The 57671-nt window shown below is 42.5% G+C and carries 53 protein-coding genes and 1 tRNA gene (2 of these 54 cut by a window edge); 25 read left to right on the top strand and 29 right to left on the bottom strand.

All coding sequences use genetic code 11. The features are described 5' to 3' along the window. On the bottom strand, positions 1-1206 hold the 5' portion of the coding sequence (locus tag R1T43_RS11690; RefSeq protein WP_317349051.1) for a methyl-accepting chemotaxis protein. The gene continues 801 nt to the left of window position 1, outside the view; 1206 of the gene's 2007 nt are visible here — the first part of the coding sequence; the start codon lies at positions 1204-1206; the stop codon falls past the left edge of the window. Between the two features lie 314 nt (positions 1207-1520). Between R1T43_RS11690 and fur the strand changes: the two genes are divergently transcribed. After that, on the top strand, positions 1521-1946 hold the full coding sequence (gene fur, locus R1T43_RS11695) for a ferric iron uptake transcriptional regulator (protein WP_057792126.1): 426 nt from the start codon (positions 1521-1523) through the stop codon (positions 1944-1946). Between the two features lie 215 nt (positions 1947-2161). On the opposite strand, the gene R1T43_RS11700 is transcribed toward fur, so the two are convergent. Next, positions 2162-3502 (bottom strand): GntP family permease, encoded by a 1341-nt coding sequence (locus R1T43_RS11700; RefSeq protein WP_211070824.1) that lies wholly within the window; start codon positions 3500-3502, stop codon positions 2162-2164. A gap of 259 nt (positions 3503-3761) precedes the next feature. Between R1T43_RS11700 and R1T43_RS11705 the strand changes: the two genes are divergently transcribed. Both R1T43_RS11705 and R1T43_RS11710 read left to right on the top strand, forming a co-directional pair. Then, a complete protein-coding gene (locus tag R1T43_RS11705) occupies positions 3762-4355 on the top strand; it encodes a gluconokinase (RefSeq protein ID WP_211070823.1) in 594 nt (197 codons plus the stop codon). Between the two features lie 84 nt (positions 4356-4439). Next, a complete protein-coding gene (locus R1T43_RS11710; RefSeq protein ID WP_317349057.1) occupies positions 4440-5447 on the top strand; it encodes a LacI family DNA-binding transcriptional regulator in 1008 nt (335 codons plus the stop codon). A gap of 137 nt (positions 5448-5584) precedes the next feature. Here R1T43_RS11710 and R1T43_RS11715 read toward each other — a convergent pair whose 3' ends face one another. The 4 genes from R1T43_RS11715 to R1T43_RS11730 all read right to left on the bottom strand — a co-directional run bounded on the left by R1T43_RS11715 (position 5585) and on the right by R1T43_RS11730 (position 8907). Continuing rightward, entirely contained in the window at positions 5585-6451 is an 867-nt protein-coding gene (locus R1T43_RS11715) for a D-amino acid aminotransferase (RefSeq protein WP_317349059.1), read from the bottom strand. 2 nt (positions 6452-6453) lie between these two features. Beyond that, the gene (locus R1T43_RS11720) at positions 6454-7386 is read right to left on the bottom strand and encodes a biotin-dependent carboxyltransferase family protein (protein WP_317349060.1); all 933 of its coding nucleotides are present in this window, start codon (positions 7384-7386) and stop codon (positions 6454-6456) included. After that, positions 7376-8080 carry a 5-oxoprolinase subunit B family protein gene (locus tag R1T43_RS11725; protein WP_317349062.1) on the bottom strand — a complete coding sequence of 235 codons (705 nt, stop codon included), beginning with the start codon at positions 8078-8080 and terminating at the stop codon, positions 7376-7378. The genes R1T43_RS11720 and R1T43_RS11725 overlap by 11 nt, the downstream gene beginning before the upstream one ends. Before the next feature lie 98 nt (positions 8081-8178). Continuing rightward, positions 8179-8907, bottom strand: a complete 729-nt coding sequence (locus R1T43_RS11730; protein ID WP_211070818.1) for a 5-oxoprolinase subunit PxpA — start codon at positions 8905-8907, stop codon at positions 8179-8181. Between the two features lie 65 nt (positions 8908-8972). Here R1T43_RS11730 and R1T43_RS11735 point away from each other — a divergent pair, with 65 nt between their 5' ends. The 5 genes from R1T43_RS11735 to R1T43_RS11755 all read left to right on the top strand — a co-directional run bounded on the left by R1T43_RS11735 (position 8973) and on the right by R1T43_RS11755 (position 17976). Then, positions 8973-9845: a S1 RNA-binding domain-containing protein gene (locus R1T43_RS11735; protein ID WP_317349065.1), complete on the top strand. Its 873-nt coding sequence runs from the start codon at positions 8973-8975 to the stop codon at positions 9843-9845. Between the two features lie 26 nt (positions 9846-9871). Beyond that, positions 9872-10279 carry an OsmC family protein gene (locus R1T43_RS11740; protein ID WP_013784307.1) on the top strand — a complete coding sequence of 136 codons (408 nt, stop codon included), beginning with the start codon at positions 9872-9874 and terminating at the stop codon, positions 10277-10279. Between the two features lie 185 nt (positions 10280-10464). Next, entirely contained in the window at positions 10465-11541 is a 1077-nt protein-coding gene (locus tag R1T43_RS11745; RefSeq protein ID WP_317349069.1) for an efflux RND transporter periplasmic adaptor subunit, read from the top strand. Positions 11542-11564: 23 nt separating this feature from the next. Then, the gene (locus tag R1T43_RS11750) at positions 11565-14909 is read left to right on the top strand and encodes an efflux RND transporter permease subunit (protein ID WP_317349071.1); all 3345 of its coding nucleotides are present in this window, start codon (positions 11565-11567) and stop codon (positions 14907-14909) included. Next, positions 14896-17976, top strand: coding sequence for an efflux RND transporter permease subunit (locus R1T43_RS11755; protein ID WP_317349074.1), 3081 nt, complete (start codon positions 14896-14898; stop codon positions 17974-17976). The genes R1T43_RS11750 and R1T43_RS11755 overlap by 14 nt, the downstream gene beginning before the upstream one ends. A 115-nt stretch (positions 17977-18091) precedes the next feature. Here the strand turns inward: R1T43_RS11755 and R1T43_RS11760 are convergent, their stop codons facing one another. Both R1T43_RS11760 and R1T43_RS11765 read right to left on the bottom strand, forming a co-directional pair. Beyond that, on the bottom strand, positions 18092-18409 hold the full coding sequence (locus R1T43_RS11760) for a DUF3718 domain-containing protein (protein ID WP_057792150.1): 318 nt from the start codon (positions 18407-18409) through the stop codon (positions 18092-18094). A 369-nt stretch (positions 18410-18778) separates the two neighbouring features. Next, positions 18779-19573, bottom strand: coding sequence for a DUF2189 domain-containing protein (locus R1T43_RS11765; protein WP_057792152.1), 795 nt, complete (start codon positions 19571-19573; stop codon positions 18779-18781). Positions 19574-19935: 362 nt separating this feature from the next. On the opposite strand from R1T43_RS11765, the gene R1T43_RS11770 reads away from it, so the two are divergent. The 3 genes from R1T43_RS11770 to R1T43_RS11780 are packed head-to-tail and all read left to right on the top strand — an operon-like array spanning position 19936 to position 23115. Then, the gene (locus R1T43_RS11770; protein ID WP_057792153.1) at positions 19936-21156 is read left to right on the top strand and encodes a pyridoxal phosphate-dependent aminotransferase; all 1221 of its coding nucleotides are present in this window, start codon (positions 19936-19938) and stop codon (positions 21154-21156) included. Between the two features lies 1 nt (position 21157). Further along, the gene (gene yfbR / locus R1T43_RS11775) at positions 21158-21757 is read left to right on the top strand and encodes a 5'-deoxynucleotidase (RefSeq protein WP_317349079.1); all 600 of its coding nucleotides are present in this window, start codon (positions 21158-21160) and stop codon (positions 21755-21757) included. Positions 21758-21771: 14 nt separating this feature from the next. Beyond that, positions 21772-23115: an anti-phage deoxyguanosine triphosphatase gene (locus R1T43_RS11780; RefSeq protein WP_317349081.1), complete on the top strand. Its 1344-nt coding sequence runs from the start codon at positions 21772-21774 to the stop codon at positions 23113-23115. A 42-nt stretch (positions 23116-23157) separates the two neighbouring features. Here the strand turns inward: R1T43_RS11780 and R1T43_RS11785 are convergent, their stop codons facing one another. After that, positions 23158-24216 (bottom strand): RDD family protein, encoded by a 1059-nt coding sequence (locus R1T43_RS11785; RefSeq protein ID WP_317349083.1) that lies wholly within the window; start codon positions 24214-24216, stop codon positions 23158-23160. 365 nt (positions 24217-24581) lie between these two features. Here R1T43_RS11785 and msrP point away from each other — a divergent pair, with 365 nt between their 5' ends. Then, positions 24582-25592 (top strand): protein-methionine-sulfoxide reductase catalytic subunit MsrP, encoded by a 1011-nt coding sequence (gene msrP / locus R1T43_RS11790; RefSeq protein WP_317349085.1) that lies wholly within the window; start codon positions 24582-24584, stop codon positions 25590-25592. After that, positions 25592-26254, top strand: a complete 663-nt coding sequence (locus tag R1T43_RS11795) for a protein-methionine-sulfoxide reductase heme-binding subunit MsrQ (RefSeq protein WP_317349087.1) — start codon at positions 25592-25594, stop codon at positions 26252-26254. Before msrP ends, R1T43_RS11795 begins: the two co-directional genes overlap by 1 nt. A 17-nt stretch (positions 26255-26271) precedes the next feature. Here R1T43_RS11795 and R1T43_RS11800 read toward each other — a convergent pair whose 3' ends face one another. Further along, positions 26272-26673 carry a YqaA family protein gene (locus tag R1T43_RS11800; protein WP_317355797.1) on the bottom strand — a complete coding sequence of 134 codons (402 nt, stop codon included), beginning with the start codon at positions 26671-26673 and terminating at the stop codon, positions 26272-26274. A gap of 394 nt (positions 26674-27067) precedes the next feature. Here R1T43_RS11800 and R1T43_RS11805 point away from each other — a divergent pair, with 394 nt between their 5' ends. From R1T43_RS11805 to R1T43_RS11820, 4 genes are all read left to right on the top strand, one after another. Then, positions 27068-27496, top strand: a complete 429-nt coding sequence (locus R1T43_RS11805) for a deoxyguanosinetriphosphate triphosphohydrolase (RefSeq protein WP_211070807.1) — start codon at positions 27068-27070, stop codon at positions 27494-27496. Positions 27497-27664: 168 nt separating this feature from the next. Beyond that, on the top strand, positions 27665-28099 hold the full coding sequence (locus R1T43_RS11810; RefSeq protein ID WP_317349090.1) for a YchJ family protein: 435 nt from the start codon (positions 27665-27667) through the stop codon (positions 28097-28099). Between the two features lie 512 nt (positions 28100-28611). Next, on the top strand, positions 28612-29589 hold the full coding sequence (locus tag R1T43_RS11815; protein ID WP_317349093.1) for a DUF1852 domain-containing protein: 978 nt from the start codon (positions 28612-28614) through the stop codon (positions 29587-29589). 25 nt (positions 29590-29614) lie between these two features. Continuing rightward, the gene (locus tag R1T43_RS11820) at positions 29615-30643 is read left to right on the top strand and encodes a methionine synthase (RefSeq protein ID WP_211070804.1); all 1029 of its coding nucleotides are present in this window, start codon (positions 29615-29617) and stop codon (positions 30641-30643) included. Between the two features lie 79 nt (positions 30644-30722). Here the strand turns inward: R1T43_RS11820 and R1T43_RS11825 are convergent, their stop codons facing one another. Continuing rightward, the gene (locus R1T43_RS11825; protein WP_317349097.1) at positions 30723-31760 is read right to left on the bottom strand and encodes a DUF4350 domain-containing protein; all 1038 of its coding nucleotides are present in this window, start codon (positions 31758-31760) and stop codon (positions 30723-30725) included. 188 nt (positions 31761-31948) lie between these two features. On the opposite strand from R1T43_RS11825, the gene R1T43_RS11830 reads away from it, so the two are divergent. Beyond that, positions 31949-32683 carry a hypothetical protein gene (locus R1T43_RS11830; RefSeq protein ID WP_317349098.1) on the top strand — a complete coding sequence of 245 codons (735 nt, stop codon included), beginning with the start codon at positions 31949-31951 and terminating at the stop codon, positions 32681-32683. 108 nt (positions 32684-32791) lie between these two features. On the opposite strand, the gene R1T43_RS11835 is transcribed toward R1T43_RS11830, so the two are convergent. The 3 genes from R1T43_RS11835 to R1T43_RS11845 all read right to left on the bottom strand — a co-directional run bounded on the left by R1T43_RS11835 (position 32792) and on the right by R1T43_RS11845 (position 34385). Then, positions 32792-33451 carry a YoaK family protein gene (locus tag R1T43_RS11835; RefSeq protein WP_317349101.1) on the bottom strand — a complete coding sequence of 220 codons (660 nt, stop codon included), beginning with the start codon at positions 33449-33451 and terminating at the stop codon, positions 32792-32794. A gap of 167 nt (positions 33452-33618) precedes the next feature. Next, the gene (locus R1T43_RS11840; RefSeq protein WP_211070800.1) at positions 33619-34092 is read right to left on the bottom strand and encodes an NYN domain-containing protein; all 474 of its coding nucleotides are present in this window, start codon (positions 34090-34092) and stop codon (positions 33619-33621) included. A 74-nt stretch (positions 34093-34166) separates the two neighbouring features. Further along, on the bottom strand, positions 34167-34385 hold the full coding sequence (locus tag R1T43_RS11845; protein ID WP_057792179.1) for a VF530 family DNA-binding protein: 219 nt from the start codon (positions 34383-34385) through the stop codon (positions 34167-34169). A gap of 166 nt (positions 34386-34551) precedes the next feature. Between R1T43_RS11845 and R1T43_RS11850 the strand changes: the two genes are divergently transcribed. Genes R1T43_RS11850 through R1T43_RS11860 form a run of 3 tightly spaced genes read left to right on the top strand, consistent with a single transcriptional unit; the run spans position 34552 to position 36947 of the window. After that, positions 34552-34953, top strand: coding sequence for a DUF4870 domain-containing protein (locus tag R1T43_RS11850; protein ID WP_317349105.1), 402 nt, complete (start codon positions 34552-34554; stop codon positions 34951-34953). A 40-nt stretch (positions 34954-34993) separates the two neighbouring features. Continuing rightward, a complete protein-coding gene (locus tag R1T43_RS11855; protein ID WP_317349108.1) occupies positions 34994-35500 on the top strand; it encodes a GNAT family N-acetyltransferase in 507 nt (168 codons plus the stop codon). A 16-nt stretch (positions 35501-35516) separates the two neighbouring features. Further along, positions 35517-36947, top strand: a complete 1431-nt coding sequence (locus R1T43_RS11860) for an ATP-binding cassette domain-containing protein (protein ID WP_317349109.1) — start codon at positions 35517-35519, stop codon at positions 36945-36947. Between the two features lie 123 nt (positions 36948-37070). Here R1T43_RS11860 and R1T43_RS11865 read toward each other — a convergent pair whose 3' ends face one another. Then, on the bottom strand, positions 37071-37364 hold the full coding sequence (locus tag R1T43_RS11865; protein WP_317349111.1) for a DUF1244 domain-containing protein: 294 nt from the start codon (positions 37362-37364) through the stop codon (positions 37071-37073). A 133-nt stretch (positions 37365-37497) separates the two neighbouring features. Next, positions 37498-39609: a polyribonucleotide nucleotidyltransferase gene (pnp, locus tag R1T43_RS11870; RefSeq protein ID WP_061997389.1), complete on the bottom strand. Its 2112-nt coding sequence runs from the start codon at positions 39607-39609 to the stop codon at positions 37498-37500. Between the two features lie 336 nt (positions 39610-39945). Here pnp and R1T43_RS11875 point away from each other — a divergent pair, with 336 nt between their 5' ends. Next, the gene (locus tag R1T43_RS11875; protein ID WP_063457109.1) at positions 39946-40506 is read left to right on the top strand and encodes an HNH endonuclease; all 561 of its coding nucleotides are present in this window, start codon (positions 39946-39948) and stop codon (positions 40504-40506) included. Here the strand turns inward: R1T43_RS11875 and R1T43_RS11880 are convergent. The 5 genes from R1T43_RS11880 to R1T43_RS11900 form a co-directional block, all read right to left on the bottom strand. After that, entirely contained in the window at positions 40489-41394 is a 906-nt protein-coding gene (locus tag R1T43_RS11880) for a mechanosensitive ion channel family protein (RefSeq protein WP_317349114.1), read from the bottom strand. The genes R1T43_RS11875 and R1T43_RS11880 overlap by 18 nt on opposite strands. Before the next feature lie 173 nt (positions 41395-41567). Then, complete coding sequence (locus tag R1T43_RS11885) at positions 41568-42815, bottom strand: glutamate-5-semialdehyde dehydrogenase (protein ID WP_317349117.1); 1248 nt, start codon at positions 42813-42815, stop codon at positions 41568-41570. Beyond that, positions 42812-43921: a glutamate 5-kinase gene (proB, locus tag R1T43_RS11890; RefSeq protein ID WP_211070796.1), complete on the bottom strand. Its 1110-nt coding sequence runs from the start codon at positions 43919-43921 to the stop codon at positions 42812-42814. The genes R1T43_RS11885 and proB overlap by 4 nt, the downstream gene beginning before the upstream one ends. Before the next feature lie 15 nt (positions 43922-43936). Then, positions 43937-45436 carry a sodium/proline symporter PutP gene (putP, locus tag R1T43_RS11895; RefSeq protein ID WP_208805667.1) on the bottom strand — a complete coding sequence of 500 codons (1500 nt, stop codon included), beginning with the start codon at positions 45434-45436 and terminating at the stop codon, positions 43937-43939. A gap of 443 nt (positions 45437-45879) precedes the next feature. Next, a complete protein-coding gene (locus R1T43_RS11900) occupies positions 45880-46914 on the bottom strand; it encodes a DNA topoisomerase IB (RefSeq protein WP_317349124.1) in 1035 nt (344 codons plus the stop codon). 604 nt (positions 46915-47518) lie between these two features. Between R1T43_RS11900 and R1T43_RS11905 the strand changes: the two genes are divergently transcribed. Then, positions 47519-48070, top strand: a complete 552-nt coding sequence (locus R1T43_RS11905) for a hypothetical protein (protein ID WP_317349127.1) — start codon at positions 47519-47521, stop codon at positions 48068-48070. 171 nt (positions 48071-48241) lie between these two features. Here R1T43_RS11905 and R1T43_RS11910 read toward each other — a convergent pair whose 3' ends face one another. After that, the gene (locus R1T43_RS11910) at positions 48242-48781 is read right to left on the bottom strand and encodes a DUF2878 domain-containing protein (RefSeq protein ID WP_317349130.1); all 540 of its coding nucleotides are present in this window, start codon (positions 48779-48781) and stop codon (positions 48242-48244) included. A gap of 219 nt (positions 48782-49000) precedes the next feature. On the opposite strand from R1T43_RS11910, the gene R1T43_RS11915 reads away from it, so the two are divergent. Both R1T43_RS11915 and R1T43_RS11920 read left to right on the top strand, forming a co-directional pair. After that, positions 49001-50653: a diacylglycerol kinase family protein gene (locus R1T43_RS11915; RefSeq protein WP_317349131.1), complete on the top strand. Its 1653-nt coding sequence runs from the start codon at positions 49001-49003 to the stop codon at positions 50651-50653. A gap of 211 nt (positions 50654-50864) precedes the next feature. Further along, positions 50865-51308 carry a hemerythrin domain-containing protein gene (locus tag R1T43_RS11920; protein WP_211070790.1) on the top strand — a complete coding sequence of 148 codons (444 nt, stop codon included), beginning with the start codon at positions 50865-50867 and terminating at the stop codon, positions 51306-51308. A gap of 97 nt (positions 51309-51405) precedes the next feature. Here the strand turns inward: R1T43_RS11920 and R1T43_RS11925 are convergent, their stop codons facing one another. The 7 genes from R1T43_RS11925 to folP all read right to left on the bottom strand — a co-directional run. Then, positions 51406-51564 (bottom strand): YqaE/Pmp3 family membrane protein, encoded by a 159-nt coding sequence (locus R1T43_RS11925; protein WP_013784353.1) that lies wholly within the window; start codon positions 51562-51564, stop codon positions 51406-51408. Between the two features lie 130 nt (positions 51565-51694). Further along, on the bottom strand, positions 51695-53989 hold the full coding sequence (locus R1T43_RS11930) for a GGDEF domain-containing protein (RefSeq protein ID WP_317349135.1): 2295 nt from the start codon (positions 53987-53989) through the stop codon (positions 51695-51697). A gap of 174 nt (positions 53990-54163) precedes the next feature. Then, a tRNA-Leu gene (locus tag R1T43_RS11935) sits at positions 54164-54249 on the bottom strand. A 7-nt stretch (positions 54250-54256) separates the two neighbouring features. Then, complete coding sequence (gene secG / locus R1T43_RS11940; RefSeq protein ID WP_317349137.1) at positions 54257-54700, bottom strand: preprotein translocase subunit SecG; 444 nt, start codon at positions 54698-54700, stop codon at positions 54257-54259. Positions 54701-54710: 10 nt separating this feature from the next. Further along, positions 54711-55457 (bottom strand): triose-phosphate isomerase, encoded by a 747-nt coding sequence (gene tpiA, locus R1T43_RS11945; RefSeq protein ID WP_211070787.1) that lies wholly within the window; start codon positions 55455-55457, stop codon positions 54711-54713. A gap of 95 nt (positions 55458-55552) precedes the next feature. Next, positions 55553-56896, bottom strand: coding sequence for a phosphoglucosamine mutase (gene glmM / locus R1T43_RS11950; RefSeq protein WP_211070786.1), 1344 nt, complete (start codon positions 56894-56896; stop codon positions 55553-55555). A gap of 9 nt (positions 56897-56905) precedes the next feature. Continuing rightward, positions 56906-57671, bottom strand: partial view of a dihydropteroate synthase gene (gene folP / locus R1T43_RS11955; protein ID WP_317349141.1) — the 3' portion only. The gene runs 59 nt beyond the window's last position; 766 of the gene's 825 nt are visible here — the last part of the coding sequence; its start codon lies off the right edge, out of view — the gene reads right to left on this strand; its stop codon occupies positions 56906-56908.

The raw sequence follows: 57671 nt of genomic DNA on the forward strand, positions 1-57671 counted from the left end.
AGTAATTAAGCGCTTTTCTTGCTCTAAAATATTCCCTACTAACTCTCGCAAGCTATTAGTTAAGCTATTCACTTTGACAGAAAGCGCCGTAAACTCATCATTCCCTATTTCAGGCAGCGTGTGGCTTAAATCCCCTTTACTTAATTGGGTTAGGCCTTCATTGATTCTTCCAAGGGGCGTAGAGATACTGCGGGTTGCCAGCACACCTAACGTGATAGCTGCAATCAGGCCAATAACTGCCACAACAAAGTTTTTAACTAAGTTGGTTTGCACCGATTCAAGAATAGCATTTTGTCCTTGGATAGATTCAGACTGCACACTATCAAATAAGGTATTAATGCTGCTTAACGCTAATTGCAACGACGCTAACGCTTCGTCTTTTTTTGTTTGTGCTAAGGCTATTTCAGTTAACTTCTGTTGTTGCAATGCCACCAAACCGTTGGTGCCATTGACGTTATCAATAACTAAGGCAAATTGTTCATTAAAAGCGGCTACCGTGCCTCCATCATCAATATCAAGTGCAAGGCGGTTTATGTAATCTTTATCTACCGTAATATTACTAATTTGATATTTTATATCGTCAATAATATTAGCGGTGTTTTGTGCGTCTACACTGGCGGCAAGTTCGCTGAACGAATCAGTGGTGGTAAGCAGCTTATTATCAATATTGGTGCCCGCACCAATTAATGTATCTAAGCTTGGACTGTCTGACTCTAAATAGGATAAATCTAACATTAAAGCGCTTGCTTCATCTGCCGCGCTCAACACCTCATTTAATTTGTCGCCTAACGCGCTTTCCAACGCCATTCGCTTCGCTAACGCGGCATACATATCATGACTGTTTGCTACGTAAGCTAAGCTTGCCTCTACTGCTTCTACCGCAATGCTATTGCCCGGCAGAATAATGGTTAAGTTATCAAGATCATCAACAAACTCATTCGACAAAGATTCGAACTCTTGTTGATTTTCAGACAAAGCGCTAGGCGTATTTTCGTGAAAACCATTTGCGGTAACCACAGATAACGCCAGAATCTCGGTTTTCACTTTAAGCATGCTGGTTTGGGCTGGCATTTTGCGTTCAACCACGTCTTCTGCTGAACGCCTAATGTCGTTTAAACCGAAATAAGAAAGAATACTTGTGAGAAGTAACAAACAACCAAAAAGGCCAAAACCGATTTTTATTTTATTTATAACTGTTAATTGCATTGGCATAATTCAAAGTACGCGATGGAATCTACGTACAAACCTCGTTTTACCATTATTGCAACAAGTTTAACAGAATGTTAAAAATATGCACTTGCAGTTTGGATAGATGCTATTAATCATTAGTAATAACTGAGACTTACAAACTGGTCTGTCCTCAGAAGACAGTTTAGTTACCGACAAGCCACTCTTATAAGAATTGCTAATTCGTTCGAATTTCCATCGTACCGAACAAGAAACAGCAGTTTTACTTTTAAATCCTGACGAGTTACCTATAATAGCTCCATTGATAAACATCTCGTTCTCAGTAGGTTGTAATGGATCAGAATAAAGAACTTAAAAAAGCAGGTTTAAAAGTAACCCTGCCACGTCTCAAGATTTTGCAAATTTTGCAAGAACCACAAAATCAACACATCAGTGCCGAGGACGTGTATAAGATTCTGATCGAACAAGAGGAAGAGATTGGTCTTGCAACAGTATATCGCGTGCTAAACCAATTCGATGATGCGGGCATATTGAATCGCCATCACTTTGAAGGTGGCAAATCAGTTTTTGAAATAAGCCACAAAGAACATCACGATCACTTGGTATGCCTTAAATGCGGCAAGGTAATTGAGTTTGAAGACGATATTATTGAGCAGCGCCAAGATATGATTGCGAAAAAGCATAATATTAAGCTTACCCATCATAGCCTGTATCTATATGGTGAATGTACAGATGGCAATTGCGAAGGTAACGACTAGTTACCGCAACGCATTACGAAATAAAGAAGGCCCTTCAATGTAAATTGAAGGGCCTTTTTGTTTTTCTTTCAAAACCACGAACAAGATATTTGGCATAACGCGCGAGCTCGCGTGGCCGAAATAATGGATACCGGTTTCCTAATTTTTCCTAATCTCTCAAGATCACCCTAAGTAAACATCAATAAAAAGTATCTGCATGTGTATGTGTATTTATCCTAGACAAACAAGGCTAAAAGGAGTGTTAGCATCAGTCCGACAACGCCAATGATAGTTGCCATGCAGGTCCAGGAAATTAAGGTGTTTTTTACTGAGATATCGAAATATCGGTTAATGATCCAAAATCCCGTATCGTTTACGTGAGACATAGCGGTTGCTCCAGCAGCGATAGAGATGGTCATTAGCGCTAATAAAGATGGTGATAACGACAGTGCATTTACCACAGGTGCCATCAGACCTGCAGCCGTTAACATGGCAACGGTTGCCGAGCCTTGAATGATCCTTACGGAAATGGCAATAAGAAAGCCAGCCATAAGCGGTGGTAAGGGTGAAAGTGCCACCACATCAGCAAAAGCTTGTCCTGCCCCCGAATCGATTAATACTTGTTTGAACATACCACCCGCACCTGTCACTAATATCACGAGTGCAACTGGCTCTAACCCTTTCGATGCCACATTTCTCACTTGATCTGCACTTAAACCTTGGTTTTTACCCAGCCACTTAAAACATGCCAAGGTCGCGATGGTGAGTGCGATGAATGGATGTCCAACAAAAATAAATACCTGTTTTACTATGCCATCGGCTAGCACAAATTTCGCAATTGACCCGATGAGGATCACTACAAGAGGAAAGAATAACAAAGCGGCCACTAATGAAAATGAGGGCAATGCTTCTACTGGTCTAGCTTCGATATTTCTAATATGTTCCGGCACTGGCACATGGATTTTTTTGGCGATATACGATGCGTAAATTGGGCCAGCAATACAGGCACATGGCACACCAACAATAAAACCAAATAAAATCACTAGGCCTATATCAGCATTCAAAATAGACGCCACGGCAACTGGCCCAGGCGTGGGGGGAATAAAGGCATGGGTAACCGCAAGCCCTGCAGCTAAAGGAATGCCATAATAAATTAACGACTTACCGGTTTTTTGCGCCATTGAATAAATCAACGGCATTAATATAATAAGTCCTACCTCAAAAAACACAGGTATCGCCACAAGGAAACCGGTTATTACCAGTGCCCATTGGCTATTTTTTTCACCGAACTTCTGTTTGATGGTTAGCGCCAGTCTATCCACACCACCCGACTCTTCTAAGAATTGCCCGAACATTGCGCCTAGCCCCACTATAGTGGCAACAAATCCAAGGGTATTTCCCATTCCGCTTTGCATTGAATTGAGCACTTCTGTGGCGTCCATTCCCGTGCCTAATCCTACAAAAGCTGCTGCAATAATAATGGCAATAAATGCATGTACTTTTTTAGCAATAACCAAATAGGCCAGCAGCACAATGCTGATGATGGCGAAAAAAAGAAGTGAAAAAGTATCTGACATGTTTCTTCCCTATAACCTGCAATTAGCGGCACGTAAAAATCTGAGGTACACGATGAAAATTTTTATTATTTAGTAGACAGAGAACACCTCAGGCAACCCGTTGTTACCCCATGCAACACAACGTTAACAAATTATGTATTCGCCGTAACACTATTATAAAGAAACCTTGAACGCAACCGGTTTCCGAATTATGCTTATTTTAAATTAATTAACGTAGTGTCGGGCTCATTGCTTAGCATTGAATCAAAAAGGTAGTTGAATGACTGCAAATACCGTTTTCTTTATTACTGGGGTTTCAGGCACAGGGAAATCTACCATCGGCGAGCGTGTGGCTTCTGAACTGGGATTCGTTTTTGAGGAAGGTGATAATTATCACCCTACCGCTAGCGTAGAAAAAATGTCTGCTGGTATTCCGTTAGAAGATGCCGATAGATGGGACTGGCTAACGCACTTGAATAAAATAGCCAAAGAGCATTTGGCAAATGATCAAAGCGCTATTATTTCTTGTTCAGCGCTTAAAGCATCCTATCGAGCAATATTATGTGAAGGGCTAACAGGTAGGCAAGCTGAAGAGCTAACTGAAGAGAAAACAAATCCATTAGCTAAAGGCGTTCAATCAAATGTAAGGTTCATCTACTTACATGGCTCTACCGATACCATTGGCCAGAGGCTTAAACAAAGACAGCATTTTTTTGTGGGCGATGATATGCTCAAAAGTCAGTTTTCTACCCTTGAAGTACCCACTAAAGATGAGGCTTTCTTTGTAGACGTGACACAAAGTGTCGATGAGGTAGTGGCTACCTGCAAAACGTTTATCAGCTCAGTGACAAGGGCGACATTACCCCTGGATTAAGGCCCTTTTAATACAGCCCTATAGCGCTCTCCTCACGGCTTAATATGTAAACTGCGCACTAATAATAAAAATTGAATATACCCTATGAAAAATATAAAGAAACGTACCACCATTTCAGATATCGCAGCACATTTAGGTATTCACAAAACTACGGTTTCTCGCGCACTTAAAGATTCAAGTAGCATTTCTAAAGCGTTATCGCTGAAAATAAAGAAAGCGGCTAAGGACTTAAATTACATCCCCAACCGCGCCGCACAAAGTTTATCTATTCAAAACAATAAAACGATTGCATTGCTACTGCCTTCATTTGGGAACAATGTCTTTAACGATGTAGTTTCAGGTGCAAAAACTATTGCTGATGAACTTGGCTATGCATTAATGATTGGTGACGCTACCTATTCAGAATTGGGAGAGGAACGAATTGTTGAATCTTATATTCAGCAAGCGGTTTCAGGTTTCATTCTCACGTCTAGCCGCCATACCGATGAAACCATAAGAATGTTAAAAAATACAAATGCGCCGGTTGCTGAAATAATGGATATGTCGGACTCTACTTTCGACGTCAATTATGGTGTAGATCATTTCAATGCGGGAAAAGAAATGACGGACTATTTAGTAAACGTGAAGGGCAGAAAGAAAATTGCTTTTTGTTCATTGCTGCTTGATTGGCGTGCTGTACTTAGAAAACGAGGCTGGGAGCAGGCCCTTCATAATGCACAGTTGCAAGATGATATGTGCCTTCAGTCACGTGCTGATGCCTCATTTCAAGCGGGCGCTGAATTGCTAGTTGAATCGCTTCACAAATGGCCAGACTTAGATGCCATATTTTTTGTTAGTGATGAGCTTGCAGCCGGAGCTGTAATGGAATGTAATCGCCGGGGGATCAAACCGGGAAAAGACATTGATATATGTGGTTTCAACGATTTGAGCTTTGCGAAAGCTATTTACCCTTCCCTTACCACGGTATCCACACCAAGAAGGGAGATGGCTGAATTAGCCACCCGCTCATTGATATCTATTATCGAAGGTAAAAGTGTAAGCGAAACAAGTAAAGTGTTCCCCTATCACATTAAATTAAGGGAAACCGCCTAGGCATTTTGCCTGTTTGCGCTTCCCTACCCTTCATTTTACAGCAGTATTAACAGACTTAGGTTCAGGCTTAAAACATCAAGCGTTTCGTTTTAAGCCCCAAGTTTGAGCTTTTAACGTAAGTTTTTTAACTCTATGCCCTAAGCCTCAAACTTATAATTGTGATAAGCCTTTATGGCTTTCTCCCACATCGTCCCCACTTCACCAGTACCAATGGTTTTACCATCAACTTCAATTACAGGCGCAATTTCTTTGCTTGAAGATGTTAACCAGACTTCGTCTGCGTTAAATAAATCTTCCGTGGTGAACCACTTTTCTTCTACTACCAAGCCCGCTTGTTTAAATGCTTCTAACGCTATTTGGCGGGTGATCCCAGGTAAAAGCTGGTTATCTAATGGTGGGGTGAAAATAGCGTTATCTTTTACCATGAAAACGTTGCATGAACTCGCCTCAGTAATAATGCCGTCACTATTGTGCAAAATAGTTTCTTGAACGCCACTCTCTACTCCCGCCTGAAAGTGCATGACATTACCTAACAATGACGTTGATTTGATATGACATCGCTGCCATCGTTTATCTTCTTCAAGCGCTACTGTGAACGGTTTAACTTTATCCGCTTCTAGGGGTTGAGCGGGCGCAATTTCAAATGCAAAACCAAATACGGTGGGCGTAATATTTTGCGGGTAGGCATGATAACGCTTAGTGTCCGTGCCTCGACTAATATGAAAATACACGCCAATGTTTCCGCTTGGAAAATGACTAGCATTGGCGTCAATAAGCCCATCTAGGTTTTGCTGCCATTGCTGTGCACTATAAGGGTTAGTGATAGAAATTGCGGCTAATCCATCACGCATTCTGCTTAAGTGGCCTATCATACCCACTGCCTTCCCGTGATAAGTGGGTATAACTTCATAAATCCCATCACCGAACAAAAAGCCTCGGTCCATGGGGGATATTTTAGCTTCTGATAACGGCATGAATTCGCCGTTTAAAAATGCAATGGTCACTCTTATTCTCCTGTAAGGCGAAGTCGTTTTTGCCAATTCAATAAAAATGCGGCGCGAGCATCGTCGTAGTGCTGACTTATGAAAGTAACAGTCTCCCCCGGCACGGCTTGTGCTAAACGATTAACATCAAGCAAACTTACGCTGCCAAGCTTAGGGTAGCCTCCTAAGGTTTGTCTATCTCGCATCATCACAATAGGTTGCCCATCGGGCGGAATTTGCATCGCGCCAATGTGTATTGCTTCAGAGCGCATTTTACTAATGTGGCTATGAATGGGGGCACCAGTCAATCGATAGCCCATACGATTAATATTCGTTGTTACCGTGTACTCATTTAAAAACAACCGCCCTTTTTCAGAAGCATTAAATTTGTCTTCTTGGTAGCCAAGTATTAACGCTAAGGGTTGGTTCAAGTCGTATCGCGGCCAGTGCTTCTGTGCCAGCGCCCTGTGAGCACTGCGTAATGTTGGGGTTTCAATGTCGATGGAATCGCCAACCCCTAACGGTGCACCTTTGTTTTCAAGGCCGCCTATCCCCTCACGCAAAACCGTGCACGCACTGCCTAAAGGTGATGGCACTTGCCACCGCCCTTGTATAGCTAGATAGGCTTTGCTGCCCATGTGTTCACTGTCAATGGATACCCTATCACCCGCTTTAACAAAGATGGTTTCAAATGGGCAAGCCGATTGACCATTGACCAGGCAAACCACATTGCGACCGGTAGCCGCCACCTGCCCGTTGGTATCAAATACAAATTCTGCGCACCCTATAATTTCAATACACGGCGTATTTTCTTGGTTACCAGCGAGATAATTCGCCCACCAATATGCTTCTTCATCCATAGGGCCTGACTGACAAAAGCCTTGATGCTGTTTACCTTGCCGCCCACCGTCGATAATTAGGCTCAGCAAACCATTTTGTTCAACACTAACCTTCATGCAAGTCTCTGAATTCCTGTTCTGAAATAGGCGCGAACTTTACATTATCACCTACTTTTAAAAGCGCGTTATGGCTAGTATCCACTAAGTTTAGTGGGCATAAACCCAACAAATGCCAGCCACCAGGCGATGACGAAGGGTAAATAGCGGTTTGGGCATCGGCAATGGCAACCGCCCCTTTTGGTACCTGCTTTCGTGGCGTTTCTAATCTAGCGCAGTGCAAGGTGTCGGGCACGTTCCCCATATAAGCAAAACCTGGCGCGAATCCAACAGCGTAAACTTTGTAAGTCATGCTGATATGAGCATCAATAATATCCTGCTCGCTTAAGCCCGTTTTCTGGCTAACCAACGCTAAGTCGTTAGCCGGTTCTGCGCCGTACCACACGGGTATTTCATGAGTTTTCACGCTAATACCGTCAGTAGCATTTATCCTTATCTTTGGATCTTGCGCTGCCACTGAGCGAAGCATCTGATAAACATAATGGCTATCCACTTTGTGAGCATCAAAAACCAATAGCAATGAATCGTATGCCGGCACGCATTCTTTTAGCCACGGAAACGCCAAGTTCGTAATGGCATGCAACCAATGCTGACATCGCGCATTGGCAATATCTACCGTGTCGCCCGCGAAATACAAAAGTATGGCATCTAAACCAGCAGGTACAATCTGCTTAATATCCCCAAAGGGATGCATAGTAATATCCTTAATAAAAAGGGTGAAATTGTGGCGACGTTAAGGCATTTATGTGATTTATTAAGTAAAAAGTGAATGCGCTTGTGCCTTCATACCGTCTATTTCATGCATTCACGAATTTGTTGCGCAATGTCAACTGCACCGGCGGTATCGCCATGCACGCACAGTGTGTCAGCCTGTAATGGCAATCTTTGCCCGCTAACGGTAATGACTTCCCCATCTTCAATCAAAAGCTTTGCTTGCGTTAACGCTTCTGCGGCAGTTAACACTGCGCCTTCTTGTGAGCGGGGCTGCAAAAAACCTTCATCGGTATATCGTCGATCTGAAAACGCTTCGAATATTAGCGACAATCCATATTCTTGTGCTTCGAGCACCAGCGCTTCATTGTGGGCGTGTGATTGCACCATCAATCCCAATCGACCTTTATTAATACTACCCACAGCTTGCATAACTGCAGTGCGCACTTGAGGGTCAAGCATCATATCGTTATATAACGCACCATGGGGTTTCACATAGCTCACTGGCACGCCAACGATACTGGCCATACCCATCAATGCACTGACTTGATATTGAACACAGGCTATCAGTTCTTTTATTGGCATAGCGAGACTTCGACGTCCAAACCCTTGTAAATCGGGATAAGAAGGATGCGCGCCTATTTCAACATTACTGTTTTTAGCCAAATACAAAGCTTGTTTCATCACCACGGGATCACCGGCATGAAAGCCGCACGCAATGTTAGCTTGGTCGATAAATTTCATAATATCGGCGTCTACAGGCATTTGCCATGCACCGAAACTTTCACCTAAATCGCAATTTAACTTCATAAGTGTTTAGCTCTTAACCTCAATCCGATATCATGTTACCTGTTCTTTTTTAAAAGTCAGTGTTAATGATAAATATTGGAAAAATTAATACATTAAAAGTGGTAGCGGAATATCCGTTCGGCTATGCATTAGCGCCACTTACCGATAATGTAGATTCAACCGACTACAGTAGCGATGATATGCCTACTGTAACCTTACCTCACGACGAAGTAACCACGCCGTTGGAAGTGGAACAAACCCTAGATGTGTTTGTGGCTACCGATCAGCGCGGCGATTTTTTTGCTACCTTGAAGCCACCGCGCATACAAGTAGGTGAAACCAAGGTACTTAAAGCGGTTTCTGCTACACACTTTGGCGCTTTTTTTGACTGGGGCTTAGAGAACGACTTACTCATACCCGCCGATTATCAAGAATCGCCTATTGACCCCGGTATGTATTACGTTGTTCACGCTTTCTTTGATGAAAAAACAAATCGAATTTTAGGTGCAACCCGTTTGCACTACTTCCTTAAAGAAGGCAGCGCCTATCTTAGCGAAGGTGAAAATGTAAGTTGCTTGGTTTATGCCAAGTCTGACTTAGGCTTCAAAGTGGTATTGAACGAGAGAGCCCTAGGCCTAATATTTCATAGTGATGCATTTAAACCGCTAAAAGTAGGGCAATCTACTGATGGCGTAGTTAAAACCATCCGTGAAGATGGCAAGATTGACGTGGTGTTACAGCGTCATGATAAGGAAACTCGTGATGCCTTGCAGCAAGCCATCTTAGATGATTTGGAAGCCCACGGTGGTATTTCAACACTCACGGACAAAAGTCCGCCCGATGCTATTTACCAGCATTTTAATGTAAGTAAAGCCGCGTATAAAAAAGCATTAGGCGCGTTGTACAAACAAAAGAAAATCACCATTGGCGCAGACGCCGTTCGTCTCACCCAATCGTAAGCAGGAACTAATAGGTAGGAAGTACAATGAAAGCTCAAGTTTCATGGGATAAAGACCTCACTTTCACCGGTACAACCGACAGTGGGTATAAAACCGTCATGGACGGTAGTGGAAATGCAGTATCACCAATGGAATCAGTATTGTTAGCCGTTGGCGCCTGCTCCAGTATTGATGTGGTAGACATCCTTAAAAAGGGTCGTCACGAAATTGAAAGCTGTGAATGTGAATTAGAAGCCGATCGTGCTGATGACGCCCCACGGGTATTCACAAAAATTCATGCTCACTACACAGTGGTAGCAAGCAGCGTGACCGAGAAAGCATTAGCACGTGCAGTACAACTTTCTACTGAAAAGTATTGCTCAGTAATGTTAATGCTTACCGGCAATGTGGAGATCACCACCAGCTATACCTTAGTTGAATCCACACACAATTAGGCTAATACGCCACCTATTAGTGTAAAGGGCTATCAGTGATTGATGGCCCTTTTTTATTCTCCCACCAAAAACAAGCTAACCAACTGATTATAAACATATAAACATCTTCTTACACTTACTGGCATGGTTGCTGCTGTAAGTTGGTAATAAACTAATAATTAACGACAACAATCAGGTATTTGACCATGGACGCTTCGTTTAACACTCTTCGCACACTGTCCCTTACTGGCGGCATACTTTCTTTATCTTTGCTACTAGGTGCGTGTACCGACGCCGATGCGATAAACCCCACAGAAGAAATTTCTGAAGCGGTGATAGCTATACCGGTAGAAGCCGCTGCAGTAACCAATGGTTCAATCAGCTCCACGTATACTACTACCGCTATTTTGGAAGCAAGAGAAGAAGCGTTTGTGGTAGCACGAGCGTCAGGCATTATTGAACAGATAGTGGTAGAAGAAGGCGACTACGTTGAAAAAGGCCAAGTGCTTGCGCAACTAGATAAACGCAGATACGAACTTAATCTTGCGAAGGCAAAGGCAGATTTAACTGGTCTTGAGCGTGAGTTAGATAAAGTAAACAAAGTGTATTCTAAAAACCTTATCAGTGTAGATACCTACGACAAACTGACCGCTCAATATGAGTCAGCCAAAGCATCGGTTCATCTTGCTGAACTAGATTTAAAAGAAACCACCATTACTGCCCCTATCAGTGGTTTTATTGCTTCTCGTAATGCCAAAGTAGGTAACCTGACTGAGTCTTTCCAGCGAGAGCGCATGTTCCATATTGTGCAACAGCAGAATTTACAAGGTGTAGTGTATTTACCTGAAAACGAATTACAAAATGTGGCGGTAGGTCAACCCGCAACCCTTATTGTTGCTGCACTAGGTAATAAATCGTTAACTGCATCTGTCGAGCGAATTAGCCCCGTTATTGATGCTGCCACTGGCACATTTAAAGTCACCCTTGCAGTGCCGAATGAAAAACACGTTTTAAAAGCGGGCATGTTTACCGACGTGGCTCTCGAATATGCACTCCACAATAGCGCTACGCTACTTCCACGTCGTGCCCTTATCACGATGGACAATCAACATAGCGTCTTTGTTGTTAAAGACAACATAGCCACAAAAGTCGACATTGTTACTGGCTTTGAACAAGACGAAATGATTGAAGTGTTAAGCGGCTTACAAGGTGACGAGAAAGTCGTTACCGCTGGCCACCAAAACTTAAAAGACCAAGCCCCTGTAGATGTAGTCAACGGCTAAGCCCGCTATAAAAAGGATATACCATGCGTATTGTTGATATAGCGGTTAAACGCCCAGTTGCCGTGTCTATGTTTACTTTTGCTGTGCTGTTGTTTGGTATGGTCTCACTTGGTCGATTGTCAGTTAATTTACTGCCCGATCTCTCCTACCCCACGTTAACTATTCGAACCGATTATACGGGCGCTGCCCCAGGCGAAGTGGAACAACTTGTTTCTAAGCCTATTGAAGAAGCTATTGGCGTTGTAAAAGGGGTTAGAAAAGTCACCTCTACTTCACGAGCCGGTCAATCAGACGTGGTAATGGCGTTTAGATGGGGTACCGACATGGATTTCGCGAGCTTAGAAGTACGGGAAAAACTTGATGTACTTCAACTCCCTCTCGATATTGAGAAACCTCGTCTGTTGCGCTTTAACCCAAGTTTAGATCCGGTTATCAAGCTAGGGCTTACTGAAGATGTGCTCTCGGGGCAACTGTCTACCGCCCAAATGAAAAGGCTACGGTTATACGGCGAGCAGCAAGTGAAACGGGCCCTCGAATCTGTTGAAGGTGTTGCTGCTGTGCGTGTTGGCGGTGGTCTTGAAAACGAAGTACACATTCTTATCGACCAACGTAAAGCGAGTCAGTTATCTATTCCTATTACCCGTATTATCGATCGTATTAAAGCCGAAAATGTAAACGCTGCGGGTGGTCGTATTGAAGGCGATGCTCAAGCATTCTTAGTGCGCACCCTGAATCAATTTGAAAACCTGACCGAAATTGAAAACCTTTTTATTGGCCGTTTCGAAGGTAGAAATATTCAATTAAAAGATGTGGCTAGTGTAGAAAGTGCTTATAAAGATCGTAGTGTGGTAACCCGCTTCAATGGTAATGAAGGGGTTGAGATTGCGATATACAAAGAAGGCGATGCAAATGCGGTAGATGTAGCCAAGAAAATAGCCTCTCGTCTTAGTGAAATTGAAAATGACATACCTTCGAATTACACACTGACGCAAATATACGATCAGAGTGTGTTTATAAAGCAAGCCATTGATAATGTTAAATCTGCAGCAATAATGGGTGGTCTGCTTGCCATGTTAGTGCTGTACCTATTCCTTAAAGATTTTTGGACTACGGTCATCATCTCTGTGTCAATTCCAGTATCGGTTATTGCCACCTTTAACCTAATGTACGCCAATGATATCAGCCTAAATATGATGAGTTTAGGTGGAATTGCACTGGCCGTGGGTTTGCTTGTCGACAACAGTATTGTGGTGTTAGAAAACATCGATCGCCATAAAAAGCGCAAGCAAGCCAAGTTGGTAAACGATGCTGTTGCTGATGATCCCGCTGCATCGGGCACTAAGGAAGTCTCTGGCGCCATCGTTGCTTCTACATTAACCACCATGGCCGTTTTCGTACCGCTTATTTTTGTAGAAGGCATAGCGGGCCAGCTGTTTAAAGATCAAGCGTTAACTGTCAGTTTTGCGTTAGCCGCCTCGTTGGTTGTAGCACTTACCCTTATTCCTGCAATGGCGCGAAGAAAGCAAAAAGCAAAGCTTGCCCACGAAGATACGTTTTCATCGCCCGCCAAAGCCCGACCCACTACTTTGCTTGGGAAAATTGTCTATTTTGTAAAATGGCCTTTTTCAATGGTACTTCGTTTTGTGTTTGTGTATTTGCCTGCTGCGCTAATTACCTTAGTAATCGGTGCATGGCATATTCTTGCAAAGGGCTTGTCGCTATTATTTACGCCATTGGTATGGGTATTCAACAAGGGCTTTAATGCTATAGAGAAAGCATATCACGGTGCCCTAATTGCTAGCTTGAAGGCCAGAACGCTTGTGGTCGTGGTAGCTTTAGTGTCAGCAGGTGGTGCGCTGCTTCTTGTCCCTAAATTAGGTATGGAGCTTATTCCCACAATGTCGCAAGGTGAATTCTCGGTAGATATTACTCTCCCCGCCGGCACACCACTGAGCACGACAGATGCAACATTATCGAACTTATCGGCAATAGCCGCGGCAGATTCAAACGTAGCAAGAACTTATGCTATGTCGGGTACAGGAAGTTTGATTAGTGCCGCGCCTAGTCAAGGTGGCGATCATTGGGGAAGACTCAATATTGTAATGAACCCTAATGCCGATACCAGCGCGGGCGAAAACACAAACGCGAGTAGCAATATGGATAAGGTAAAGGCGGCTCTACGCGATGCCCTTAACCGTTACCCGAATGTTCAAGCTACCTTTACTGAGCCAGAACTGTTTACTTTTGCCTCGCCTATTCAAGTTGAAGTCAGTGGATATGATTTACGCCAACTTCAAACCTATAGCGATAAAATTGCCCACGAGCTAGGTACACACGACAACTTAACCGATATTGCTACCAGTATTCGTGAAGGTAACCCAGAACTAAAAATTGAGTTTCATCATGCCAAGCTCTCTCGTTTAGGTCTTGATGCTGCCACGGTGTCGTCTTTAATTGCCGCGAAAATTGGTGGCCGTGTTGCCACGCAATATAGCCTTGAAGATAGAAAAGTTGATGTACTGGTAAGAACCAAAGACAGCCAGCGCGACAACATAAACGATGTACGCGCCATTGTCGTAAACCCTGATGCATCACAACCTATTCCCCTTGGTGCCGTTGCCGATGTTTACATGAGCGTTGGCCCCAGTGAAATTACGCGCATTGGCCAACAGCGTGTGGCATTAATTTCAGCCAATTTAGCAAAAGGGAAGCTGGATGAAGCCGTTTCCTTGGTCAATAAGGTGTTGGACAACACGCAACTTCCCTTGTCGATGGATGCAACGGTGACTGGGCAAAGTGAAGATATGCAAGATAGCTTTAGGTCGCTGCAATTTGCCTTAGCACTGGCTATTTTTATGGTGTACTTGGTGATGGCGTCGCAATTTGAATCACTACTGCATCCATTGCTTATATTGTTTGCGGTTCCCCTTGCTGGTGCCGGTTCAGTGTATGGCTTATGGCTTACCAATACGCCATTAAATGTGGTGGTGTTTATTGGGCTTATTATGTTGTGCGGTATAGTGGTTAACAACGCCATTGTGTTGGTTGATCGCATTAATCAATTGCGTGCTAACGGCATGGAAAAAACTGCAGCCATCATCGATGCAGGAAAAACTCGTTTACGCCCCATTGTGATGACAACCCTTACCACTATTTTAGGCTTGATGCCCATGGCATTCGGATTAGGTGAAGGCGCTGAAATACGCACACCTATGGCCATTACCGTCATTTTTGGATTGCTATTTTCGAGCTTGCTTACCCTAATACTGCTGCCGGTGCTTTACAGTCTTTTCGATAAAAAGCCATCAAACGTGGTTGTTAAAAACCAAGACTCAGCGGTTTCGGGAGGCACGTATGAAAACGCCTAATGAAAGTACGATAAAGGGTATTGGCGCATCATTAGCACGTTTTGCGTTAAACCGCCCGGTGACCATAGGCATGGTGTTTATCTCCATGCTGCTGTTCGGCGCAGTCTCTGGGAAGTTACTGCCACTAGAAAAATTCCCTGGTATCGATATTCCTGAAATGGTGGTTGAGGTGCCCTACCCCGATGCCACGCCGGTAGAAATTGAAACCATGATCACTCGTCCGGTGGAAGAAGCCATCGCCACCATGTCGGGAATTAAACGTTTGCGCGCAAGGTCGTATGAAAATAAAGCGGAAATAATCGTTGAGTTTGATTGGGATGAGAACCTTAAAGCCAAAAGTGTAGAAGCCAGAGAAAAAATTGATGCTATCCGTCACCTGCTTCCTGCAGATGTAGAGCGTGTCATGGTGTACAAGTTCAACACCAATGATATGCCTATTTTCCAACTACGGGTATCGAGCGACCGTGATTTATCTCTTGCGTATGACTTACTAGAGCGCAACTTAAAGCGCCCTATTGAGCGTGTTGCCGGTGTGTCTAAGGTGGAACTTTACGGCACACTTAAAAGGCAAATTACCATTCGGTTAGATCCGAAATTAATGACCGCCTATCAAGTTGATGTCACTGCTTTAGGGCAAAAGCTGCAAGACGCCAACTTTTCTTTAACCGCGGGCTACATGTACGACAACGGCGAGAAAATACTCGTCAACCCCGTTGGGGAATTTACCGACATGGCCGATTTCGAAAACATGTGGGTTTCACCCAATGTGCGACTGTCCGACATCGCCACCATCAATTTCGAATTGCCGGAGCAAAGCGAAGGTCGTCACCTAGATAGAACCTTTGCGGTAGGCTTTAATATTTTCAGAGAGTCTGGCAGTAACTTAGTTGAAGTGTCGTCTGCCGTGATGGAAGTGATTGAGGAAGCCAAGTCTGACCCTGCGTTTACCGGTATTAACCTGTTTGTCATGGACGATGTGGCAAAAAGTGTAACCTCATCACTGTCTGATTTGCTAAGTGCTGGGTTATTAGGCGCATTACTTTCTATCGTGGTGCTGTATTTGTTTTTACGCCAACTGACGACGACATTAATTGTGGTGCTTTCGGTCCCCTTCTCCATTTGTATCACCTTAGGGGTAATGTACTTATTGGGCTACACCCTAAATATTTTATCCTTAATGGGGTTAATGTTAGCGGTGGGAATGTTGGTTGATAATGCGGTGGTTATTACCGAAAGTATCTTTCAAGAACGACAACAAGATAACAACATTAGCCGCGCCACTCAGCGTGGGGTTAACAATGTCAGCTTAGCGGTTATTGCAGGAACCGCGACTACGGCCATTGTATTTCTACCTAATATTGTTGGAGTGAAAATTGATGTCACAATATTTTTAGAGCACGTCGCCATAGCCATTTGTATCTCACTATTCGCCTCGTTGTTTATCGCTAAAACCTTGATCCCTTTGCTAACTACAAAAATAGCGATTCCCGAAGCGAAGGAAAACAGTACGCCAGGCTATATTTCGAGGTATGGTCGAATTCTGTCATGGGTAATGGTAAATCAAGGAAAAACATCACTGATTGCTTTGGGTATTCTACTCTCTACTATCATTCCTATGCAGGTCGTCACCTCTGACGATGAAGGTAACGATAACCAAGAACGTATATGGCTTAATTATCACGTTACTCAAAACTATACGCTTGATGAAGTAGAAAAAACGGTGGATAAAATGGAGGCGTTTTTATATGAAAACCAAGAACGCTTCCATATCAAGCAGGTTTATACCTACTTTACGCCAGGACATGCGGTAAGTGGAATAACCCTAAACGACGACCTTCCTGTCAGTGTGGGGGCTATTAAAGAAGATATTCGGGAAAACATGCCAGCCTTTGTAAGAGCTCGCCCCTCATTTCAATGGGACAGTGGCAATGGCGGCGGTGTTCGCATTACTTTGTTGGGTGAATCTTCAGATACCTTGCTAGAAATATCAGAGCGCCTTATTCCTATCCTCGCTAATATTGATGGCCTCACCGACGTGAAAGCCGATACGGGTTCTAAACGTGACGAACTTCAAATTCGAATAGATAGAGAAAAGGCAAACCGATTAGGCATTCAAGTGAGTGACGTAGCTCAGCTTGTAGCTACAGCATTAAGAGGCGCTAATTTACGCACATTTCGGTATGGAGATGCGGGTGAAGTTAATGTTCAACTTCGCTATGGCAGCGATGTTCAAAAATCACTTGATGCACTTAAGCATATTAATATTGGTTTTAATCAAGACCGAGCAATCACCCTGGCAATGGTGGCGGATTTCTCGGTAGTGCAGCAACTTTCGCAAATTAATCGAAGTTACCGGCAAACGGCGTTAGCTATTGGTGCCAACTTACAAGACGACGCCACCATAGAAGACGCGAAAGTACGCATTCAACAAGCTCTAGCGCACATCGAATTACCTACGGGTTACCAATGGACGCTTGATGGCAGTTTTTCACGTCAAGATGAGGCCAACGGCGTGATGCAAATGAATATGCTGCTCGCTTTGTGCATGATTTATGTGGTGATGGCTGCGCTATTTGAATCGCTAGTGTTGCCTACCTCGGTGATTACGTCGTTACTCTTTTCATTCACTGGCGTTTTTTGGGCGTTTATGGTCACTGGTACTCCCATGTCAATAATGGGCATGATAGGTATGCTAATACTTATGGGAATAGTGGTGAACAACGGGATTGTGTTAGTAGATAGAATTAACCAACTAGTTAATGAGGGAATAACCCTGTATGACGCAGTTGTGCTGGGGGCACAATCTCGTATTAGACCTATTTTGATGACAGTGGCAACAACCGTACTCGGTCTAGTACCGCTAGCAATGGGTGCAACAAGAATAGGTGGCGACGGACCGCCTTACTCGCCAATGGCAATTGCCATTATTGGTGGGCTAGTGTTCTCCACCATGACCAGTTTATTTTTGGTGCCGCTTGCTTATGTGTTACTTCTAAAGCTGCGTTTTAATACTCAGCGAATGATAGTTAACGGGCAAGCTAGAATAGCTAAACTTATTAAAGTGTAATAGCGTAGTTGCAAAGACTAAGCTGTAAATAGTGTAAAGACATTACTTACGTAGCGGGTGTTTCTGCTGATAAAACGTAACAGCGCAGCCACCCGCTAACTTAGTAAACGCACAATTAACTACGTGACGTTAGGTATTCGTGAACTGAGTTGGCATCGCGCTCAACAGAGAACTTAATTAAGTTAACACCATTACATGTTAAACCGTCTTCTGCAGTAACCATGCGTAATACTTCACGTTGGCTAGCGCCAATACGACCTACGTTACGGGCAAGGTTTGAACGCAATACTTTAATATCATCAAGTACAACCGCTTTACAGAAGCCAGAAAATTGTGTTTCGCCTACAAAGCGAACGTCTTTTTCTGGGGCAGCGTTAGCGTTAACAGCAAAAGCTAGTGCAGCAGTAGCCGCTAAAGTTTTAAGTAATTTCATCATTAGATCCTCAAAGGTTTTGGCAAACTCGTAAAAGCAGTTCAAGGAAGGTATTCCCTGAGTGCCCTTTATTTATGACCTAAAATGGAAATTAATGCTGTTTAAAGATTGTATAAGGTGAGTAAACTAACGGTAAATCAGAATGTTACTAAGTCTTTAATAAACTATACGCCTGATTTATATAGAATTATTAGTTTGAATTATAACGGTTCGTTATAGGAGAGGGATTTTTACTATTAAAAAGGTCTAAAACTTTTGTCTATTACTGTACAAAAAAAAGCCTTCTGTATGAAATTTTCACAAAAAAAGACGAGTTAACTTGATGCAATCAGGTAAACCCGCCTCATTTTGTTGTAATAAAACTACATTTTAATCATATTTTCTTGCGCGTTTTGTAGAAATGGCGTCAATGTAAGCATGCCATGATGCATACCCGATAAGTGGCATTAATATGATAAAGCCAACGAACCCGGTTACAAAACCAATGGCGACCGCCGTAAATATAATGGCGCCCCATATAAGCATGGGAACTTTGTTTACCCATACTGCGTTAACACTAGTCAGTAACGCCGTGGCCAAATCGACTTTTCGTTCCATTAATATAGGTTGAGTGAACGCAGTCACAAATAACATGGCTAAGGTGAAACCCGCACCGACTATTGAACCCAGTACCAGAAATGGCATCAAACTCTCAAGGGTGGTTTCAATGTTCGAAGGATACAATGCGTGAATAAGTGATGCTACACGAAGCCAAAAAATCATCATTACCATTAGCAAGATGCCAAACCCCCACTCATTTACAGCGTTTCTTCGCATCGCTCGCAATGAATGCATAAAGGTAGGCTTGTGCCCTTTTTCTAATTCCCAGCTTACATCATATAAACCTGCAGCTAAGAAAGGGCCAATCAACATGAAACACACAATGGCAGGCATTATCACTAGATGCCAACCTGTCATTTCTACCAAGTACATTATGAACCAAGGGATTACGGCAAACATAACGCCATACACCGCGGTTAAAATAGGTGTACGCATTGCGTCACGTAAACCAAGTGAGAGCCATTTTATAGGATCGCCTATATCGAGTTCCTTACAAGGGATCACCCTTGCAATACCGCTTTGAGTTATCGCATTTTCTGGGGTTTCTTTAAAATGGTGCGACATAATGAGAACTACCTCTGCTATTACACGTAAAAGGTGTTGGCGCGCCCATCCTAATGCGCCGTACTTATACGATAGGCCGATTTACTCAATTTTACAATTAATTAACAAGATTTTAGCCTTTTTGATAAGTTTTTATTTCTAATTGGCTGTTAATTGGTGACTTTAATTTATGAAGTTTTTTTTAATATTGTGTTTAACAATCAATTTTTAGGTGTTTTCAGTCAGTTTTATGATGTAAACCACAATTAGCCGTACACTTTTCAACCAAATCGAAATATTTTTCACGTTTAGCGCTAAATTAGGCTTCGCAAGGGTATGTGGTTTACGTTAACCTCAAGGTCTGTAAATTAACCAGATAGACCATGAAAACTGTATCTCGCTCACACAAATTAGATAACGTTTGTTATGACATTCGCGGCCCCATTGCGGCACAAGCTAAAAAAATGGAAGATGAAGGCCACCGTATTTTAAAACTAAATATTGGTAACCCTGCCCCATTTGGCTTTGAAGCCCCCGACGATATTCTTAAAGACGTTATTCATAACCTGCCCACTTCTCAAGGATATTCAGATTCAACGGGAATTTACGCAGCACGTGTGGCCGTTATGCAGTACTACCAGCAGCGCAATATTCAGCATATTCGCGTAGACGATGTTTACATTGGTAACGGCGTTAGCGAATTGATAATGATGGCCATGCAAGCGCTACTTAATCATGGCGACGAAGTACTGATCCCAAGCCCTGATTATCCACTGTGGACCGCCGCGGTAAGTTTGTCATCAGGCTCTCCGGTACATTATCGTTGTGATGAACAAGCGGGCTGGTTCCCTGACTTAGATGACATCAAAAGCAAAATCACCAGCAAAACTCGGGCTATTGTATTAATTAACCCAAATAACCCTACTGGCGCTGTTTACGATAAAGCCTTGTTGCAAGACGTTGTCAATTTGGCAAGAGAACATGGCTTGGTTGTTTTCAGTGATGAAATTTACGATAAAATTTTATACGACGATGCCGAACATACCTGTATTGCCTCTCTTGCTGACGATGTATTTTTCGTTACCTTTGGTGGCCTGTCTAAAAACTACCGCGTAGCAGGTTTTCGCTCTGGTTGGTTAGTGGTCAGCGGCAACAAACGCTTAGCAAAAGACTATATTGAAGGCTTAAATATTCTTTCTTCAATGCGAATGTGTGCAAACGTGCCTTGCCAAAGTGCGATTCAAACGGCGTTAGGTGGGTATCAGAGCATCAATGACCTAGTGAAAGACACGGGTCGTCTGCGTATTCAGCGCGATGTGGCGGTAGACATGCTTAACAGCATCGATGGCATACACTGCGTTAAACCCAAAGGCGCGATGTACTGTTTTGCCCGAGTTGATGAGAAAAAATTCAACATAAACAATGATGAGCAGATGATTTTAGATTTGCTGCGCGCTGAGAAGATTCTATTGGTACACGGTAAAGCGTTTAATCTGACTGACGGCGTTTATTTCCGTTTAGTGTTTTTACCGCATAGTGATGTGCTAGTTCCGGCACTTCACCGTATAGGTAACTTCTTTCAACACTATCAACAAGGCGCTTAACGTGTCAGATAAAAGTCATTTTTTTGCTCACCTTGCCCGATTAAAGCTTATTAATCGCTGGCCACTTATGCACAATGTACGTACTGAAAATGTTCAGGAGCACAGCTTACAAGTGGCCATGGTGGCGCATGCCCTCGCTTTAATAAAGAACAAGTTTTTTGGCGGAACAATAAATGCAGAACGCATTGCGACTATCGCGATGTTTCACGATGTGTCTGAGGTATTAACGGGCGATTTACCAACACCGGTAAAATACTATAATCCAGACATCAAGCACGAATATAAAAAGATTGAAAAGATAGCTGAAAATATTTTAATCGATATGGCACCAGACGCATTCAAAGAAGATTACGCTTCACTCATTGATGCTAATTTTCACACTGAAGAAGAAGCTTTTATTGTTAAAGCTGCCGATGTGCTATGTGCCTACTTGAAAACCTTAGAAGAACTTTCAGCGGGAAACCAAGAATTCAAACTGGCTAAAAAGCGGTTAGATAAGATTTTGAAAGAGTATCACTCAGATGAAGTCGATTATTTCTTAACTCGCTATGTGCCGAGCTTTTCGCTTAGTTTAGACGAAATAACCCAGGAAGAAATTTAGAAAAGGAACACACTGTGACAGTACACAAGTGGGAACAAGATTTACACGCACGCAGACTGCCGCGCAGTGTTTCTCGCGATGGCGATCATCGTAATCCCTACCAGCGAGATAAAGCTCGCGTACTGCACAGTGCCGCTTTTCGACGTTTACAAGCCAAGACCCAAGTATTAGGTGTTGGCCTTAGTGACTTTTATCGCACTCGCCTTACTCACTCTTTAGAAGCCGCGCAAATAGGCACTGGCATTACCGCCCAATTAAGCGGTAAGTTTCCAGATATCGCCAGCAAATTAGCCCTTGATCCCACGCTTATAGAAACCTTGTGCTTAGCCCATGATATAGGCCACCCGCCATTTGGTCACGGTGGTGAAATTGCCCTTCATTATATGATGCACGAACATGGCGGCTTTGAAGGAAACGGACAAACGTTTCGTATAATTACTCAGTTAGAGCCCTACACTGCCGAGCATGGCATGAACTTATGCCGCCGAAGTGTATTGGGTCTTGTGAAATACCCCAATTTTATTGATACCCTAACAGCCCCTAAGGTTAACGGTGAACGCCCCGCTTCATTACGCCAAGTAAAAGCCAGCGAATGGCATCCACCTAAAGGCTTGTTTCGTTGTGACGAACCTTTATTCGATTGGTTACTAGCGCCGTTTAGCGCCTCTGACAAAGACAGGTTAATGTCTTTTAATCAATTTGATACCAAGCACAGTAAAACCCGTTTTAAGTCTTTTGATTGCTCAATTATGGAGCTTGCGGATGATATCGCCTACGGCATCCACGATTTAGAAGACGCGATTGTAATGGACATGGTGAACCGACAAGACTTTGTTAGCGATGTCACCCTTCCGATAAAAGCACTAGAGATAAAATGGTTATCAGATAACATTGATGAACTTACCGAGAAGCTTTTCAGCAAAGCCCATCACGAGCGCAAAAACGCCATTGGCGCTCTGGTAAATAGTTTTATTACGGCTATAGAAATCGCCGATGTAGAAGGCTTTGCGCATCCACTGCTTGCCTATAATGCTAAAATGCCTAACGATTTCGAAAGTGGTTTAGAGCTATTTAAGCGGTTTGTGTATAAAAAAGTTATTCGACGCCCTGATGTACAGCAGCTTGAATATAAAGGCCAAATGGTAGTGATGGAGTTATTAGAAGCCTTTAGTTCTGATCCTGAACGCCTATTGCCTGAAAACACCCAAGAGCGCTGGTTAAAAGCCTGCGAACAACATAACGGCATGCGAGTGCTTGCTGATTATATTTCCGGTATGACCGATGAGTTTGCCTCACGGTTATATGGAACACTCTTTTCCCCTCGACAAGGTGGCATTCAAGACAGCTTCCATATCTAGCGTTAAGTGTGGAATAAGGTTATTTAGCTATGTTACGCAAGACTAATCCTTAACCGCATCAGCAACAGTTTTTGCCGTTACAACTTGGTTCACGCTCCCTTGAATAACTACGGTGGCTGATATTTTATCCTGAATGGCCTGTCTGTTTGGATCCCAGTAAACCTGTAAAAAGCCTAATAGCCCCGTCGCAAAACCGGCTCCGTAGCCGCCGTACCGGCCAAAGCAATCAAGCATGCCAAGTGGCTCTCCGCTTAGCGAAACCACGCGAATATTACATACTTTTTTACCTGGAGTTTGCCCGCGCCAAAGTAACGAGAACAAGGTAAAGTAAACAGCAGCCCAACCAAAACCAAGACCTAGGTCTTGAATAATGCCTTTGCCCCACTGCACAATACTGGTTACAGGTGTTGTGTCGTTTTCGCTTGTATTTTCGTTTGTATCTTGGCCCGCAATACTCTCTGGCGCTAAATCTAAATTTTCAATATCATCTGCGGCAATAGGTTCATCGTCAGCTATGGCCATTAAGTGCAATAGCGATCGAGTAACTTGACTATTTCCAGCGTTTTCAATTTCAGCAAGCTCAGGCAATTGAGCAAACAATTTAGCGCTAGCAGCACTTTGGCAAATATCGTCGCAGTTTTTATCGTCGCCAGTTTGCGCTAAATATGTGCGTATTATTGATCTATCATGCTCACTTAACTCATCATTCTGTTCAGATGTGTTTATTTGTGTTCCTTGTAGAGTGCTATCGCCTTCAAAGAAGTCTATTGCTAATGAGAGTACCGTTAGCGAGCTTACAAATAAAAAGCTGGCTGCAAAAAGCTTTAGGGTTCTGCGCCAAAACGAAGACATTTTAGGAAGGTATTGTTGTGCTGTGCCTTTATAAAAAGCCATAGCAGCAACAAAGGCAATTAACGTTGCGCTAAGCTTTGCAGCCATAAATATTAAACTGACATCAATGATAATTGCTATTGCGCGTCTAATAGGCGGAGCCAAAGGAATGCCTAATAGCGCTTGGTCAACTTTAAAGGCATACGGGGTGATCACATCTCTGGTTTCAGAATCTGACAGCGCTAATTGCTCTATTTCGTTGGCTTTCATTTTTATACTTGTTATTACAATACCTAAACCATTTAAGTTACGCGCTTTTCATTTTTAGCTCAAGCTAAAGCTATTGATTACTATGTATAAAAAAGCATAATGCGTTTAATTAGCATCATTTATTACCACAGCGTTTCGTTGAGTTCTTTTTAATTCATGAAATTTTATTCTTATTAAATGGGTCTTCATTTATACGCGTTAAATCTGTAGTTACTTTTTATAAAATTCGCGTGTGTATTACATGGTGCAATCTTAAAACCCTGCCTTCACGTAAGTAATGTAATCTCGGTGCCTTCGCGCGAAGTCGACGTTACCTGCTTTTGCGTTTTTAATGTCTAAGCGCGCTCAATAATTATGGTGTAAGTATGTCTAAACCTTTTAAGCCTTCAGTAAAGCTAACCGACAATCATGTTACCGATGAAAATGTTTATCTTAATCGTCGTAAGTTATTAAAGTCTCTTGGCTTTGTAGGTGCGTCCGCGTTGCTTTCAAACTCTGCAAATGCAGCTGGGTGGTTTTGGGAAGACGATGAGGAACAAGCAAAGGCATTCAAAACCCAAGCGCTTAAATTTAGTCAGCCTGAAAAGTACCAAATTAGCGAAACCCAAACCCCAGAATCCAAAGCGACTTCTTATAATAACTTTTATGAGTTTGGCACTGCCAAAGATGAGCCTGTTAAAAACGCGCAAGAATTCGATACATCTGAATGGACATTAAAAGTCGATGGGCTGGTGAACAAACCACTCACACTGAATCTTGATGATTTAACAAAGCGTTTTCCTCTTGAAGAGCGAATCTATCGCCTTCGTTGTGTAGAAGCTTGGTCTATGGTTATTCCTTGGATTGGTTATGAGTTAGGCGCGTTATTAAAAGCTGCAGAGCCCTTGTCGTCAGCTAAATATGTGGCCTTTGAAACCTTATACGAGCCTGAGCACATGCCCGGGCAACGCAACCGTTTCCTTGGTGGGGGTATTGAATACCCTTATGTTGAAGGTCTGCGTTTAGATGAAGCTATGCACCCTCTCACGCTGATGTCGGTAGGCCTTTATGGTAAAACCCTACCGCCGCAAAATGGCGCTCCTGTTCGTTTAGTGGTGCCATGGAAATACGGTTTTAAAAGTATTAAGTCGATTGTGCGCATTCGGTTGACCGATAAGCAGCCCCCCACTACGTGGAACCGTTTAGCGTTTAACGAATACGGCTTTTACGCTAATGTGAACCCAGATGTATCACACCCTCGTTGGAGCCAAGCTAGCGAACGCCGTATTACCACCGGTGGATTACTATCACGTAATAGAATACCTACCGAAATGTACAATGGTTACAGTGAAGTGGCGCCGCTTTATGCAAACATGGACTTAACGCGTAACTTCTAATGAAATTATTTAAAAAACCAGTTCGTGTTTCAAATTTAGCTCGCAGGGGCTTAAAAGGTGTTATTCACTTATTATCACTCGGGTATCTCGTTGGGTTATTTTATGCGGGGATAACCGATAATTTAGGCCCTGATCCTGTTGATACCTTGTTGAATGAAACCGGTATATGGGCAATACACCTTTTGCTTATTACCCTGATGTTAAGCCCATTAGCAAAAATACTGCCTAGTCCTGAGCCAATTAAGTTTAGGCGAATGCTTGGGATATATAGCTTTGTCTATGCGTTGTCACATTTTGCGACTTACATTCTGTTCGAACTGCAACTGGATATGAGTTTGATTGCTACCGAGCTGGTTAAACGCCCCTATATTGTCGTAGGGCTAACCGCCTTGCTTTTACTCTTCGTATTAACAATAACGTCTTTTCAAAAAATACGTCGAAGCATGGGCAAGCGTTGGCAGATTTTACACAACAGTATTTATTTAATAGTCCCTTTGGCGTTACTTCACTTTTCGTGGTCACAAAAAACCATATGGCAAGAACCCATATGGTATTGGCTGTTTGCCTTTGTATTGTTATTTAACCGAATTAAAGGCTTGGTGACTACAGCACTTAAAAAGCATGCTCGCAGTAAAAATCGGAAACACGCTACTCAGACTTAACACGTACTAGGGTGGAATCAGCGAGTGATAAAAAACAACAGCGCGGCATATCGCGCTGTTTTGCTAATTCCTACTATTAATAAGAAAAACCAAAAGCGCGTACGCAAGGTGCCCGCTAACAGAGTTAATGGGTCGCCAATAATTGGCACCCAGGCTAATAGTAATGACCATTTCCCCCATTTTTTATACATGACTTCAGCCCGCATAAAGGTAGTGTGAGAAACGCGCAGCAATTTTGTTGCTACCAATTGGCCGTAGCGAAAGCCCAATACATAATTGACGATTGAACCCAACACGTTACCAAAAGAAGCAACAATCAGTAACAAAAGCGCAGATGAGCCATTTAGCGCCAAAGTGGTTAATACAAGCTCAGAGCTTAACGGTAATATTGTGGCAGCAAGAAATGCTGAAACAAACATACCTATATACCCTAGTGCTATTAAACTGCTCACTGAAAATTACGCCTTATTTTTTGCTGCTAGGTTCACCCCGACGTGTTTAACCTAGTGAAATTCTGTGCGGATGTAGTTTACCTAAGTCGCCAATTTAGTCATTAAGTTTGCTTACCTATTGATGGCAGTACTTTTGCGCTCTAGCAGCTGTGCTGCTGAAGACATTGATATTGCGTCATTTATGCGCAAATAACTCCCCCTCGATAAATCGCTATTTCAATTCAAAAGTATTTGAGAAGTATGCATTGTGTGAAAAAAACACAATTTAATGCTTGCAATCCTTTTAACTTAAAACTACTGTATACGCATACACACTGTATATATAACCAGCCCAAAAGATAACTTACGAAAAGGTAACGCTATGAACACTTCACCAATTGCACGTTTACAGGCATTACGTACCTCAGTGACCAATAAGTCTGTTTCAAGCACCGCTATTTCTAACGTTGTACAACTCCCCTTACCTTTCGAAGGTTATCCAGGCGAAGGGAAAGGTGGCACAAGTAAAGGTTGGAATTATCTATTAGCCGATTCAGTGTCATTTTCAAAAGAAGTCAACCACGCCATTCGTATTCAAAAACCTGAAAAGGAAAAAATGCCAGAGTGGATAAGCAAGCTGATAACCGGCGGTCAGTGTAAAACACTGTATGTTGAAAATATTGATTTAGATTTACAGCCTACCGACAGCGATATGATTAGAAAGCTTTGCGAACTTTATTCAGTATGTTTGGTAAATGTAAGAGTAGATTCAGCGTTAAATGAAGGCAACCTTGCAGTAGGACCATGGTAATTCGCTTAATTTACCGTTAGCATTGCGCCCGCGTATATATTCAATAGCGCACTGCTAACTTGGTTGTAAAAAATTATGCGATGTTATTGCTGTTCAAATTTGCCATTTTCTTCATGTTGTGAACCTTTTTTAAAAGGGCAAGCCAAACCTCAAACTGCTGCTCAGTTAATGCGTTCTCGTTTTTCTGCCTATGCCAGTAAGCAATTCGATTATGTACTGGCTACCTACACAAAGGAGCGTCAACCTGAATTAAGTGTTGATGAATTAACTGCTAATGCAGCTAATTCCACGTGGTTTGCACTGGAAGTGGGTGAAACTGGAAATGTCTCGCTTATTGCCCAAGCTGAAGGGGTAGCTGAGGCCGCAACACAAAATAATGAAGGGGCGACAGATACGGTAGATTTCATCGCTTATTATTTTGAAAACAAAAATCTTTATCAGTTACATGAAACTTCGAACTTTATTGTTGAAGATGGCCAGTGGCGCTACCACGACGGTATACTTCACGATGATTGCGGCAAAGTAAAATACGGTCGTAACTTACCCTGCCTTTGCGGTAGCGGGAAAAAGTTTAAGCAATGCTGTGCAACGAAATCACGGTAGTGCCTATTTGACCACGGTAGTGGCTGCTTAAGCACCGGAGTGGTCACTTAAGCACCGGAGTGGTTATTTAAGCCGCGTTGCCCCCCCTATTCTGTGTTAATACAAAACGCTTTTAAAGCTGTTTAACAGCACCTCATTTTATTTAAGATGTCCAAAACCCGAAGTAATTTAACCTGTTAGCTCGGGCCTTTGGACAGTTTAATTCCATTCTTTTTATTCATAGTTTTCATCTTTCACATCGCTTCATATAAGCAGATTGCTTCTAAGTCAGAACGATTACCTAATAATTTTATATTTCAAAATCGAAGATTATGAGCAAAACTCATCATTTTATGAAATTAAATCATTTTTATTCATCAATAAATCTGCGTATAAAACCCTCTCTGCTCGACACAACTAACGTATTGCATTCGTTTTTAATTCGCCGCTACAGGCTTAATTGGAAAATACAGAACAGTTGTACTGAGCAAAAAAATTTGGGTTTATGTTCACAAATGGAATGTCAGATCACCATGAATAACACTTTTACTTTTTCGCTTAATCGCGTTTGTTTTGATGAGAATTACCGTCCATCTGACAACACACGTATCACCACCAACTTTGCTAACTTGGCTAGGGGCAATCGACGTCAGGATAATCTTCGAAACGCATTACAGATGATAGACAATCGTTTCAATGCACTTGCGTATTGGGACAATGTTAACGGCGATCGTTATTCGGCAAAGCTTGAAATTATATCGGTTGATATTGATGTTGAAGGTAACGGTTCTACCTTTCCTACTATTGAAATACTAAAAACAAATATTCTTGATCGCAAAACTAATACAACTATTGAAGGAATTGTGGGAAACAATTTCTCGTCTTATGTACGAGACTACGATTTTAGCGTGATCTTATCCGAGCACAATAAAAACCAAACCCAATTTAGTATTCCCAAGGATTTTGGTGATTTACATGGGAAGTTGTTTAAAGCATTCGTAAATTCAGGCGTTTACAAAGAAAGTTTCAGTAAATCGCCTGTTATCTGCCTAAGTGTTTCTGAAAACAAAACTTACCAAAGAACTGAAAATCAACACCCTGTATTAGGTTTTGAATATCTTCCTGATGGCTCATCGTTAACTGAGCAGTATTTTCAAAAGATGGGCCTGCAGGTTCGCTATTTCATGCCGCCTAATAGCGTTGCACCTTTGGCATTTTATCATTTTGGCGATCTACTAAACGATTACACCAATCTTGAGCTGATAAGCACCATTAGCACCATGGAAACATTCCAAAAGATTTATCGCCCTGAGATTTACAACGCTAACGCGGTTGCCGGAAGAGTGTATCAACCTAATTTAAAACACCAAGATCATTCACTCACACAAATAGAATATGACCGAGAAGAACGTAATCACTTAGCGGCTCAGCAAGGTAAGTTTGTTGAAGAGAATTTCATCAAGCCTTATCACAATATTCTTCAGCAATGGTCTGCAAACTGCGCCCTTTAACTCATTCAAACGTGTAGTACATATTATGAAAAAATTATTACCTACTTCAATCGCCGGCAGTCTGCCTAAACCGTCTTGGCTTGCACAACCTGAAACACTTTGGTCACCTTGGAAATTAGACGGTGATGAACTGACTCAGGGCAAGCAAGACGCGTTACGTCTTTCGTTACTTAATCAGCGACAATCTGGTGTTGATATCATTAGTGATGGTGAACAAACTCGCCAACATTTCGTTACCACTTTTATTGAGCATTTAAACGGTGTTGATTTTCAGCAGCGTAAAACGGTAAAAATCCGCGATAGATATGATGCCAGTGTACCTATGGTGGTTGGTGAAGTGACTCGCCAAAAAGCGGTGTTTGTTGATGATGCTAAATTTCTTCGTCAACAAACTGATCAGCCCATTAAATGGGCACTTCCTGGCCCCATGACTATGGTAGATACCCTTTACGACAGTCATTACAAAAGTCGCGAAAAGCTTGCCTGGGAATTTGCGAAAATATTAAACCAAGAAGCCAAAGAGTTGGAAGCTGCAGGCGTTGATATTATTCAGTTTGATGAACCTGCATTTAATGTCTTTTTCGATGAAGTGAATGATTGGGGAATAGCGGCACTTGAACGTGCTGCTGAAGGGCTAAAGTGTGAAACTGCCGTTCATATTTGCTATGGCTATGGCATTAAAGCCAACACCGACTGGAAAAAATCATTGGGCGCAGAGTGGAGACAATACGAAGAGATTTTTCCAAAATTGCAATCGTCTTCTATCGACCTCATTTCACTAGAATGTCAGAATTCTCGAGTTCCCATGGAGTTAATCGAGTTGCTTCGTGGCAAAAAAGTCATGGTTGGTGCCATTGATGTAGCCACCAATGCTATTGAAACACCAGAAGAAGTCGCTAACACGCTTAGAAAGGCCCTACAGTTTGTGGATGCCGACAAACTACTCCCTTGTACAAACTGTGGCATGGTGCCTTTGTCACAACATGTAACACGCGGAAAACTCAACGCGTTGAGTGCAGGAGCTGAAATTATTAGGCAAGAACTGACGCGTTAATGTTAACGTCCTAATTACTATTACAGAGCTGACACTGAGTTTGCATTTGCGCTTACTCAACTTTGTTGGTCAGCTCTGCTTAGCCCGCTAGCCAATGAATAATATTAAGTAAAAATCGTTCGTTTTGTTCAGCCCCCACCGACCTCATACCATGCTTCTTACCTGTTCGAGTATCGATTTGAGAAGAAAACATCATGCCTTCAGAAAACACCGCAACTCGCCCCTTGCCCAATTCCAACAAGGCACCCTGACTCCAGCCTTCGATATCTCTTCGAGGCGTGCTTGACGTTATTTCAAAAGGAACTTCTGGCTCAATAGATACCGCACGTGGCCCAAAAGTTAACAATGAAATAGCCGCTTCTGGTAGTAAAAAAGCAGCGCCGCCAAATGTTTTAACTTGAATCACTTCTTTTGTGTGCAACTGACTGTTTAATAATAATGTAAATGCGCCATGTGGACTTTCTTGCATAAAAACCGGAACTTCGACATGGTTTGGGCGTTTAGCTTCAGGATTGTCTTCAGAATTAGCATTAGCACTAGAATTATCATCTTGCGTAGCATCTTCATGTGCATAGGTTACTGCGTGGCTAATTAGAGTACCCGTTGCTTTGTTAAACAATGTTGCCTTAACGTGGCCATTGGTAAACGTGAAGCCCAGTGCTGTTGCTAGGCTTTCAATCACTTTAGGAAAAGGGGCGTGATCAGCAATAAGAAAAAGAGAACCGCCTTTACGTACCCACTCAACCACATCAGTCACTTCCTCATTAGTTAGCGCTTGGTCAAACGGGGGTTGCCAGTTGCTTCGTTTTTTATCAAGGGCGTTGGCGATAACAAGAATATCCACATTTTTAAGGGCCTGTTGGCTGAAACTTACCTTGTTTGATTCAACCGTGACGCCGTCGCTGAGCAACACTTTAGCGAAGGGCTTAAAACGATTATTAATGGTAAGAAAATTGTAGTGAGCTTCATCAACCATTACCACTGGGCTGAAATTTGCGGTGTAAGTCGCTGCTCGCTTGTAGGGTTCAAATGTCGCGTCTGCTTGCTGAGGGCTCTCAGTGCACGAAACCACTAAAAGCACATTGAAAAGAGTAGTTATTCTCGCCATAGCTTTCATTAACACATCCTTATGAATAACTTCTAAAGTAAAAAGAATAAAAATAAAGCTAAATATTTCATAGCATTAAACACATATTCGACTGTCATTAGATTATTTTCTAATCATTTTGTAATTTTTATTTTTTATCCGTGACTATAGCTTTGAAGGTTAATTAATAATCACCAACCCATACACAGGGATTCACAATGACGGCACAAACTTCAGTAAATCAAAATGAGTTAGCATTAAAAACCAACAAAACTTTCGAGAATAATAAAACTCGCGTTGAAGATAATGCGTGGTTCACACAAGGTTGGCAGCTATTTAAACAGGCGCCTTTTTCGTTATTTGTTCTTATGCTGAGCCCGTTAATTATTGAAGGCCTGCTGCAGCTATTAGCTGGCCCCGTAGCGCTAGTTCTATCAAAATGGATGATGGTGCCCGTTATTGGCGCTACGTGGCTCTGCATTCATCACTTGGCAACAAAAGGAAAAGTATGGTCATTCTCTGCAATAAGCAATGCATCATGGGGAAAATTTTTACTTATTAGCCCTCTCCTTTTGCTCCCCTTTTTAAGTCAGCTTATGTTTTCTTGGTTACTACTTGGAAGTAGCGGTGTAGATTTACTTTTATTCCAACAGTTTATTGATATAAGCGCACATACGTTAGGCTTAATATTTTCATCGGCAGTCCCACTCATAATGCTATTACTTTTTGTTGCGCCACTAATGCTAATAGCTAAGCGCTCATTCAAACAAAGCATGACAACAACCTTTTCGATTGTTTCTGCACAGCCTACATCTATCGCCATATTGTTCGCGCTAAACACCTTGGTTATTTACTTTGCGCCTCACACTTTTGGTTTGTCTGTGTTACTTGCAAGCCCAGTACTTGCATGTATCCACTATGGGGCTATTAAGGCAAATCTAAGCCAAATCTAGGCCAAATCTAAGCCATATGTAAATGATAAATAACTTTTAAAATAAACCAACAAAAAGGCCGCTCATGTCAGCGGTCTTTTTCAACCTTTACCACTTACAATATTTTACTCATGCCATTTTTCGTAAATACACCCTATAGATCACTGCTATCACTAGACATACGCTAGCCGGCGCAATAAGCGAGAAAAACTGAAACATGCCAAACAGAATAGCGCCCGCTGTACCACCAAAAATGAAACCGGTAATAATGAGTAAGAATAGCTTGGCTTTTCTGGTATCTAGCTTTTCTCCTCGGCACAAGGCGCCAAGCATAATACCTAAATCGGTGAAAATACCGGTAACGTGAGTGGTTCGAATAATAGCGCCGCTATAGGTTGTAGCTAACGCATTTTGAAGCCCGCAGGCCGCTGAAGCAAAAAAATGGCCGATAAACTGTTCGTTATACAAAAACGCCAGTGCAACAAGCAATAAAAGCGCTTCTATCACAAGAGCAGTGTCGTAATGTCGCCCCAGTTTTAATGTAAACCCATGCAGTAAGAAGCCTGCAATGGAAGCGCCAGCAAGGAAGGAAAGCAAGACGCCTACAAGATGAAATGCATTTTGCAAAGAGCCTTGATAAACACCAGTACCTAGTAAAGTGGCAGTACCTGATAGGTGCGATACAGATTGATGGTCAAAACCAAGCAGCCCAATCGCGTTCACATAACCCGCCACCAGCGCTAAAATAAACGCGCCGAATTCTACCCACTTAGGTAGCTGTGAAATCATGATACCTCGCCTATTTCGTATTCAGATAAGACAAGCATACTCGTAACAACACAGAATCAATCTGACCAATATCAATAAAAGCCGTGATAATAGACGCTTATGTGTCTATCAGCAGCACTGACATAGTTTGAATATCATAGCTTAAATACATGATATAAATACATAGATTAGCGCAGTAATAGCTCGCCTTGTACAGGAACGTATTTACTCGCGGCCTTTATAAGAGAAACCGAAGTGAGTTCTTGAACGCCATACACTTCTACCTCTTTACCTTTATCTACTAGCTTACTGGCCAGCAAATCAAAGTCGCCATCCCCTGTGGCAAATACAATGGTGTCAGCTAATTCAGCGTACTCCATAGCATCAATGGTAATGCCTACATCCCAATCGCCTTTCGCTGAACCATCGGCACGCTGAATGAATGGTTTTAACTTCACTTCAAAGCCAATACCACGCAGGATATTTTGAAACTCTCGCTGCTTTGTATCGCCGCGCTCAATAGCATACGCCACCGCTTTCACCACGTTCCGACCTTCGGTAGCTGTGCGCCAAAACTGATTGTAGTCAAAATTGCACTTGTGAATTTGTCGGGTGGTGTAGTAAATATTCTGAACGTCGACGAAAAGCGCAACGTTATCCATGGTTATTCCTTATGAGAGCGAGAAGGCTCAGTCTTTTTGGTGTTAATGACTAGCTTGCCTTTAGCGCGAGTAGATTAGCTAAATGTACGAATATATAACGCTTCAACTTTGTCTCTCGCCCACTGAGTTTTTCGCAAAAACTTCAGTGAAGATTTAACAGAAGGGTCGTTGTTGAAACAGTTCACCCTAATTTCTGCGTACAAGCCTTCCCATTGATAATGTTCAACGAGACGAACAAGGATTTTTTCAAGGGTAAGCCCGTGAAGAGGGTTGTTTGGCTGCTGTTGGTTCATAATGCTAATTCCGAATAGAAACAAATACGTATCGCGATTAATAAGCTCGCTAGTACGTTGATTTTGTTATTTTAACAGAGTATGTTGGCATTCCCTTCGAAAAATTCGAAGGGAATGCCGTTAGAGCAAATAAACATAATTAAATATTGATAAACAAGGAAGTTGTATGAGTGACAATATGAATAATAACCAAGACATCAGTAAAACAAATGAAAATATTCAAGAGTATTGGGGGATGCCCCTCAACACCTATTGCATGCTGATTCACCTTAGTCAGTTGACTAGTATTATCGTGCCTGGTTTAGGCTTAATTTTGCCTATCGTTATGTGGGCTGTGAATAAAGATAAGCACCAAGATATTGATATGCATGGAAAGGTAACCGTGAATTGGTTAATTAGCTTATTTATTTACTCGCTTATTTGTGGCGTGCTCACATTAATTATTATTGGTATGTTTGGCTTAGTAATACTCGCCATACTGAACTTTATTTTTGCTATTGTTGCTGCGCTGAAAGCTAACAAAGGTGAATTATGGGTTTACCCACTTAGCATTACCTTTCTTAAATAACTTTCAAATAACCAATTAAATTGGTCAATTAACGTTATATATGAAAATTAAACATGACGACCTTAGCAGCGGCGATGTTATCGCCCTGCTAGAAGAGCACTTAAAAGATATGTACGCCACTTCTCCCCCAGAAAGTGTGCATGCCTTAGATGTTACCGCGTTAAAGTCACCTGACATTACCTTCTTTAGCGCATGGCAAGGCGACGTTTTAGCTGGCTGTGTCGCGATAAGAAAATTAAGCAACACTGAAGCTGAATTGAAATCTATGCGAACTGTTGCCGCTTTTCGTAATAAAGGCGTAGCAACACAGTTGCTAACCTTTGTGATTGAATTCGCTATAGCAAACGGTTACCGCACGTTAAGCTTGGAGACTGGCACACAAGGCTATTTCAAAGCCGCTCGGCAGTTGTATGCCAAAAACGGTTTTGAAGACTGCGAGCCTTTTGGCAGTTATCAGCTTGATCCCAATAGCCATTTTATGACCAAACCGTTAGTTAACATTGACATATCCCCGTCATCCCCGCCAAAATGCTTTAATACTGGCTAACTGAAACGTCTGCATTTTGACCACGCTATCGCTACACAAGTATCAAGTAAAACTAGAAAACAACTTCACCACTCCTGCATTTACTTTTACCGTTAATCAAGGTGAGCATGTACTCATTGCTGGGCGAAACCGTGCAGGGAAATCCTTGCTTATGGCGGCACTTGCCGGTCGTGGTAAGCCACTAGCAGGTTCACGCATATGTAAAGTGTCAGTTGCTGAAGTGAGCGTAGCCGTTCAACAAGCACTCATTCTAGAAGAAAAACAGAAAGACAGTGCCGACCTGCTTGATATTGTGGCCGAGCCTACCCTAGTACACGAGCTTTTAAGTCAAGCGAACCCTGACTATATAGAACACAGCGCATACGAAGCTTTATCTATAGCGCTGCAGGTTGAGCATTTACTCAATACCGCCTTTCTTTCACTGTCTACGGGTGAAACACGTAAAGTACTTTTGTTGCTCGCATGGGTGAGCAATGCTGACGCTATTTTAATTGATGAGCCTTTTGAAGGGTTAGATAAAGAAGCACGGGCGCGTTTTAACACCTTCTTGAGCCAACAAACTCAGTCCACCTTAGTGATAACGGCAAACACAGTGCGTGATGTGCCGAATGTGGCTTGTAAGTTAGTCTTAGTTGATGCGCTAACTATTGTATCGTCTAGCGACGACAACATGGCACCTGAAGTCTTGGTTAATCATTTATCCTCTTGGTTTAGCTTAAGCACGGCTAACCCCACATTGCCGCCTAGCACTGAAACGTCTAAAGTCTTTCCCAAAGATGAGCCGGTTATTGCACTTCGAAATGGGTTTGTTAAGTACGATGACAATACCGTATTTAAAGATTTAGATTTTGTGGTCTACCCAGGCCAGCATTGGCAAATATCTGGGCCCAATGGCTCGGGCAAAACATGCCTACTGACTATGATCACAGGCGATAACCCTCACTGCTATACCAATGATTTAACCTTGTTTGGAATAAAGCGAGGCACTGGGGAAAGTATATGGGATATCAAGCAACACATTGGCATAATGTCAAACGCACTGCACATGCAGTACCGGGTAAATTACAGCGCTCACCATGTGGTGCTTTCTGGTTTTTACGACAGCATCGGCCTTTATACCACGCCAACCAATGCTGAAAACACGATTGCCGATGCATGGCTTGATGTTATTGGTTTTACCGATAACAAACACACTCCTTTTAATAACTTCTCGTTTGGTGAACAGCGCTTGTTACTTATTGTGCGCGCCATGGTGAAGCACCCGGCGGTATTAATACTTGATGAACCCTGCAATGGGCTAGATGATATTAATCGCACCAATGTGCTGGCGCTAATTAAGCTACTAGCTGGCTCTACCCATACCACCCTGCTTTATGTAACTCACATAGCAGATGAGGCAATTGAGGGCATTGATAACTTGCTTGATATGCGAGATTACCAAGGCTAATTTGCTTTTGTTAATGTAGCTTTTGCTAATGTGGCTTTTTTGATATGACTTCCATGTACAAAACACCATTGAAGCGGCTTGCCCACTTATAAAAGAAAACCCAGCTTTTGCTGGGTTTATTATTTATTTCTTTTGACGTGCTGCTAGTTTTTCTAGCTGTTCATCACTGGCCGGTAATTGGTGGTTTTCTTTCCACTCGGAATACGGCATTTTGTACACGACTTCGCGTGCGGCATCATAATCGATGTCTTCACCCTGCTCTGCAGCGGCAGATGAATACCACTTAGCAAGACAGTTACGACAAAAATCGGCCAGAATCATCAGGTCGATATTTTGTGCATCTTTGTTCGCGTCTAAATGATCAACCAAACGGCGAAACACGGCGGCTTCTATTTCAGTTTGCGTTTGCGTTTCCATGTTGCTCCTTTCTTTAAAAACAAAAAAGGGAGCTAAGCTCCCTTTTCTAATTTTCTATATCTGTTTTAAATCTGCTTCTTGCTATGTTGCTTGAGCTAAAAACTAAGCCACAGCAAGGGAGCAAATAAAAACCTTACTCTGCGTCGTCAGACTTAGGAGCAGGTTTTTCAAGTAACTCTTTAATGCTTAGACGTACGCGGTTTTGACGGTCAATTTCCATCACTTTCACGTCAATCATCGCACCTTCAGTAAGGTAGTCAGTTACTTTGTTAACACGCTCGTGAGCGATTTGAGAAATATGTACTAGGCCTTCTTTGCCTGGTAATACTTCAACAAACGCACCGAAATCTACGATACGGGTAATCTTACCGTGGTAAGTTTTGCCCACTTCGATTTCAGCGGTAACTTGCTCAATCTTGCTGATAGCAATATCGGCTTTAGCACGCTCAGTTGCGAAGATTTTGATAGTACCATCGTCTTCAATTTCGATGTTGGTATCAGATTCTTCAGTAATTGAACGAATCATCGCGCCGCCTTTACCGATAACATCGCGGATCTTATCCTGATCGATTTTAACCGTGTAAATGCGTGGAGCGAATTCGCTAAGCTCTTCGCGGTGACCGCCAATAGCTTCGTCCATTACGTTAAGAATATGCAAACGTGCTTCTTTTGCCTGTTTAAGGGCAATTTGCATGATTTCTTTAGTGATACCTTCAATTTTGATATCCATCTGCAATGCAGTGATACCGCCAGTAGTACCAGCAACTTTAAAGTCCATGTCACCAAGGTGATCTTCGTCACCAAGGATGTCTGAAAGTACAACGAAGTTTTCGTCGCTTTTCACTAGACCCATTGCAATACCAGCAACTGAAGCTTTAATTGGTACACCTGCATCCATAAGCGCAAGTGAAGTACCACATACAGAAGCCATTGAAGATGAACCGTTTGATTCTGTAATTTCAGAAACAATACGTACTACGTACGGGAATTCTTCTTCGCTTGGCATTACAGCTTGAATACCACGCTTCGCCAAACGACCGTGACCAATTTCACGACGCTTAGGAGAACCAATCATACCGGTTTCACCAACACAGTATGGAGGGAAGTTATAATGAAGCATGAAGCGGCTGTCACGACGGCCTTGAAGCTCGTCAATCATCTGCGCATCACGTTCTGTACCTAAAGTAGCAGCTACGATTGCTTGCGTTTCACCACGAGTGAAAACAGCAGAACCGTGAGTACGTGGTAAAATGCCCGTTGCAACGTCTAGTGCACGAATCATCTTAGGATCACGACCGTCGATGCGAGGCTCGCCAGCAAGGATGCGTGAACGAACTACGTCAGACTCAAGATCATGAAGAAGATTAGATACTTCTTTCTTATCTTGGGTTTCGTCTTCAGCAAGGATAGCATCACGCGCTTTTTCAGTAGCAGCAGTTACTGCATCTTTACGAGCAAGCTTGTCAGAGATTTGGTAAGCAGCAACCATTTCAGCTTCAGCTAGTGCTTTCACTTTATCTTTAAGGGTTGTATTTTCTGCTTCTGGTTTCCAGTCCCACTTGTCGATACTAACGTTAGCAGCAAATTCTTTAACTGCTGTTACTACCGTTTGCAATTGTTCGTGACCGAACATTACTGCGCCAAGCATAACGTCTTCAGAAAGCACATCGGCTTCTGATTCAACCATTAATACCGCGCCTTCAGTACCAGCAACAACTAAATCTAGATCGCTGTCAGCTTGCTCTTCAACACGGGTATTTAGAATGTATTCGCCGTCAGTGTAACCAACGCGCGCTGCACCAATTGGACCATTAAATGGAATACCAGAAATGGCAAGTGCTGCTGAAGTACCAATCATAGAGATGATATCAGTTGGGATATCTGGGTTAGCAGACATTACCGTGATAACAACTTGTACTTCGTTTTTAAACCCTTCAGGGAATAATGGACGGATTGGACGGTCAATCAAACGAGCTGTAAGGGTTTCACCTTCAGAAGGACGACCTTCACGCTTGAAGAAACCACCAGGGATTTTACCCGCAGCATATGTTTTTTCTTGATAGTTTACTGTTAATGGGAAGAAATCTTGATCTGCTTTCGCTTCTTTCTTACCCACAACCGTAACTAATACAGCGGTGTCATCCATACTTGCCATGACGGCTGCTGTGGCCTGACGAGCGATAACGCCCGTTTCTAGTGTTACAGTATGCTGTCCATACTGAAATGATTTAGTAATAGGAGTCACTATTTGTCCTTTAATTTCAATCTTATTTATCGCTTATAATCGCGGTGCATAGTATAGCGATGAACTAACGCTAATACCATTAACAAATTTTCTATTCGTAGAATTCGTTGCGGTTTGTAGCTATTTCGCACACATCACGTATTCACTGTGATTAACCCGCTACTCAATGTAGTTCACATTGGCCAAATAAGCGCACAAATACTCACCGCTACGTAAATATCACCATATCCAGATGAAATTTGTATGAATACGCTCAAATTGTATGTATTTTCATCATAATGACATAAAACCTCGTATGCTATAACTAAACCTACACGGTGCGCTAAGGGGAATGTAATGCTAGTACTTAGACTAAATAAAGCTGGCATGCCACAGGAATGGATCCATGTTGAGCAAGCTGCAAAACTCTATTGTCAGGAAAAGGTATTATTCGAATTAGGCAGTGATGCTATTACGCTCAAAGGTGGCTGGGATCATGATGGCCATCAAAGTCAGTTAACCTTGTCGAGTATCATTGCTTGCGATGGCAAGGTAACGGATTTAAGTGGCAAGATAGCATTAACCAATCGGTATCTGTTTAGGCGTGATAATTATTTGTGCCTTTACTGCGGCCAACGCTTCTCACCAAGCCTGTTAACCCGTGATCATATTATTCCACGCTCACGGGGTGGCAAAGATAGTTGGACTAACGTGGCGACGTCTTGTCAGCGCTGTAACCATGCAAAAGCGGCCAAAACCCCAGAAGAAGCTGGAATGCCTTTGCTTGCTGTACCCTTCAGGCCAAACGTTTATGAAAGGTTCTATTTGGTTAACCGTCGAATACTGGCCGATCAAATGGAATTTTTAAAAGGCCACTTCACCGATAAACGAGATTGGCACTTAAACGGTTTCCCCTAGCGATTGAGAGCTAGACGAAGTATTCGGCGGGCAAGCAGATTTTTCTAATGCCTCAAACCACAGGCTTAACCAGTCTGAACACATTTTGTGTTCAAGTTCGTGTGCCTCAGCTGTCGGGCAAAACAAACTGACTTTTACAACGACTTTAGCCAGTTCATTGGTTTTAATTTCAACCTCAGGGTCAATTTGAATAAAATCTTGTTCTAAATGACGCTCAATAAGGCCTTTGTAGCGCTCTGCTACATCACGAAAGTATTCACAGTGAGCATGGGCACTGGCTCTAAATGCCGGTAGTAGGCTGTAGGCATTTACGGTAGGTTCATTAACAATGTTAAACGAGTGCAATTTATAACGGCGTAAGAAGTTTAAATTACGCACTGTCTGGGTAACTAATTGGCTGTTAGGAACATATACGTGCTTACCCGTATAGTTAAACGTTTCAGGGTCAACCTCTAACAAGGCGGTTTTCGCCCAATCCATTTCCACCACTTCACCGATTACGTTATTCATTTGGATCCAATCCCCTACCCTAAATGGCCGTGCCCCTAGGTAGTAAATGAAGCCCATAAAACATTGAATGAATTCGCGGGTAGCTAACACAATGGCTACCATGAAAGCGGCAATTGAAATGGCAAGATTTTGAATTTCAGACGACCACACCATCATCAGCAATACAATAATAAATGCATTGCCTAACTGCTCCAAAATATTAATTTGGTTACGTCGGTCTTCCCCTTTGCGAGAACTACGGCGCTTAATTAATCTAAGGGTGCCCTTTTTAAAGAAGTGCAGCAATACCACTAAAACGAGCGAGGCCAATAGCTTGTAGTCCAACACAAATTCAACAAAATTTTGCCACATTTGCGTAGGGTCAATCACTATTTCCATTTAAATGCTCCAGATAACCGTTTGATAGAAAATAAAAAAGCGCTGAAAATTCAGCGCCTTTATTATGAAGCATGGTAATGATGGGCACAATGCCGACCAGTGGGATTATTATCATCTAACGGCCAACATTTTACGCACCTCATAGGATATTACTTCCTATATTGTGTCGTCGCTTATTCGCGTATTTGACCTACGCCATTCACAAGGTACTTTTCAGAGGTTAGTGACTCTAACCCCATTGGCCCATAAGCATGAAGTTTCGTGGTCGCGATACCAATTTCAGCACCTAAACCAAGTTGGCTACCATCAGAGAAACGTGAAGATGCATTCACCATCACTACACTGGCATCTACGGCACGCTGGAATTTCTTCGCGCTATCTTCGTTTTCTGTACAGATAACTTCAGTATGGTTACTACCAAAATCGGCAATATGAGAAATAGCACCAGCAAAGTCATCTACTACACGAATAGCAATTTCTAAACCTAAATACTCTTCGCCGTAAGCGTCTTCGCTAATAACATCTGCGTTGTTAAAGTACTGAGCGCCTTTTTCATTCACATGCACTGTTACCTTGTGTTGCTCAAACGCTTCTGCAACACGAGGTAGGAAGTCGCCCGCAACAGCTTGATGCACCACTAAGCCTTCAAGCGCATTACATACGCCGGTACGTTGGGTTTTACCATTAAGCAGAATAGCCAATGCTTTGTCTAAATCAGCATCTTTATCTACATATAAATGGCACACACCTTTAAAATGCTGAATAACAGGCACTTTAGAGTGTTCGGTCACGTAGTTAATCAGCCCTTCACCGCCACGTGGAATAATAACGTCAATGTAGTCACGTTGTTCCATAAGCTCTTGCATAAGGGCACGGTCTGGGTTTGGCACTACCGTAACAAGTGCTCTTGGCAAATTGTGCTTTTCAAGCACGTCTTGCATTAGCCCAGCGATGGCTAAACTGGTGTCTAGTGCTTCTTTACCGCCACGCAGAATAACACCGTTACCTGATTTGAAACACAATGCGCCGGCATCAGCAGTCACATTAGGGCGTGCTTCATAAATCATGCACACAACGCCCAATGGAATACGCATCTTTTTAATTTCGATACCGTTTGGACGGGTGCCAATCACGCGCTCACGACCAACAGGATCGTCAAGGCTAATAATAACCTCAATGCCTTCAGCCATAGATTCTATGCGAGCATCGTCTAGAATCAAACGGTCAATCATAGCGTCATCTAAGTTGTTTTCCTTAGCGCGCGCCACTTCTTTTTCGTTAACCGCTTTAATGGTGTCTTTATTTCCACGGATAGCTGCAGCCATGTCTTTCAACACCGCATTTTTCTCAGCTTCATCTAAGATGGCAAGTGTTTGTGCTGCTTGTTTCGCTTGTTTTGCTAATTCTGTAATAATGCTCATTCTTTCTCCAAATTTGCTACATGCTGATCAGAAATAATAGGGCCAGTCTTATCTTCAAATTCACTGGCGAAGTCATCGTTTTCCTGATTCGCGATAAAATTCAGTAAACAGCTACTGTAGTTTGATTTCGCTTTCACGAGCTTAGTTCCGTCAGCTTTTCTTACCAAAATGGTATCGCCTACTGAGAACTCGCCTTTTACATCAACTATTTCGCTGCTAGTCAGTTGTTCACTGTCGTTTTCCAGTGAAGAATCAAAATCTCCCTCAACTATCACTTCGCCCTGCGCGTTCGAGGTGTGGCGCATCCAATGCACGTTTTCTAGCATTGGTTTGTCGTAAGGGCTAAAGTGCGTGCCTGGGTTTTTACCCGCAAGCAACATATTAAATGACAGCTCGGTAAAGCCGTTAATAATATATGTATCTATTCCATGCGAAACTGCTTTTTCAGCCGCTTCAATTTTTGTACGCATACCACCGGTGCCAACACCGCCTTCTGCTGCACCACCAGCCATGGCATAAATGCTGGCGTCTATGGTATCTACTCGTTTGAGCAACTCAGCATCATCGTGATCATGAGGGTTTTTATTATATAAACCATCAATGTCCGAACAGATAATAAGTGCATCTGCGTCAGCGGCTGCTGCCACCATAGCGGATAAGTTATCGTTATCGCCTACTTTTAGCTTGTCGGTGGTTACCGTATCGTTTTCGTTAACGATAGGCAGCACATTATGCTCAAGCAAACTAAAAATAGTTTCACGAATACTAACGTAGCGCTCTCTATCACGCAGGTCAGCATGGGTTAACAGCATTTGCGCTGATGGGAAGTCGAACAACCTATCCCAGGTCGCAATCATTTCTGTTTGCCCTGCTGCAGCCATTGCTTTTTTCACAGCAATGTTCGATTTTTCATGGTCAGGGAACAAGTGTGCCCCAGCGGCGACTGAACCTGAAGACACTAACACTACCTGTGTTCCATTTGCCCGACAACGCACGATGAACTGGGCAATACTTAGCAAATAGTGGCTGCTGCACCCTTGCTTGTTCGGCGAGATTAGTGCACTGCCTACTTTAATGACCACGCGTTTCCAATTGGGATGACTCATAATATTTCATTCACCTTAAGATTGTTGATCTGCTAATTGCTGGTTAGTTGCTCTAAATAAGCGCTGAACATTTTCAGACGGCGCAGCACCTGCGCGCGATACCAACCAAAGGGTTGCGGTACTTACCGCAAAACCAGGAATAATTTCATAAATAACACTGCTTAACGTTTTACCGTCAGCCAATACGGGTGCGTATATCCAAAACAGGACAGTTACTGCACCACTGATAATGCCGGCCAATGCCGCGTTTTGTGTTAAATCCTTTTTGTACAGGCTAAACAGTACCAATGGGCCAAATGCGGCACCAAAACCAGCCCACGCATTGCTCACTAACGAAAGAATGGAGTTCGATGAATCCATTGCCAATAGCAAGGCCACAACGGCTACGCCCGCTACGCCAACTCTCCCGATGGTCACTGTTTCTTTTTCGCTAATGTCTTTTTTCGCTACAACACGGTAAATGTCTTCGGTTAGCGAGCTAGCCGATACTAACAATTGAGACGAAATAGTACTCATGATGGCAGCTAAAATAGCAGCCATTAAAAAGCCACTAATGAGAGGATGAAATAGCAACTGAGAAAAAACGATGAAAATAGTCTCAGCGTCGTCTACTCTCAAATTGAATTGATTTGCATACGCTATTCCCACAAAACCTGTTGCTAATGCTCCAAGTATAGTAACTAGCATCCAAGACATACCAATATTTCGTGCGGTACTTACCGATTTAACATCTCGAATTGCCATAAAGCGCACAATGATGTGAGGCTGACCGAAATAGCCAAGTCCCCACCCAAGACTTGAAAGCAATCCCACGAGCGTGAGAGCGCCCCATGAATCAGAAAAATTCGGTACTGATTCATACGCGGCAGCCGTCATTTGGTTTACACCATCGAACTCGGTAAAGGCCACAACCGGCACAAGTACAAGGGCAATAAACATAATACAACCTTGCACGAAATCGGTAAGACTAACCGCTAAGAACCCACCCAATAAGGTATACGAAACAACAACGCCCAATGTGATAAAAAGCCCAAGCTGATAATCAACTGAGAACGCACTTTCAAAAAGCTTTCCGCCTGCCACGAGCCCTGCAGAAGTATATAAAGTAAAGAATAAGACAATGATGACAGCTGAAACGATGCGTACGTTTGCTTTAGGGTTGTCGAAGCGCTTTGCGAAGAACTCCGGCACGGTTAACGAATCATCGGCAACTTCGGTGTAAACACGAAGTTTGGGAGCAACCAATATATAGTTTGCTAATGCCCCTGCGACAAGACCAATAGCAATATAAACTGCGTCGAACCCGGTTAAGAACATTGCCCCTGGCAATCCCATTAACATCCAACCTGACATATCGGAAGCGCCGGCAGATAACGCGGTAACTTGGGGACTAACCTTTCTACCACCTAGAATGTAACCTGAAATGTCACTAGTAGATTGACGATATGCAAAAAGACCTATACCTAACATCGCTAGAAAATAGATTGCCAGCGATATATAACTTTCAATTGGCATAATGTGAGATTGCTCTCCTATGTTAGTTAAAATTACATCGTTCAGATGCTAGAAGGACAAAATATTCCCTCGAAGTGCTATACAAAATTTAAAACCTAAATAACACGCATCATTTGTTTCCGACTTTAGCCTTATGCCAAAATCAGAATCAAACATTTAAATTGAACAATAATGATTAGAGCTCTAATTATATAAGTATCATCGGTAAGATTTCAAGTTTAAATAGTAGCCAATTTACTATGAAGTCTATTTGCTATGTGAATATAGCCTTAAAGGTTTCACACGCATTAACGAGCTTTAATATCCACACATTATATTGATTACAATGAGATTTTATACAGATAAACCAGTTCGTGAAACGCAGCAATTTATGCCGTAACTCGCTTAACTATTACACTATTAGTATCAATAGAAGCATTTAATATTAAAAGTTAATCTAGTTGTCACTCAGATGAAATGATCGACAACAAAAGCTTTTCAGTGCTTAAATCTCGCTCAACGGGGTCGCAAAGTTGCTCGTTGCCCTGCTGGAGTGTCTTCAACAAGTTTTCGAACGTATTTTTCTCGTCAAACACAGAATATAACTTCGGGTGAATGTAATACTGCCTACAAACAGAAGGCGTATTGCCTAGCATTTTTGACACATGTAAGCTAAGTGCGTTCGGCCATTTTCGGTTACGCCCTTCTCGCAAGTACCTATCTACGTCTGGGAAGCTTTGAAGTGCAAATCGACTGGCTGCCCAGGTTCGAAAATCTTTGCAGCTAAAATTGTCGCCTAAATGCTCGTGAATAAATGCATTTACATCTTCACTATGAATATCACACCACGAGCCATCGGCTAACTGATATCGAAATAAGCTGTAACCTTGAAGCTGAGTGCATTCACACACTAAGGAGGCTAATAAGGGATCGTCTATCGTAATAGTGCGTCGCTTACTGTGTTTACCAGAATATTCAAGAGACACCTTTTCTACCGTTGCTTCTTGAACATGTTTACGGCGAAGCGTGGTTAAGCCGTAGGTGTTATTTTCTTTACTGTACTGCGGGTTGCCTATTCTTACGCCGGTATAATCCAATAACAGGCATACCAAGGCTGATGCCCGCTCTATTGTCCACTGCTCGCCATTGACGAGTGTTCTGCAATATTCTCGAAACTCAGGTACTTTCTGACCGAACACCGTCAAACGTTTGAATTTTTCCGCCTGTTGCTGTTTATGCCAATCAGGATGATAAAGGTATTGTTTTCGCCCCTTAGTATCCAAGCCAATAGCTTGAATACTTGCTTTAGGGTCGCGACTAATGGTGACACTTTTCCAGTTAGGAGGAATGGCAAGTGATTTGATTCTGCGCAGCACACGCTGACCAGCTACCTTTCGACCGCTGGTATAACGATAATAAGCACCTTTGCCGCAAGGAATGCGCTTAATTGTGAGGTGTGGATGAGGCATACCCCCATCGACGACTTGCCCTATAGTCACGTGAACTCCTTTTTATAATATTCTTTATCGCAAACTTACTTCAAGGCTGCTTACTAGTGTGGCAACTTCTACTCGCCATTTTGAATGCCAAAGGAAGATGCAAGTTACGTGCATGTTAATGCCCCACCTAAAACCTATTTCCCTTTTCGAGGTAATCGGTTCGATTAAGAAAAAATTTTCATTATTTTCATATTATTAGCGGTGCGCTTTGATTTTAGAGATAACATCCGGCGGCGTTAATTTGATAAGTCCAAGGCTACCAATAAAAGATAGATTTACAGACTGAGACAAATTTTCATAGTGTGAGTAAATATGAAACATAGTGGAAATACTATCTATAGACCTATGCTAATCATCAGTTAAATGAACTTAAGTTAACATTTCAGAAAAAAGCATATAAAGCATAATAATCATAGTGTTACAGATGAAAGGAGCGTTTGAAATGTATGTAGACTAAAGTTTAACCCGTCAGCGGAACGCATTTTGAATGGTTATGAATGAATATTTGTAAATTCGCTTAATAGTTATGAATTTACCCGCCTTTAACACATTTCGTTAAAGGGTACCGCTTAGGTATACATTGACCGGGTTTATCGGAGAAGTTATGCAAACTGCTAATCATGAAAATCTTCGCGCATCTCTAGCGCCAAATGACCAAATTCAAGTTGCTGCCATATTTGAAGACAAATTGTCGGCAAAAAAAACCATACAACAACTGGCTAATTCCACTGATGTCAGTACTGAACAAGTGGCTTTCATCGACGCAAGCGATACTGCGATGAGTGAGAAGCTAGAACAAGAGAGTAAAAGTATAGGCAAAAACCTATGGCACTCACACTTAATGCTCGGTGGAGTCGGTTTTCTTGTAGGTATGCTTGCGGCGTTTCTTTTAGTCTCGTTTGGCCCTGAATTAACGAAGCAAAATCCATTGTTTACCTACATCGCTTTAATAAGCCCAGGAATTTTTACTGGTTTGTTTGTAGCGGGCTTAGTTGGTCTTCGTCCAGACCGTTCAGAAATAGTACAAGCGGTAAGGCATGCCATTAGAAGAAATCACGTGGCGGTCGTTATTAACTTGAAAAAGAGTCAATCAGCGTCAGACATTGCATCGTTTTTGCATTCACGGAGTAAGAATGTGGTTGAAGCGGTACGCTAGTACGATTTAAACCAATATTAGCAGCCTACTCCCTCTAACCGCAGGTTAAGGGAGTTGCTAGATTTAGTTTCCTCCTCTTTACCTTTCTCTTTTGACCGTTCGCTTTGCTCTTTCATTTTGATCTTTCGTTTTAGCCTTTCGTTTAAATTTGTGCTTGCTGGTCTGGGCCTATCAGGCTGAACTTTGGTCATCATCAGCCGTTAACTTTTTCGCGAGTAAAAAACACGCTGGAAATACTGCACCCCATACAATAGCTAATATAACCACAGTAATAAGTGGTGAATATCCAAAAGTCACCGCACCAAATTTTTGACCACCAAAATAACTTAACGGGGCGAACACAGCACCGCCTACCATGGCAAGTAATGGCTTATCAGCAAACGCACTCAAACTATGCTGTAATGATCCACCTAGTGCAGCCCACAGGCACACCAGCCAAATAGGTATTATCCAATGAGAAGCACCACCGCTAAACCAAGCTCCAGGCTCAAAACCAAATACCCCTGTTAACATCAACAGTGAGTCGACCGCGGTGCCCAGAAATAAAACTGCTATCATTGTTTTACTGTCTGACTTTCGCAGTGGTGAGTAAACAAGCCACGCGAGCAGTAAACCTACAACCAAAAAAGTGCTTTGGTATAAAACCACCAACCACCAAATGGTTTGAAACCATAGAAAGTTTACCAACTTGATAGTGAAACTGTTCGACATTGACTTCGCCTGTTTATGAAGTTACGTACTGCGGTGAAAATTTTGATGGAACCATTACGCCACTATTTATCACTCAGTTCACTGATAAAGTTTTAAAAAAACGTAATTTTTGGTGATTATTTTCATTCTACCTTCATAGATGCTTATTAGTAATAAACAAAAATAGCGTAACCACTGTATAAATAAATTAAATCTTTGAACAAAGGAAATGTGAACAGTATGAAGATGGTTAAATATTATGTACTCGGCGCAATTTTAGCACTAGTGCTAACATGGTTTAGCCCAACATTGTGGCTCTCTGTCATTTTTGCTTGGATCAGCTTTTCGCTTATTGCAGTGAGTAGCGCCTACTTGCTTAACTACCCTGCATTGTTCAGAAAACGAGAAGATGGGTCTATCCCTATTTATATACGTTGGGTCTTTGTTCCATTTTTATTGGGAAGCTGGTTATACAATGAGTATGCAAGGCGAACAGATAAGGTTCCTCCCTTTCAAAGAATTGATGACCAGCTTTATCTAGGCTGTCGCATGTCTTCTCAGCATGTGGATATGCTTAAAAACAATAATATTAACGCTATTTTAGACGTTACCGCGGAATTCGATGGTTTAGATTGGACTGCCTATCAGCTAGATTTTGATTATTTAAATATTCCAGTCCTTGACCATACCAGCCCCACCCAAGAACAACTTACCCTTGCGATTAATTGGTTAGATCAACAACTTGTTGAAGGTAAAAATGTGGTTGTGCATTGCGCACTTGGTAGAGGTCGTTCTGTATTAGTGCTAGCTGCCTACCTACTGGCTAGGGATCCCTCGTTATCCATTTTAGATGCGATGGATAAAATTCAAGCAGTTCGTTCTACAGCAAGACTTAACAAACATCAGTTAGCAGCACTTGAAAAAATAAAGAATGGCGGCAGCTTGTCGTTGACTAAGCGTCTTACTCTTATTGCCAACCCTGTTGCTGGAGGGGGTAAATGGGAAGTTGAAAAGGCGGATATTCTGTCAAGACTAAACGAAAAATTTAAAGTTACCGTTAAAGAAACAACAGCTGAAATAAACGGTGAAGTATTGGCTAAAGAAGCCTTAGTCGACGGGGCACAAATTATTGTTGCCTGTGGAGGCGACGGCACCATCACCGAAGTGGCCAATGCCCTTACCGATAAAAACGTCACACTAGGGGTTATTCCACTTGGTACTGCCAATGCCCTTTGTCAGGTGCTACATGGATATGCCAGTAAAATTGTTCCCATCAGTACAGCATGTGACATCATTATTGACGGCAAAACTGCAGATATCGATACTGCCCAGTGTAATGGTCGAATGATGTTACTGGTTGCTGCGGTTGGGTTTGAAGAGCATATGATTTCTGCCGCGGATCGGGGCGAGAAAGATTCAGGTGGACAATTTGCCTACCTTAAGGGGCTATGGGAAGCCATAGGGAAAAATGACAACCTTAGTTTTCAAGTAAAGTTTGATGAAGATGAAGCCCAGCATCTAGAAACACCAAGCTTAGTAATAGCTAATGCCGCGCCAATTACCACCGCACTTGCTCAAGGCGGAAATCTACCTGATGTAACCGATGGTAAATTAGATATCACATGGCTAACGCCGCAAGATTCTTCTGACCGACAACTACTCTCTTTGGCAGAGCTTGTTTTTGGGCCTGAAGAATATAAAACCAGTTCAGACAGCATCAGGCACAAACAAACCCCATCAATATCCCTTTATTTTGAGGAAGAAGTACCTTATGCGGTTGATGGTGAGATTTTCAGCGCTCGTGAAATCAATATCACCACACACCCTGCTAGTCTTAGGGTATTAACTGGTATAGACCATGCGCAAAATAACAGTCAATCCGCTTCACAATAGCTATAGGTAAAGATTACCGCAAACCCTATGTAAGAAATGCATTATTTAAGCGGTTACTTATGTATCGTAATAATAAGTAACCGCTAAAAGCTGAATTTACAATGACTTAGTGAGCTCGATATAGTGGAACGCTTCTCGCATTAACTAAACGTGTAATGTGTAAAGTGCTTTTTACGCCATATTTTTAGTTCAACTAGTTGAGGGATTACCGATGAAGATTTTCGAAGCGTTACGCCAAGATCATGAGAAACAAAGACTGTTACTTAAAATTCTCGCTGAGACCAGTGGAGACACGGCTGCACGCCGAGAGTATTACCAAGAGCTTAAAAACCAGCTTGAAAGTCATGCAATTGCAGAGGAGCGCCATTTTTATTCTCCTCTACTTAAAAAAGATGACGCTGTCGATTTAACCCGTCATGGTATTGCAGAGCATCATGAAATTGATGAGCTTATTGAAAAACTGGATGAGACCAAAATGGACTCACCAGGATGGCTACGTCACTTAAAATCTCTTCAGGAAAAAGTTGAGCATCACCTTGCTGATGAAGAGCAAGAGTTTTTCCAAGTTGCAGGCCGACTTCTTAACGATTCTCAAAAGAATAAACTTGCTGATTCTTACCAAGAAGAAATGGCAAAAGAACTCGCGCCTCACTAGGCGCGCGTTTTACCTAAATCTTACGAATACAAAAAAGGCCAGTCATATACTGGCCTTTCTTTTAATGTTTGGTTTTACTAAAAATTAGTAAAATAAACTATCGTTTAGCAATAATGTACACGGCGTGGATAACACCAGGGAAATAGCCAAACAATGTTAGAAGGATGTTTATCCAAAACTGAGCGCCAATACCAACTTGTAAGAATACACCTAGAGGGGGCAGTAAAATTGAAAGTATAATGCGAATAATGTCCATAATAATATCCTTGTTTTTGAAGTAATTTCACAGTTTACCCACTCTAACTGCAATAACTCACGCTTTTGAGCAGGCTTTGCTTTTATAATGCATATATTCTGCCAACAATAAGGGATTTACTGGTTCACGTCTATTCGCCTAAAGGTGAATTTTCTAACCACTCCTCTAGAGCATCCTTCGCTAAAGGTCGGCTAATGAAGAAACCTTGCGCAATATCACAGCCCCACTCTTTCAAAATATTTAACGATATCTCGTCTTCTACCCCTTCAGCGACCACTTTCAAATCGAATGCAGAAGCTAATCCCAGCACGGTGTGAACTATTTGTTTATCGTTGTCATCGGTGGCTAACGACAAAATAAAGCTCTTATCGATTTTGATGGTATCCACAGGCAGGTTCTTCAAATACGCAAGTGATGAGTAACCAGTACCAAAATCATCGATAGCAAAGTGAAACCCTCTGCTGGTCAATGAGTTCAAGTTTTCAATAGCAAGTGAGGCGTCGGCCACCAAATCACTTTCTGTTATTTCTAGCTCTAGCGCATCAGGTGAAAGTGCCGCATCGGTAAGCATCGAAACCAATTTATCGAGTAGCGGCTTATTTTGAATGTCTTGCGTTGATAAATTCATCGCTACCGTAAAGCCATAGCCTTTCTGCCTGAAGTAGGACAAATCAGCAATGGTTTGCTGCATAACCCAAGTCGTGACTTGTTCAATCAAGGCAGCCTGTTCAGCAATGGTAATAAACTCATCGGGTGGTACGAAGCCAAGGGTGTCGTTATTCCACCTTATTAGCGCTTCCATACTGCATACTTTCATCGTGCTGAGATCAATTTTTGGTTGATACACCATCGAAAGCTCACTTTGATTGCTAGAAAGCGCTCGCTTAAGCTCGGTAGTAATAGTCAAACGCCTAACGTACTTAGCCTCAAGTTCTGGGCGATAGTGCACACACCATGCATTAGAATGAATAGCTTCGTCGGTAACAATATTAACTTTACGAAATAGCTCTTCTGAGTTGGTTGCATCCTGAGGACAAGACACCACGGCCATCGCCACCTTCACTGGGATTGAGATTAAGTTGCTTTCAACGGGCTGCTCTAAAATGTGTTTCAGTGTTTCTAATTGATTTTCGTCTAACGCCGTATCGGTAATATAGAGAATTTCTCCCCCCGCTAAACGTGCTGAAGTGCCAGGCCAGCGAAGCAAGCGCGTAGCGAGTGCCTTAAGCGTGTTGTCACCGTTGGAATAGCCATAAAGGTCGTTAGTGGTTCTAAAGCCAATAATGGTGATAGCAACAACTTGCAAGTTTACGTTTTCAGACATTTTTCCATCAAAATACCCTTCCACGTAATTTCGATTAAACAAACCGGTTAGCACATCATGTTGCGCTTGATACCGAATGTGCTTTTCTCGGTGCTGAATGCTCTCTTGCATGCTATCCACTGCCGAGGCCAGCTCACTAATTTCACGTAACTTTGATGGCTTATCTAGTGTCGCGCCGTATTCACCGCCTGCTACACGATTTACAGCTTTTACAAGGTTAGAAACGGAACTACTGACATTTCGAGCTAGTAGCATTGAGAACCCCAACGCCACCAGAACCGCAACTAGGGTTAACACGAGAATACTTAATTGTATGTTAGTAAAGGCCTGAAAGGCATCTGATACGTCTACGGCAATAGTAATACGTACAGGAAGTTCCGACATCGACACTAGGCTTACTTCACGGCTAATGTAGGTGTTTTTTTGCTTGAATGTAACATCAACCCAAGAAGGCGTGGGATCACTCGTTAAAACGGATTCTACTTGCTCTGGCGAAAGTGTTGATGCAATAGGCATATTGTCAGTGATATTGGTGATAATAATTTCAGCATCAACAAGATTTTTTAATTCTTGTAGTAATGTTTCGTCAAACTCCACACCGATAATCATGTAATAGCGTAACGTGGGAATCTCTACTTTATAGAGGTTTAATTGAATTAATGTGTCGTTAATAAGGAAAAAGCCGCTTTCGTAGCCTTTCGCAACCAACGCTGTACTAGCTTCTAAGGTTTCCCCTGGCTTAAACAGAGCACTATGAGATGCAACAATGGTGTGGTCTAAATTCACTAATGCAATGACATCGGAATTGATGCGCGACGCATAACTTTCTAATGCGGTTTGTATAGAGGGTAAATCTGCAGTTCCCACGGCTTGGCGAAAGTCGTAGGAGCGAAGTAGTACGTTAGATACATTTTTAATAATGGCTTGGCGATCTTCAATCAGCCTATGCAGTACCTTTTCAGTAACAGCGATATCTTGGCTAATATTTTGTTTTACTAAGTTGTTAGCTGACTTCCAAACCCCTGCAACAATGAGGAGTGAGGCTATAAAAATCCCGCCAAGAAGGGTTCTAAAAAGACTTTGTCGAAGTGATATTTGCAACCTACCGCTCCCAGCGCGCCGTTCTATACATAATACTTACATTCACTTTTTCTAATTGAGTTAGTAGCATAGCCCAATTACCGCAATACTAATAGTCGCTAGGTTGGCGTAATTCCTCATTTTGTAAAAAATTTACAGACACAAAAAAACCGGCTAGAAGCCGGTTTTTAAAGTTGGTGCGGAAAGCGGGACTTGAACCCGCACGAGCTATGCTCACCACCCCCTCAAGATGGCGTGTCTACCAATTCCACCACTTCCGCAAAAATCTTAATTAGGTACGTCTGAATCGTCAGACTTAGGTACGTCACCTTCGGTGATTTCAGCCTGAGGAGCATCACCCGTTGGAATGTCATTCGTCGTTGCTGCGTCTACTGCAGGCGAATCCATAACTGGAACGTCCATATCAGCTGGCGCTTGAACCGGCGCTTCAACAGCTGCTGGTACTTCTAAATTATCCCACTCGTCTTCTGCACTTTCGCGGTTTGCTGTCATCGCACCTAATGTAAGGCTGATAAAGAAGAACAAGCCTGCAAGAATGGCTGTAGTACGAGTCATGAAGTTACCAGAACCACCTGAACCGAAAACCGTATTTGAGCCGCCGCTACCAAAAGAAGCGCCCATATCTGCACCTTTACCCTGTTGAATAAGAACAAAACCAATCAACAGCAATGCAACAATTAAATATGCTACCAGTAGCACTTCGTAAACCATAATTACCTCGTCAGTTTGCCGCTTGGCAAATTGAAATAAAATCTTCTGTCTTTAAGCTGGCGCCACCAATGAGGCCACCATCTACGTCTTGTTGTGCAAACAATGTTTTAGCGTTATCTGCTTTAACACTGCCGCCGTATAAAATTCTTAACCCTTGAGCAAGCTCAGCGTCTACTTTTGCAAAGTATCCACGAATAAATTCATGTACATCTTGCGCTTGTTCAGGAGAAGCTGTCTTTCCGGTACCTATAGCCCAAACAGGCTCGTAAGCCAGTACCGATTTAGAAAGCTCTTGAACGGTTAAACCGTCAACTAATGCATCAAGTTGTTCGCCAATAAAAGACTCAACCTGACCACTTTCTCTAATATCAAGTGACTCACCCACGCAAATAATTGGGGTTAGTCCGCTTGCAATTGATTTCTTTGCTTTCTCGGCCACTAAGCTATTGCTTTCACCGTGGTCGTCTCTTCTCTCTGAGTGCCCTACTATGGCGTACTTACAACCAAGTTCACTGAGCATGTCAGCAGAAAGGTCACCCGTGTGAGCGCCATTATCAAGATGACTTACATCTTGTCCACCCAGCGCAAAGGCTTGAGCAGAAAAGGCTGAAAGATATAAAGCAGGAGGACAAATAACTACATCAACATTATCAAGTGCATTATTCTCAAATGCATCGTTGAACGTAGTGACTAGAGAACGATTACCGTTCATTTTCCAATTGCCCGCTACCAGCGGCTTTCTTTTATTGTTATTCACAATGCAGACCTTAGCCCTGTCTTAAAGCGGGCGTGATATTAACGATTTCAGTAAAAATATACAAGTATAAAACGCAAAATTAGCAGTTCTACCAACTAATTGGCGACTTTACGAACAGTTTCAGCAATATGCTCTGCCCACTTGGAAGAATGCCCTTCATTATCAGACTCTACCATAACGCGAATAAGAGGTTCAGTTCCGCTTTTACGTAATAAAACGCGGCCTTTTTTACCTAATGCAGCCTCTGCTTCTTGTTTAGCGCCTTGCACATCAGCATGGGCTAGATAATCTTGACTAGCATCTTGATAACGCACGTTCACTAAGCACTGAGGATACATATCAAAGCCATTGCTTAAATCGTGTAAATCTAAGTCTGAGCGTAACATTGCAGCGATAACTTGTAGGCCAGCAATAATGCCGTCGCCAGTTGAAGACGTGGCCAAATTAAGAATATGACCCGAGTTCTCGCCACCAATCGCCCAGCCTTTTTGCTGAAGCATTTCCATGACATAGCGATCCCCTACTTTACTTCGTGCAAAAGGAACGCCTAGCTTGCTAAAGGCAATTTCTAAACCAAGGTTGCTCATCAATGTGCCAACAACACCGCCTTGCATACGACCATTTTTAAGTGCATCGCGGGCAATCATATACACGATTTGGTCACCATCTATCACATTGCCTAAATGATCAACCATCATGATACGGTCGCCGTCACCATCTAAAGCGAAACCAAGATGTGCATTGGTTTCTTTTACTTTCTCAACGATTGCGTCCATCGAAGTGGCGCCAACGCCTTCATTAATATTTAAACCATTTGGCGCGGTACCAATTTCAACTACCGTAGCACCAAGCTCGCGCAATACGTTAGGCGCAATATGGTAAGTAGCTCCGTGGGCGCAATCTACTACTATTTTTAAACCGGTAAGAGATAAATCAGACGGGAAACTACCTTTACAAAATTCAATATAGCGGCCTGCAGCATCGTTGATTCTGGTTGCTTTTCCTAGCTTGTCAGAAGCAACACACGTCATTGGCTTATCAAGCATGTCTTCTATAGCCAGTTCAATATCATCATCTAGCTTGAAACCGTCGGCTGAGAAAAACTTAATCCCATTGTCGTAATAAGGGTTATGAGATGCGCTAATCACAATACCCGCTTCAGAACGAAACGTTTTCGTTAGGTATGCGATAGCAGGTGTAGGCATAGGACCCAGCAAACCACTATCAATACCTGCAGCCGATAAGCCTGCTTCTAAAGAAGACTCTAGCATGTAGCCAGATATACGGGTGTCTTTGCCAATAAGTACTTTATTAGTGCCTCGTCCGGCAAGCACTTTCCCTGCTGCCCAACCAAGCTTAATAACAAATTCGGGATTAATATTACTTTCGCCCACTTTACCGCGTATGCCATCAGTGCCGAAATATTTACGCTGCCCCATGAAGGTTCCTTATTCTATTGTTGTTAGCATATTAACAATGTTAACTGCGTCCGCCGTTTCCTGTACATCGTGAACGCGGATAATATGCGCACCTTGCTGTGCTGCAATTGTAGCGAGGGTAATACTTCCCGCCAAGCGTTCATCCACATTTCTGTTTAACAAATTGCCAATCATTGATTTACGAGACATACCCACTAGCACCGGATAGCCCAGCGCCATTATGCTTTGGAGGTGTTTAACCAGTGCATAGTTATGTTCAAGGGTTTTACCAAAACCGTAACCAGGATCGAACAAAATTTGCTCTTTTTTAATGCCCGCCTCAATGCACTGCGATGCCCTTGCTAATAAAAATTGTTTAACGTCAGCCACAACGTCTTTGTAATGGGGCTGTTGTTGCATATCTTTAGGCTGCCCTTGCATGTGCATTAAACACACAGGCACATTCGCATCTGCCGCTGCCGTTAGCGCACCGGGTTCTTGCAAGGCTCTTACATCATTAATTAACCCTGCCCCAGCTTGCACAGCCTGGGTCATTACCTCAGCTTTACTGGTATCTACTGAAATAATGCAATCGGTATTGGCACGCAAAGCTTCAATTACGGGAATAACACGGTCTAGTTCTTCATCAAGTGAAACTGCTGCGGCACCTGGTCGAGTCGACTCTCCGCCAACATCAATTAACGTGGCACCTTGAGATAACATCTTTTCAGCATGTTTTACCGCGTTTTCAAGGAGGGCATGTTTGCCTCCGTCAGAAAATGAGTCGGGTGTGACA

Source organism: Alteromonas sp. CI.11.F.A3, assembly GCF_032925565.1.
Classification (GTDB): domain Bacteria; phylum Pseudomonadota; class Gammaproteobacteria; order Enterobacterales; family Alteromonadaceae; genus Alteromonas.

Excerpts from the sequence above, each read along its gene's own strand:
- putP (WP_208805667.1), bottom strand. The coding sequence starts at position 45,436 with ATGCCAATTGAAAGTTATATATCGCTGGCAATCTATTTTCTAGCGATG.
- R1T43_RS11735 (WP_317349065.1), top strand. The coding sequence starts at position 8,973 with ATGATAAATATTGGAAAAATTAATACATTAAAAGTGGTAGCGGAATAT.
- msrP (WP_317349085.1), top strand. The coding sequence starts at position 24,582 with ATGTCTAAACCTTTTAAGCCTTCAGTAAAGCTAACCGACAATCATGTT.
- R1T43_RS11835 (WP_317349101.1), bottom strand. The coding sequence starts at position 33,451 with ATGATTTCACAGCTACCTAAGTGGGTAGAATTCGGCGCGTTTATTTTA.
- proB (WP_211070796.1), bottom strand. The coding sequence starts at position 43,921 with ATGAGTCATCCCAATTGGAAACGCGTGGTCATTAAAGTAGGCAGTGCA.
- R1T43_RS11765 (WP_057792152.1), bottom strand. The coding sequence starts at position 19,573 with ATGTCGCACCATTTTAAAGAAACCCCAGAAAATGCGATAACTCAAAGC.
- R1T43_RS11710 (WP_317349057.1), top strand. The coding sequence starts at position 4,440 with ATGAAAAATATAAAGAAACGTACCACCATTTCAGATATCGCAGCACAT.
- R1T43_RS11760 (WP_057792150.1), bottom strand. The coding sequence starts at position 18,409 with ATGAAATTACTTAAAACTTTAGCGGCTACTGCTGCACTAGCTTTTGCT.
- R1T43_RS11880 (WP_317349114.1), bottom strand. The coding sequence starts at position 41,394 with ATGGAAATAGTGATTGACCCTACGCAAATGTGGCAAAATTTTGTTGAA.
- R1T43_RS11705 (WP_211070823.1), top strand. The coding sequence starts at position 3,762 with ATGACTGCAAATACCGTTTTCTTTATTACTGGGGTTTCAGGCACAGGG.
- R1T43_RS11725 (WP_317349062.1), bottom strand. The coding sequence starts at position 8,080 with ATGCATCCCTTTGGGGATATTAAGCAGATTGTACCTGCTGGTTTAGAT.
- R1T43_RS11825 (WP_317349097.1), bottom strand. The coding sequence starts at position 31,760 with ATGAAAGCTATGGCGAGAATAACTACTCTTTTCAATGTGCTTTTAGTG.
- R1T43_RS11805 (WP_211070807.1), top strand. The coding sequence starts at position 27,068 with ATGAACACTTCACCAATTGCACGTTTACAGGCATTACGTACCTCAGTG.
- R1T43_RS11840 (WP_211070800.1), bottom strand. The coding sequence starts at position 34,092 with ATGGATAACGTTGCGCTTTTCGTCGACGTTCAGAATATTTACTACACC.
- R1T43_RS11865 (WP_317349111.1), bottom strand. The coding sequence starts at position 37,364 with ATGGAAACGCAAACGCAAACTGAAATAGAAGCCGCCGTGTTTCGCCGT.
- R1T43_RS11755 (WP_317349074.1), top strand. The coding sequence starts at position 14,896 with ATGAAAACGCCTAATGAAAGTACGATAAAGGGTATTGGCGCATCATTA.
- R1T43_RS11875 (WP_063457109.1), top strand. The coding sequence starts at position 39,946 with ATGCTAGTACTTAGACTAAATAAAGCTGGCATGCCACAGGAATGGATC.
- glmM (WP_211070786.1), bottom strand. The coding sequence starts at position 56,896 with ATGGGGCAGCGTAAATATTTCGGCACTGATGGCATACGCGGTAAAGTG.
- R1T43_RS11700 (WP_211070824.1), bottom strand. The coding sequence starts at position 3,502 with ATGTCAGATACTTTTTCACTTCTTTTTTTCGCCATCATCAGCATTGTG.
- R1T43_RS11745 (WP_317349069.1), top strand. The coding sequence starts at position 10,465 with ATGGACGCTTCGTTTAACACTCTTCGCACACTGTCCCTTACTGGCGGC.
- R1T43_RS11815 (WP_317349093.1), top strand. The coding sequence starts at position 28,612 with ATGAATAACACTTTTACTTTTTCGCTTAATCGCGTTTGTTTTGATGAG.
- R1T43_RS11730 (WP_211070818.1), bottom strand. The coding sequence starts at position 8,907 with ATGAAGTTAAATTGCGATTTAGGTGAAAGTTTCGGTGCATGGCAAATG.
- R1T43_RS11855 (WP_317349108.1), top strand. The coding sequence starts at position 34,994 with ATGAAAATTAAACATGACGACCTTAGCAGCGGCGATGTTATCGCCCTG.
- R1T43_RS11905 (WP_317349127.1), top strand. The coding sequence starts at position 47,519 with ATGCAAACTGCTAATCATGAAAATCTTCGCGCATCTCTAGCGCCAAAT.
- R1T43_RS11915 (WP_317349131.1), top strand. The coding sequence starts at position 49,001 with ATGAAGATGGTTAAATATTATGTACTCGGCGCAATTTTAGCACTAGTG.
- R1T43_RS11750 (WP_317349071.1), top strand. The coding sequence starts at position 11,565 with ATGCGTATTGTTGATATAGCGGTTAAACGCCCAGTTGCCGTGTCTATG.
- R1T43_RS11785 (WP_317349083.1), bottom strand. The coding sequence starts at position 24,216 with ATGAAAGCCAACGAAATAGAGCAATTAGCGCTGTCAGATTCTGAAACC.
- fur (WP_057792126.1), top strand. The coding sequence starts at position 1,521 with ATGGATCAGAATAAAGAACTTAAAAAAGCAGGTTTAAAAGTAACCCTG.
- R1T43_RS11910 (WP_317349130.1), bottom strand. The coding sequence starts at position 48,781 with ATGTCGAACAGTTTCACTATCAAGTTGGTAAACTTTCTATGGTTTCAA.
- R1T43_RS11740 (WP_013784307.1), top strand. The coding sequence starts at position 9,872 with ATGAAAGCTCAAGTTTCATGGGATAAAGACCTCACTTTCACCGGTACA.
- R1T43_RS11770 (WP_057792153.1), top strand. The coding sequence starts at position 19,936 with ATGAAAACTGTATCTCGCTCACACAAATTAGATAACGTTTGTTATGAC.
- R1T43_RS11885 (WP_317349117.1), bottom strand. The coding sequence starts at position 42,815 with ATGAGCATTATTACAGAATTAGCAAAACAAGCGAAACAAGCAGCACAA.
- secG (WP_317349137.1), bottom strand. The coding sequence starts at position 54,700 with ATGGTTTACGAAGTGCTACTGGTAGCATATTTAATTGTTGCATTGCTG.
- R1T43_RS11850 (WP_317349105.1), top strand. The coding sequence starts at position 34,552 with ATGAGTGACAATATGAATAATAACCAAGACATCAGTAAAACAAATGAA.
- R1T43_RS11845 (WP_057792179.1), bottom strand. The coding sequence starts at position 34,385 with ATGAACCAACAGCAGCCAAACAACCCTCTTCACGGGCTTACCCTTGAA.
- R1T43_RS11830 (WP_317349098.1), top strand. The coding sequence starts at position 31,949 with ATGACGGCACAAACTTCAGTAAATCAAAATGAGTTAGCATTAAAAACC.
- R1T43_RS11925 (WP_013784353.1), bottom strand. The coding sequence starts at position 51,564 with ATGGACATTATTCGCATTATACTTTCAATTTTACTGCCCCCTCTAGGT.
- R1T43_RS11820 (WP_211070804.1), top strand. The coding sequence starts at position 29,615 with ATGAAAAAATTATTACCTACTTCAATCGCCGGCAGTCTGCCTAAACCG.
- R1T43_RS11810 (WP_317349090.1), top strand. The coding sequence starts at position 27,665 with ATGCGTTCTCGTTTTTCTGCCTATGCCAGTAAGCAATTCGATTATGTA.
- R1T43_RS11800 (WP_317355797.1), bottom strand. The coding sequence starts at position 26,673 with ATGTTTGTTTCAGCATTTCTTGCTGCCACAATATTACCGTTAAGCTCT.
- R1T43_RS11795 (WP_317349087.1), top strand. The coding sequence starts at position 25,592 with ATGAAATTATTTAAAAAACCAGTTCGTGTTTCAAATTTAGCTCGCAGG.
- R1T43_RS11920 (WP_211070790.1), top strand. The coding sequence starts at position 50,865 with ATGAAGATTTTCGAAGCGTTACGCCAAGATCATGAGAAACAAAGACTG.
- R1T43_RS11720 (WP_317349060.1), bottom strand. The coding sequence starts at position 7,386 with ATGAAGGTTAGTGTTGAACAAAATGGTTTGCTGAGCCTAATTATCGAC.